The organism is Niameybacter sp., from assembly GCF_036655075.1.
GTDB lineage: Bacteria > Bacillota > Clostridia > Lachnospirales > Cellulosilyticaceae > Holtiella.
In genome coordinates this window covers 1-57671 of sequence record NZ_JAVVQU010000003.1, presented here as the reverse complement: position 1 = coordinate 57671, position 57671 = coordinate 1, and the positions used below count along the sequence as shown (strand labels likewise).

The following is a 57671-nucleotide window of genomic DNA, read 5'->3' as shown; positions in this document are numbered from 1 at the left end:
TGATAAATATGATGTTAACTTCATCGTCGGTGCTTCTTGCTCTAATCAAGAAATCCCAGCTTCTCTTTTGTCTTATCTAGTTGCTTAATTAGCTTATTATAAAATAGTAGGGTAGTCATTATAAAACTTTATAATGACTACCCTACTATTTTTCACATGCTTTAAAAACACATACAGTAAAAGGATTCATACTATACCTAGACGCTTGTAACTTGAGTTGGCATGCTACAAAACTTTCAGGTTGTGAAGTATCTACAATAAGCTGCCATCCTTTAGACGCTTTAGGTAATTCAAACATTAGAGGTTCAATATAATTGTTCATCATAATATACAGTTTCTCGCTTTCTACCTCAATTTGCACAGCTAAACTGCAGGAATAATAAGACCAATCGGGTTCATTATAATTCACTCCATGAAAAGTCACTTTTAATTGATTACTATAAGCCTTTTTAAAGCAGTTACTTTGTTTTCTAAATCCTATCATACGCGCTACAAATTCTAGGAGCTCTTTATTCTTTTCAACCAGGTCCCAGTCCATCCAAGAAATCTCATTATCTTGACAGTAAGCATTATTATTACCTTTTTGTGTTCGCCCCACTTCATCTCCCATTAGCAGCATGGGTACCCCTTGAGAAAGCAAAAGCAAAGCAAAGTAATTCTTCATTCTTTTTCTTCTTAAAGAAAGAACACTTTCTTTTTGAGTTTCCCCTTCTTCTCCGCAATTATGACTATAGTTGTTATTGTTCCCATCCCGATTATCTTCTCCGTTTAAGGCATTATGCTTATGTTGATAAGAAACCAGATCCCACATGGTAAAGCCATCGTGAGCCGTAATGAACTGAATACTATGACTTTTCCCTTTTCTAACATCTTGGAATTGGATTTCACTCCCAGTTAAACACCTTGCAACAGCATTGGTCATCCCTTGGTCGCCTCTTATAAATCGCCGCATAGTGTCTCTATAGCAGTCGCTCCACTCTGCATAAGGATAAGGCATACGTCCTACATCATAGGCACCTTTGGCATCCCAACACTCTGCAATAAGTTTCACATGAGATAGCATAGGGTCATTGGCAATATCCTCTACTAAAGAACCCTCATACCAATTTCCATCCTGATTTTGCATAAGTATTGAAGCTAGGTCAAAGCGAAAACCATCTACACCCATACAAACTACCCAGTATCTTAAGCTATCTAGAATAAGTTGCTTAGTTATAAGATGCTTATTATTAAGGGTGTTGCCTGTCCCTGCGTCATTACGATGGTAACCATTATGCCATTTATAATACACTTCTGGAGCCAAAGCTTTAAAGTTAAAGAGCTTTCCATCTTTTCCGCCTTCTCCCGTGTGGTTATAGACCACATCTAAAATGACTTCCATTCCATTTTGATGCATCGTTTCAATAAAGTTTCTAAACGCCTTTACCTCACCTAGTACGCCTTTGTCTGTAGCATAGGTTTCTTGAAGTGCAAAAAAAGCAATGGTATTATACCCCCATTCATCTTGCAGCGTCTCTTGAGTAATGGGGTGCTTGTTGAATAGTGTATGCTTATTCCATTTAAAAACCGGTAAAAGTTCTAGGCTTGTGACACCCAGTGCTTTCAAATAAGGTAATTTCTTCAAAATTCCTTCATAGGTCCCCTTTTCCCTTTCTTCTATTCCACTTGTAGGACTTTTTGTGAATGCTCCCACATGCATTTCATAAATAATGGTCTCTTCCCAAGGAATATGTGGTCTATGTTTTGTATAAATCTTATCCTTTAAGATAATATTCTTATAATGGTTACTCCCTTTGGGAAAGGCTGATAAACTTCTCGTATAAGGATCAATCAGTGGTGGACTTATTTCTCCCTTTTCACCCACCACTTGCCAACTATAAGCAAAGCCTTCCTCTATATCACTGACACCAATATGAAAGATGTCACCTGTACTATCATCTACTTTATTTAAAACGACCTCTACAAGTGGGGTCTCCTCATAGACATATTGATAGATTTTTAGAATCATTTGTTCAGCCTTAGTTGCATAAATACCAAAGTAACCCCATTTTTCCACTAGCTTACACCCCAATAAAGGAAAACCCTTCTCTATTTTAAACATAAGTTCCTCCCACTGTGGCTTATTTACAGAATCGTTAGCTTATATATATATTACCATATTTTGGTAACTTCATACAATTATAATTCAAGTCTTGCAAATTTTTTTTGCTATGTTATAATAGTAACCAATTATATCGTCTAAAAATGTTGATAAAGAGCTAGTAGCAGTAGGTCGGACCTTTTAGAGAGTATGCGGTTGGTGCAAGCATATAGGAAGCCTATTGTGAATTACACCTTTTGAGTTGCACACTTGTGCCGGTTACATGCCGTTATCATGTTCGAGGCAAAGTTTATTTGCAAACAAAGGTGGTACCACGGGTGATCTCGTCCTTTATATAAGGCGAGGCACCCTTTTTTTATTGATTTTTAAGGACATGATTAGATAAATTTTAGGAGGTTTTTAAAGATGAATGTATTTGATACTTTAATGGAACGTGGGTTTATCCAACAAACAACACATGAAAAAGAAATTAGAGAGCTTTTAGAAAAAGAAAGTGTAACGTTCTACATTGGTTTCGACCCTACTGCTGATAGTCTACATGTAGGTCACTTTGTAACCGTTATGGCTATGTCACACATGCAAAAAGCTGGTCATCGTCCTATTGCACTTTTAGGTGGCGGAACAGGTATGGTAGGGGATCCTACGGGAAAAACAGATATGCGTAAAATGCTTACACCAGAAATCATCAAACATAACGTAGCCTGTTTCAAACAACAACTTTCTCGCTTTATCTCTTTTGACGAGGACCAAGCTATGATCGTAGACAATGGGGACTGGCTCCTTAACTTAAACTACATTGAATTCCTCCGCGAAGTTGGCGTACATTTCTCTGTAAACCGTATGCTTACAGCCGAATGCTTCAAACAACGTCTTGAAAAGGGTCTTTCTTTCCTAGAGTTTAACTACATGCTTATGCAATCTTATGACTTCCTAGAACTTTACAGAAAATACAACTGCAAATTAGAACTTGGCGGAAATGATCAATGGTCTAACATCTTAGGTGGTGTTGAACTTGTAAGACGTCTCCATGGTGATACTGCTTTTGGTATGACTTTCTCTCTTCTTACAAATAGTGAAGGTAAGAAGATGGGTAAAACGGAAAATGGTGCTGTATGGTTAGATGCTGAAAAAACATCTCCTTATGAATTCTATCAATACTGGAGAAATGTAGCTGATGCAGATGTTAGAAAATGCTTATGTCTCCTTACATTCCTTCCTATGGATGAAATTGATGGCCTTTGCAACGTAGAAGGTGCTGCAATCAACACTGCAAAAGCACATCTTGCCTTTGAGATTACAAAAATTGTTCATGGTGAAGAAGAAGCAAAAAAAGCTGAAGAAGCAGCTCAAGCTGCCTTTGCTGGGAAAGGTGCAAGTGGTTCTCTTCCAACTACAGACCTTAGCACTGACCTCTTCAATGAAGGCCTAGACATTATCAGTCTGCTTGTAGACCATACGGGACTTGTAGCAACACGTTCCGAAGCACGTCGTTTACTTACACAAAAAGGTATCAAACTTGAAGGAAAAGCTGTTGAAGCAATTGACTTCAAAGTGACAACTGACCTTTTCATTGATGGTGCATTAATGATTCAAAAAGGGAAAAAAGTTTTCCATCAAGTCAATCTTATCTAATCCATTCGCATATGCTATAAGGGTTATAAAAGGGCTACCTTAGGTAGCCCTTTTATATGCTTTTGTATACTTTATTATATGCCTCTTCACTTGTCTATGAGGCTTCTCTAAGTCCTATAATTTTGTAGATTTAATACAACAGCCTGCTTGTTACATTATTACGTTTCTTCCCCATTAAATAAGTCTCCCATATAGCGTATAATAAGCAGACGAATAAAAGCTGCCACAGGTACGCCCAGCAAGATCCCAATTAATCCAAAAAGTTCACCACCTATAACAATGGCAAGCAACACGGCAATAGGGTGTAACTTTACGGTCTTTCCCATCACCTTAGGTACAATAAACCATCCATCTACTTGTTGCAATGCCATGACAGCGAGTACTGCATACAAGCCCTTCACAGGGTGTGGTCCAATCAATCCAATAAGACCTGCAAGAATAAATCCCACAATCGGTCCAAAGTAAGGAATAAGATTAAAAATCCCTGAGATTACACCAATAATAATAGCAAAGTCTATGCCTATCATCATCAGTGTTACACTGATTAAAGTTCCCATGATGACCGCATCTATAAGCTGTCCTCTAATATAGCCTGAAAAAACATAGTCAATATCTCGTCCAATATCCCTTGCTTCACTCTGAATACGTTCTGGCAGAATAAGGCTTAAAAAACGATTATAAATGCATAAAAGTTTAGTCTTATCTTTTAGGGCATAAAAGGCAATCGCAAAACCTAATCCTAAGTTAAGCAAATTGCTCCCTATACCCGTTAAAATGGCAATACTCTTGTCACTCAGCCAACTGACCAATCCATTGATCCCTTCATAGATTTTCATAATCAAGCTGCTGTCCCCTTGCATAAATGGAAAATGGGAAGTAGCTAAATCCATACTCTGAATCATATTGGCAAAGTATTCGGCATATTGAGTCAAGCTGTCTTGTAAGTTTTTAACCGCCCCTCCCCCTATCACCTTTTTCACGTTTAATACAATAAGCAAGCTAAAAAGGCCTACAATGACTAAAAAACTAACTAGCGTGAGCACCGTTGGGTAATTCCGATCTATATTCTTCTTTTTAAAAAGTTTTTTAATCCATCTTTCAAAAAAGGTAGTCAATGGATCTAACAAATAGGCAATGACAAGCCCAAAGATAAGCGGCTTTAATAAGCCATATAACCATCCTATGAACTGCGCTATATATCCCCCCATGAGTTTGAAATTAATGAGTAAAAATGCACTAAGGATTGTTACAAGAATACTGCCTACCACATAGACACTCACTGTAAAGTACTTATTATTTTTTTCAAATTTCATAGGGCATACTCCTTCTTAGTAGTTTTTCATTGCTTTAAGAAGGTCTAATAAATAAGCATACACACGTATCATTGAGCTGATGCTTGCACGTTCTTCTGGTGAGTGGATGTCATAAGCATTAGGACCAAAAGCAATTATATCTACACCTGGGATTTTTTCTAAAATAAAACCACATTCAAGACCTGCATGAATTGCCTTAATCTCTGGCTTTTTACCATATTTTTGCTCATAGATTTCTGAAGCTAATTCACGAATTCTAGAATGAGGTGAATAGACCCATGCTGGATAGTCCCCAGCTACTGAGTAAATAGCTCCAATGTTCTCAGCTACACGTTCAATTTTGCGAAGCATATTTTCTTTTTTAGTTGGTACAGAGCTTCTTACTGCAAGAACGATACGAAGGCTATCTGCTTCTAATTGCACAACCCCAATGTTTAATGAACTTTCTACAAGTCCTGGAATTTGCATACTGTAAGCCATAATACCATGTGGTAATGTTATCAATAAGTCAATGAGTTGATTGGTTTGTGCTACTGTTAGACATGTTTTAGTCTCTGCTAACTTTTCTACAAACATTTTAAGCTCTGGATCTTGTTTTTCATATTCTACTTTGAAAGCTTGTTCTAGCTCACTAAGCACTGTTTCAACTTGAGCCGCAGCTGCTTCTGGCACATAGAAGCAGCTTTCAGCTTCACGTGTAATCACGTTATCTTTGCTACCTCCTACAAAAGTCGCGACACGCACAAGTACATCTTGTCTCACACGGTCAAGCACTCGCCCTACAAGTACATTGGCATTCGCACGTTCTTGATGAATATCTGCCCCCGAATGTCCACCTGTCAATCCTTTAACAGTTACACGGTAAAGCACCTGTCCTACTTCTGCCACTTCATAAGTAACGGGTAAATCCACATGGGCCTTAGCACCTCCTGCACAGCTTACAAGGAATTCCCCTTCGATATCGGTATCTAGGTTTAAAAGTACTGTTCCTTCTAAATAGTCACCATGTAAGTTCGCTACACCATCCATGCCCGTTTCTTCTGCTGTTGTCATAAGTGCTTCAAGTGCAGGATGTTCAATTGTATTATCTGCTAAAACAGCCATTTGATAAGCAATAGAAATCCCATTATCTGCACCTAATGTGGTCCCATCCGCACGAATAAAATCGCCATCTACAACAAGTTTGATACCCTCTGTTAAGAAGTCATGTTGTGTCTCTTTGTTTTTTTCACAAACCATATCTAAATGGCCTTGTAAAATAACAGTCGGTGCACTTTCATAGCCTTTTGTTGCTGGTTTTTTAATATAAATATTATAGGCTTCGTCTTGTTTAACTTCTAAATGAAGTTCTTTTGCAAATGCAACCATATAGTCACTAATAGCTTTTTCATTACCTGATCCTCGTGGAATACGGCTAATTTCTTCAAAGTAATACATTACTTTTTCTGGTTGTAGGTTTCCTAAAATTCTAGTCATGTTAAAACCCTCCTGTTTCTGTTTTTATTGTTATTGTACTTATTTATTCCTAAAACTATCTATTTCCATTCATATGTAAACTTTATTTTTCTAGGCTTATTAAATAAGGCCTAGAAAATGCAACTTTCATCTTCATAGAAGGTAGTTTATAAGCCTTTTAATTTTTAAAACTGTGAATTGGCGCCGGTACTCTTCCACCTCTTGCAATAAAGCGCTCACAAGTGTACCCATTTACAGGCATAATTGGTGCCCTTCCTAAAAGACCACCAAATTCTACACTTTCTCCAACATTTTTTCCGCATACAGGAATTAAACGTACAGCAGTTGTCTTCGCATTGATCATCCCAATTGCCATTTCATCTGCAATAATGCCACCAATAGTACTTGCACTAGTGTCTCCTGGTATAGCTACCATATCTAGCCCTACAGAGCATACACAAGTCATAGCTTCTAACTTTTCTAAAGTCAGTGCCCCTACTTCTGCAGCCTTAATCATGGCATGATCCTCACTTACTGGAATAAAAGCCCCACTTAATCCACCAACATAAGAAGAGGCCATTACACCCCCCTTTTTTACACAATCATTTAAGATAGCTAATGCTGCTGTTGTACCTGGAGCACCTGCCATCTCAAGTCCCATCTCTTCAAAGATTTCTCCAATACTATCGCCAACAGCTGGTGTAGGTGCTAAAGATAAGTCAATAATTCCAAAAGGTACGCCCAACTTATCTGCTGCTTCTTCTGCCACCATTTGTCCTACCCTTGTAATCTTAAACGCTGTACGTTTAATTGTTTCACACATGGTTTCGAAATCAGCTTCTCTTACTTGCTCTAAAGCTTTTTTCACAACACCTGGTCCACTTACACCTACATTAATGACCCTATCATGCTCACCTACGCCATGAAAAGCACCTGCCATAAATGGATTATCTTCAGGAGCATTACAAAAGACTACAAGTTTAGCACAGCCTATGCTTTCTCGCTCTGCTGTGTGTTCTGCAGTTAACTTAATAATCTCACCCATACGCTTAACTGCATCCATATTGATCCCTGACTTAGTACACCCTACGTTGACAGAGGCACATACATGTTCTGTCACGCTTAACGCTTCTGGAATAGACTCAATAAGGACTCTATCTGAAGGTGACATCCCTTTTTGTACAAGTGCTGAAAATCCACCAATAAAGTTGACACCTACTTCCTTTGCTGCACGGTCTAAAGCCTTTGCAATAGGCACATAAGAATTCGCTTTTGTTGCACCACCAATCAACGCAATTGGGGTGACTGAAATACGTTTGTTGACAATCGGAATCCCATACTTCTTAGAAATTTGTTCACCTGTTGATACTAAATCTTTAGCACAAGTTGTAATTTTGTTATAGATGTTTTCACACAACGTGTCCATATCCGCTGAGATGCAGTCTAACAAACTAATTCCCATTGTAATCGTACGAATATCTAAATTTGCTTCTTGTATCATTTTATTCGTTTCTAACACTTCCCATTTTGAAATCATCGTCGTTCTCCTTCCTCATCTCGTTTAAATACGGTGCATAGAGTCAAAAATATGTTCATGTTGTAAACGAATGTCTACCTCTATAGCTTTGCCAAGCACCTCAAGGGCATCTACAACTTGGTCAAATGCCACAACGCTCTGGCTTAAATCTACAATCATCATCATATTGAAATAACCTTGCAAAATGGTTTGTGAAATATCTAATATATTAATTTGATTTTCACTAAGTAGTGTACATACTTTACCAATAATACCCACTTGATCTTTTCCTACTACTGTAATAATCCCTTTCATTATTCACCACTCCTTATTTTTTCCAGTAAATTTCTATTTTATCTCCAGATTGAACAGGGTCGGTTACCGCAGCCTTTTCTCCATTGAGCAGAAGTTGGATCGTTCCTTTAGGCTGACTGAGGTCAAAATCTATATAATCAAATATGTTAACAAATAAGTAGCCTTCTTCTTTATAAGGTATCTTGATCAATGCTTGGTTAACATATAGGTGTATAGCTGGTTGTAAGTTTTCATCCTTTTTATCTTGAATGACAATAGCATCAAAAGCTCTGATCTCACTCTTCAATAAAGGCTTCTTGGTCTTTCGCATCGCTTCGAATGGAATATAGCTTTTCAAGATAGCTTGTGCCTTCATACCTTGCTTTGTAAAAATCATTTGAATGTGGTCACCTTCATGCGCATACAAAGATGATGCTTCACATGCCATTTTTTATCTTCAAAAGTTCTTAACGTCCCAATAACGGTACGCGTTCCTATATCCAATCCAAATATTAGATCATTTATCTCACTTTACTCCCCCTCTAAGTCTAATATCATCTTGTGCATCATAGCTCTTTGCGTCTTTGCACTGACCATATTAATAGTACAGCCTGTAGCCAGTTCAAATCCTGCAAAGTTGCCTGTGCGTGGCAATAGCTTAACGAAAAAGTGATAATGGGTATCTGACTTAGGCCTTCCACCCATTATACATAGATTGTAGCTTATATCACCCAACCACTTGTGGTAGACGTTTAAAACAGTATGTATAAGCTTAGCTAGGGCTAATCGATCTTGTTTTGTCAGTTCACCTATGTGATTGATATGCTTTTGTGGCATAATCCATGTCTCATCAGGGAGTGCCATGCCTTCTGGTACAGCGATTTCCCAGCCTTCTTCTGTGAAAATACGCCAAATGCCGCTTGCTACCTCTTCACATAGCCTACATTTCTCTAGTTTGTGACCATAGTCTTCCACTTTTTTATAGTGTGTTTCTATTGTACAAGGTACTTCTTCTAATGCAATGATTTGAGAGTGGGCATGGCTTATACTCGCCCCTGCACGTTCACCTTCATTTTTAAAAATTTGAATAAAATGAATTCTAGGATGTGCTGCTAAATCCAACCATCTTTCTTGCATGACCCAAAGTAATGTTTCCCAGTGTCCTATGCCGTACTGCCAAGGCTTCTTTTGATGATCGTCTGTTTCAATAATGACATCATGTATGCCATATACCATTCCCTTCTCATCACATGCTGGATACTTGTTTTTTACAATGCGGATATGATCCCCTTCTTTTGTCATGGCTTCTTTTTGGACCGTTTCTATTTGATCAGCATGTTCAAGGCAAAAAGGACACAAAGAGGCTTTGAGAAAATGATTGGGCCTCGTTTGCCTATTTTCGGATAAAATGCTACTTATACTCAACACATCATCATTATAAATCATCTATGATTCACCTCAATTCTTCATAACTTTTATTCTACTATATCCTTTTTAAAAATTAAAGTCAAAACAAAGGCACAAATAAGAAAAGACTAGTTCATCTGAACTAGTCTACAATTTCCCATTCTTCAATGTTAGCATACATATTGAGAGGAGTAGGTTGAATATTGCCACCTACTTTTTTCTTAGTAATGAGTGCACCATTTTTGAAGTACAAACTAATATAAGGATTTTGGTCTGCTATATATTGCTGTAACTTACTATAGGCCTCTACAATTTTATCTGGATGGGCGCTAAAAGCTTCTTGAATATAACTATCCATCGTAGGATTATTATAACTTACAAAGTTATCTCCAGCCGTTATTTGACTAGAATGAAGTGCAAAGGTTACATCTGGTATATAGGAGAGTTTCCATCCCCCTAAAAAGGCTTCAAATTGTTTATTATAAATACGCTCTTTAAAAGTGAGTGCATCCATCTTTTCTACTGTAACTTCTATGCCTACTTCTTGATACATTTTCTTAATACTTTCTGCCACTTTTACACGTTCTTTATTTTCTTGATTAACAAGTAAGGTAAAGCCTAAAGGTATATTATTTTTGACAAAAAGCTTAGTTTCTTCATCATAAGTATAGCCTTCTCCTACTAAAAGTAGTTTAGCTTTTTCTAAGTCATAACTTTTAATTTGCATGGTAGGGTCAAAAAGATAGGAGTGTGGTGCAATTAATGTATCTGTCACAACAGAATGTCCTAAATAATACACATCAGACATCTTCTGCCTATCTAGTGCATACACCAACGCACTCCTAATATTAGCATTTTGGAAAATAGGCTTATTATGATTGAGTCCCATAAACTCATAGCAACTGGTTCCTAACTCATAAATGTTAGCGGACTTATCTTTGGCATATTTCCCCCAGTCCATAACATCTGTATAGATGACATCTATCAAGCCTTGTTCAAAAGCATATAACAAACTTTCCTCATCAGGAATAATCATGACTTTAATTGTTTCAATCTGAGGTTTACCCTTAAAATAGTTGTCATTGGCAACCAGTGTAATTTCTTTATGAGATACACTTTCTGCATACTTATAAGGTCCTGAACCTATAGGTAATAAGTCTTTTTGTTCTGCCTGTGTTCCTGTATAAATATGTTTAGGAATAACAGGGAAAAAGAGCGTTTGATACGCACCACTAAAAGCTTGTCTATAATAAATCTTGACTGTATAACGATCAACAACTTGAATATTAGCAATATTTTGGCCACTTAACTTATAAGGTGATTCGCTCGCTTTTTGAATGACTTCTAAGGTATAAGCCACATCCTCTGCTGTTAAATCGGTACCATCATGCCACTTCACATCTTGTCTTAAATCAATACGCATACATTTATCAGCTTCACTATAGACGAAGTTTTGAGCTACATTAGGACTAATACTTCCATCTTCATTGATTTTGACAAGTGTATCAAAGAGTAAGTACATATTTTGTTGAATGCTCTTATCCATATTGTAAATAGGATGAAGGGTTATAGGATTTTGCATACCAATGGTCAACAACTTTGAGGCTACTGGTGTAGGCTTCTCTTCTACCACTTCTTGAGTAGGAATTTCTTCCTCTACATCTGGATTTTTACCATTTCCAAAACTTGAGCATCCTACTAGTAGCACCATGCACATAAAAATAGCAAGTACTTTACCAAACTTATGAATCATTCTTTTCCTCCTTAGTGACTATATAGCAATCGGTATAGAGTATAGTAGAAACTCACTTTTTGAACATATTTGTCTGTTTCTTTAAAAGGAATCGTATGCAATACTCTCCCGTCTTTGCTATAAAGGGTATTTGCACGCCACTTGGCTACATTGCCCGAGCCCGCATTGTAGGCTGCTAAAGCTAAGTTTTGATCTCCCTCATATTGATTCATTAGTTTTGCCAAATACCAACATCCAATCTGAATATTGATTTCTGGGTCAAATAATTGATCACTTGAATAATTTGGGATTTCACACTCTGTGGCGCCCCAACTTCCTGTTTTATTCATAATCTGCATAAGCCCCTTTGCACCACTTCTTGACAGTGCCTTAGGATCATAATCACTTTCTGCTTTCATAACAGCATATACTAAAAGTGAATCGACGCCATAAGTCTCACTATAACTTTCAACCCATTCCCTATAGGGCCTACGCAAAAGTACAAAAGGGGTTGCAACCCCTATGCAAATCACCAATAAACCACATATTAATACCTTTAAATATCTTCTTACCTTCACGTCAATACCCCTTTATAATTGATCTAACATCTCTATCATTTGTTCTTTTGTATGTTGACGTGTATAACGGTTATCAATGACGAAGTCAGAGACTTTTTCTAATTCTTCCCATTTTTTCTGTTTATTAATCCGTTCTAACACTTGTTCTTTAGTAAATCCATCACGTTTCATCAATCTTTCTAGACGTGTTTTTTCATCTGTATAAATAGCAAGTACATAATCGGTCAATGGGATAAGCCCTATTTCAATTAAAAGTGCTGCATCAATAATGACCAAGTCCCATTCCCCTTGGGCCTTGCACTTATCTACTAATAATTTTATTTCCCGGAAAATAATAGGATGCGTAATTTGATTAAGCTGTTCTAACTTTGTACGATCACTAAAAACAATCGCGCCTAATTTACGACGTACAATATTGCCTTCTTCATCTAGGATGTCTTGCCCAAACACCTTAACCACTTGGTCATAAGCTAGATCATCTTTTAATAAAATTTTATGTCCTATTTCATCTGCTCCAATGACAAAGCACTTCCTAAGCTCGCAGAGTAAAGAGACAACTGTGCTTTTTCCCGCTCCTATTCCTCCAACAATTCCTATTGTTTGCATCTTACTCTCCTATTTAGCAGCTAGCCAGTTTTCCCCACTGTGTACATCAACAGATAAGGTCACTTTTAAATCAACGGCTTGCTCCATTTTCTCTTTCAGTAGTTTGGCTACTTGTGCTTGTTCTGGTTTATACACTTCAAGTAAAAGCTCATCGTGTACGGTCAGAACAACTTTTGAGCGTAATCCTTCTTCTTGTAAAGCTTGATGTACATCTACCATGGCAAGCTTAATGATATCAGCTGCTGCCCCTTGGATTGGTGTATTCATGGCTTTACGTTTTCCAAACTCACGTAAGTTAAAGTTCTTAGAATTAATTTCTGGAATTTCACGCTTACGATTAAAAATTGTTTTAACATAGCCATGATCTCTTGCATAGGATACGCAACTATCTAAGTAGTCTTTAATCTTTGGATACTTCTCAAAGTAACCTTCGATATAAGCCGCTGCTTCTTTTTGTGTAATCTTTAAGTCTTCAGATAATGAAAAGGCACCCATGCCATAAACAATACCAAAGTTAACGGCCTTCGCATTACTTCTTTCCAGTGGTGATACCTCTTCAAATGGAACATGGAATACTTCAGATGCCGTTAAAGTATGAATATCAATGCCTTCATTGAATGCATGAATCAACTTTTCATCTCCAGCTAAAGAAGCCAGTACACGTAACTCAATTTGTGAGTAGTCCGCATCTAGGAAGATATATTCATCCGAAGAAGGAATAAATAGCTCACGAATACGTTTACCCATTTCGAGTTTAATCGGGATGTTCTGCAAGTTTGGCTCTGTTGAACTAATACGTCCTGTTGCTGTAATCGTTTGATTAAAGCTTGAGTGAATTTTTTGCGCTTTGGTCATCACTGCGAGGAGTCCTTCTACATAAGTAGATTTGAGCTTAGTATATTGTCTATAGGCTAAAATATCTTCTACAATAGGGTATCCATCCTTAAGTTTTTCTAAAACTTCTGCAGCTGTAGAGTAGCCTGTCTTAGTTTTCTTCACAGCTGGAATATCCATCTTCTCAAAGAGAATGGCCCCCAGTTGTTTAGGCGAATTGATATTAAAGGTTTCTCCTGCGGCTTGGTAAACTTTTTCAGCTACCGTTTCAATCAATGCATCTAATTCTTTGCCATAAGCCTTCAACTTCTCTACATCAACTTTAACCCCTTCTACTTCCATATCAAACAACACTTTTACAAGGGGCATCTCAATACCATAGAACAGTTCTTGCATCTCGTTGTCATCAATTTCTTTTTTTAGGACTGGATAAGCCGCTTGTAGTACATGGGCACGTTCTGTTAGGAAGCGTGTACGTTCTTCAGTTTCTAAGCTGAGCCATGCCTTCATACTTTTGCCTTTGCCTAAAAGACTTTCGGTACTTACTACATTTTGCATTCCTAAGAAACGATCTGCTATTTCACTAATTTCATAAGTTTCATTGGTTGGTTCAATTAAATAAGCCGCAATAAAAGTATCAAATACCTGTCCTTTTATCTCTATGTGATAAGGACAAAGAATATGTCTAAGCTGCTTACTGTCATGAATAACCTTTAGGCCTTGTTCTTGCTCAAAGAATGCTTTCAAAGTTGTTACTTGATTGGGATCTTCTAAATCAAAGCTTAAGCAGCCCACTTTTCCATCAAAAGCTAACCCTAAATCTAATTGACCTTCTTCATAGGCATAAGTTATAGCACATTCACCCGCACCTGCAGCCACTTCTAATCCACTTAAAACGTGCACTTCTACTTGCTCTACTGGTTTACTAGCAGAAGCTCTTGGAAGCTTTGTAATAAGTTTCTTAAACTCTAAGTTTTTAAAGAGTTCTTCGGCTTCTTCTGAAAGGGTAAGGTCTAAGCTAAACTCGTCCCATGTGTACTCAAGTTCTACATCACAGACAATGGTTGCAAGCATTTTACTTTCTAGTGCTTGGTCTTTATAAGTGACTAAGTTTTCTTTTAATTTTTTTTGAGTAATCTCCTCAATATGTTCATATAAATTTTCAATAGACCCATAGGTTTTAACCAATTTGATGGCGGTTTTTTCACCTATTCCGGGTACACCTTTAATATTATCAGAAGCATCTCCCATTAATCCTTTGACATCAATAAATGCCTCTGGAGTTACCTCATATTTCGCTTCTACATCTTTAGCATAGTAGCTTTCAATTTCTGTTCCTTGTTGTTTAGTCTTAGGAATTTTAAGCTCAATGGTTTCACTTGTAATTTGAAGTAAGTCACGGTCTCCTGATACTACTACCATTCGATATCCGTCACGTTCACCTGCTTTAGCCAATGTCCCTAACAGGTCATCGGCCTCAAATCCAGCCTTCTCCATCATATGGATGTTCATAGCCTGTAGTACAGTCTTTAAAAGAGGGATTTGCTCACGTAACTCTTGTGGCATTCCCTTTCGTGTACCCTTATAATCTTCACATTGAATATGTCTAAAAGTAGGTGCACTCACATCAAATGCAATACCTACTAAATCAGGTTTTTCCTTTTCGATTATGCTGAGCATAATATTGATAAATCCATAAACCGCATTGGTATAGTGACCTTCTTTGTTAGTCAGTAGTGGTATACCATAAAAGGCTCTATTAGCAATACTTAAACCGTCGAATAACAGTATTTTTTTATTCATTCTACACCTCCTATTTTTAAGGATACCCCAAAATATTCCTATTTATTATAGCATAGATTAGTTTATAAGCGAAGAAAGAGCTTAGAAAATCTATGCTAAATTTTCTAAGCTCTTAATAAATTCAAGGGTTTTAAAAGGTTTCTCTATGTAATAGGTGACTAATGTATCACACACATTACCTATTTCCTTTAGGACATACGGTTTAATTTCAAAATGGAATAAGGTCTTAAAAGGTGCACCTAAAATGTAATGAAGTACATACCAAGTGGTATAACTCATAGTCAATACACGTGCTGCTCCTTTACAAGCTTCACAAATAATACCACCTTCTGCAGGATACAGCGCATAGCGTTTGTCAGGGTTTTGTGGTGTAGGTGTCCCACAACTAATACAGTGGTCAAGCTCTGGTCTAAAGCCTAATACCCCCAATGCACGCATTTCAAACGTACGACGAATACGCTCACATGCCTCACTTCCCATTTTTTCTAAACTATGTAAAGTATAAAGCATCAGCGATAATAGCTGCTCATTGCCACTACCTTCTATCGCTACCTCACTGATAAACTCAGCAATATAAGAAGCATAACTTAAAGTCATCAAATCTTCTCTTAAATGATGAAAAGTAAATTGGGGCTCTACACCGACGAGTTTGTATGTATGCTTAAACTGTGTCATCACAAATTCACCATAGACAAACAGCTCTGTTCCAGAAGCCATACCTTTATCAAACTTCTTAGCACGTGGTGCGCCCACTTGAATCTTACCTAATTCTTTTGTAAAGAGAGTGATAAATTTATCACTCTCTCCTACTACATACTCTTTTAGAATAATACCTGTCACTTTAATTACCATAGTTGTTTATGTCTCATCCACTCTCTTTTCTGCTAAGCTTTCTCTAGTTTTTTCATATTCTTTAAACTCTAGATAGGTTGCAATATCTCCTGTAGTCTCAAAACATTTCCATAAGTGATTTAACATACGAATGCCCCCTTTAAGCTTATCTACTGTTAGCTTGTGCAAGTTTATTCAGGCTATGCTATAAAAAAACTTCCACCTCTTAAGCCCTTGACTATTTAAAATTCGTCATTATTAAATCCAAAGTTCTTCAATAAGAATTGACTATCTCTCCAGTTTTTCTTCACTTTAACCCATAGCGTTAAATAAACTTTAGAGCCAAGAAGTCTTTCCATATCGTAACGTGCTTTGCTTCCAATATCTTTAATCATTGTACCGTTTTTACCAATGATAATACGCTTGTGAGAGTCTCTTTCACATACGATAGTTGCCTCAATATCTACTATATCACCTTTTGGTCTTGCTTTCATGGAATCTATTTCTATTGCAATACCATGAGGAATTTCTTTATCTAAAAGATGGAGTGCTTTTTCACGAATCATTTCTGCCACAATTTGTCTTTCAGGTTGGTCTGTCAACACGTCATCTGGGAAGAAATGTGGACCTTCTGGCAAGTATTTTCCAATACATTTTAAAAGGGCATCTACATTATTTCCTTCATAAGCAGAAATCGGAATAATTTCAGCAAACTCTAATTGCTCTTTATACTTATCAATAGTTTTTGCCACATCTTCCTTTGAAACGCTATCAATTTTGTTGATACAAAGGAAAATAGGCGTCTTCACTGTTTTAAGTTTTTCAATAATTCCTGCTTCATTTTTCCCAATGATTGGTTCTGGTTCAACAAGGTAAAAAATGATATCTACTTCGTTAAGTGTTGTATTGGCTGTCTTAATCATCATTTCACCAAGTTTATTTTGAGGGGTATGAATCCCTGGTGTATCGATAAAAATAGCTTGATACTCTTGTGTAGTCAGTACCGTTTGAATACGGTTACGTGTTGTTTGAGGTTTGTTAGACATAATCGCTATCTTTTCACCGATGAGGCGATTCATAAGTGTAGATTTCCCTACGTTGGTTCTCCCAATTATTGAAATGAACCCTGATTTAAATGTATCTTTCATAATAGTCTCCTTATTTGTTCAGTTCTTCTTTTCCAAAGTGGTAAGGTAATAAGTCATTGAAAGCATAGACTTTCATTTCACCCTCTGCATTTTCTAGGATAATCTCCCCTTGTTTCATAAATTCACCAATAACTTGGCGGCATATGCCACATGGGTAAGTAAAGTCTTTGCTACTACTTACAATTGCAATAGCTTTAAAGCATGTTGTACCTTCTGATACCGCTTTAAAGATAGCTGTACGCTCAGCACAGTTAGTGGCGCCATAAGAAGCATTCTCTACATTACATCCTGTATAAATTTTGCCATCTTCTGTAAGCAAAGCCGCACCTACTTTAAACTTTGAGTAAGGTACATAAGCATATTCTCTCGCTTCTTTTGCCTTTTCCACTAACGCTTTATAATTTTCCATAAGATCGCTCCTATCTTCCTATATTTAAAGTCTCAAGAACTTGATTTTGTTTAGCCATCATGAGTTCTTCATCACTTTCATTCATATGATCATAACCTAATAAGTGGAACATACTATGGGCCACTAAAAAGCAAACTTCTCGTTTGAGTGCATGTCCATATTCTTTGGCTTGTTCTTGTGCTACTTCATAACAAAGCACAATATCACCAAGTAGAATGTCTTTAGTATCATAATTCATGATAGACGCTTCGTCAAGATTATCCCAGCCAATCACACCGTTCGCTACTGAGTCAATCTGAGGAAAAGAAAGGACATCTGTAGGCTTATCCATCTCACGATGTTCCTTATTGATTGCTTGTATTTCAGCTTTATCTACAATTGTTAAGCTAATTTCTGCTGGATAAGGCACCTTTTCAATCTCCAAACATTTATTAATAACAGCCTTAACCGTGTCCAATAGACCTTCTTGTTGTTCAAAAAATTCGTAGTCATCTTCTAAGTATAAATTCATGTTATTTAACCTTTCTATCTGGGTATTCAATACGTTCATGATACATCCCTTTGAGCATCCGTGTAAAGGACTCAATAATTTTTTCTAAATCTGAGATGTATAGTGGACATTCATCTAACTGTCCTTCATCTAGTTTTTGTCTCACCATTTTTCTAACAATATCTTCTACTGCCATTTCCTTTCCAATCTTATGTTGCATAGAGCGTACAGTAGCTTCTACAACGTCTGCGAGCATAATAAGTGCAGCTTCTCTTGTCTGTGGCTTAGGACCGTTATAAGTGAAGTCACTAGGGTCTACAGCATCACCTTCCATGTTTTTAGCTTTAATATAAAAATATCCTGCCATACTTGTTCCATGATGTTCACAAATCATGTCCTTAACGCATTTAGGAAGTTTATAAGCATCTGCAAGCTCTATACCAGATGTCACATGAGATAAGATAATATTTGCACTAGATTTGGGATCCAAGTAGTCATGAGGATTTTCTAAAACTTGATTTTCTTTAAAGTAGTTGCTACAAGTCAGTTTTCCTATATCATGATAGTACCCACCTACTCTTGTCATCAAAGCATTAGCACCAATCTCATTTGCTGCTGTTTCTGCTAAATTAGCAACTAAAAGACTGTGATAGTAAGTGCCTGTAGCCTCTATCAAAAGACGTTTTAATACAGGCTGATCTGGATTGGTAAGTTCTAAGAGCTGAATGGGCGTAATAAAACCAAAGGCAGCTTCCCAAAGTGGGAGGCTTCCCACTACTAAAATAACGACCACAAGTCCTACCAAAAATGCCTCTGCTGCTTTAAAAAGGAGCTGGCTAGAAATATTCATTCCTACGAGTAAGTTCAAACTGATAAAAAGGAGTGCTTGTATGCTTCCAATAAAAAGAGCATTTCGCATCGTTTCTTTACGTTCTTGCATGGCTGTGATAATAGATATACTTAAAAGTCCACTCAATAGATGATAGGTCACAAACACCAAATCCGCCTTATGAGCAGTTGCTGCCACTACTAAGAGCACAAGATGAATTATAATTGCTACGTCTTTATCAATTAAAATAGCAATGAGCAACGGAGCAAATGCCAAAGGCATATAGATGTAGTCTCCTGCCATAAGCACACGAATAATTCCTAATGAAATAATATATAAAATAACAATAAGACCTGTCTGCCCTCTGGTGAAGTTTCTCATATTCTTATCTGCACGAATCGTACGGAACACGTAAAGAACAATCAAACAAATCAGTGCAAGTAATCCCATATATTGACTATAACTCTCAACGTCATCTGTGTTTAAGTAGCCAATTTTATTTAAAATCGCATAGGCCTCTTCGCTCACACGAGTCCCTTGTTCAATCACACGCTCACCTTGCAAAATATAGATAGGTTCCACACTGTTTCTCGCTTCCTCTTTTGCCAGTGCAGTCGATTCCTTATCCACTATAAAATTCGCCTTGATTTGAGTATAAATAATTTCATAGGCAATCTTTTGTTGACTATTACTTAGGTCTGTACGTTCTAATTTGGTGCGTACATCTAAAGATTTATTTTCATTTTCTTTTATACCTGCATCCATTACATTAGTAAGTAAATTAATGCAAATTTGCTCTATGCTATGTAATTCAGCTAAATCTGTATTCAATAGGCTTTTATATTCATCTTCATAAAGAGGAATGGGTGATTTACTTTGTAATATTTGTACAGGTGAGGTACCAAATTCTTCTGTAATGCCTGAGGTTTTCAATGTTTCAACGTAGTTAAAGAGCAAGTCAATATTAGCAAGTCCCTTATCTAGTACTTGTTCATCCATTTTATACACATCAGGTGTAGTGTTTTCAGCTAGAGTTTTTTTTCTTTGAGTTGCGAGCTCATTTTCCACCTGAAAGGGTGCTTCAATGGTCTCAGGTGCAATTTGCCCCACTTCTATTTTGATTTTTTTACCAAAGTAATCTCCCGAGCTTACAACAGTAAAGGTTAATACGATGGCAATTAAAATATATAAAACTTCCCATCTAAATCTCTTCATCCCCTACCTCCTTCTTTCAAAAAATGCCGCTAAAATTAGCGGTCATTTTTTGAATGCTTTTGTACTTTTTCATAATCTTCATAGGCGTCTACAATCTTTTGAACTAATGGATGACGTACAACGTCATTACGGTCTAAGTAGCTAAAACCGATTCCCTCTACTTTAGAAAGTATACGACTTGCTTCTTTTAATCCACTTTTTTGATCCGCTTGTAAGTCGATTTGTGTAAGGTCTCCTGTAATAATCGCTTTGCAATTGAATCCTAGTCGTGTTAAAAACATCTTCATCTGTGGAGGGGTTGTATTTTGTGCTTCATCAAGAACAACAAATGCATTGTTTAAAGTACGTCCTCTCATGTAAGCAAGAGGTGCAACTTCAATTAATCCTTTTTCCATATTCTTTTCGAATTGTTCAGGTCCCATAATTTCAAATAGGGCATCATAAAGTGGACGTAAGTAAGGGTCTACCTTGCTTTGAAGGTCTCCTGGCAAAAAGCCTAGTTTCTCCCCAGCTTCAATAGCAGGACGTGTTAAAATGATCTTACTCACTTCATTTTTTCTAAAAGCGTGTACAGCCATCGCCATGGCTAGATACGTCTTACCAGTACCCGCGGGTCCTATACCAAAAACAATCATGTTTCTTCTAATATTTTCAATGTATTGCTTTTGGCCCATTGTTTTTGCCTTAATGGGCTTACCTGCTGAAGTCACTGTAATCAAGTCTTGGCTTGAAAGGGAAAAGGCTTGATCCTGTTTTTTCTTAATCAGATCTACTGTATACTCTACCATTTGTGTATCAATAACCTCTCCTTTTTCAGCAATACTTAAAAGTTCTTGGAACGTTTTAATGGCTAAATCAATTTGAGGTGGTTCACCTGAAATTTTAATATCTTCATTTCTTAGAACCACTTTAATATTAAAGAGTTTTTCAAGGAGTTTAATATGCTCATCAAATTTCCCGAAAATCCCCGCTATATAACATGTTGGTATTTGAATTTTCTTTTCGTCTAATCCCATTATTCATTTTCTCCTTCTACTCCATTTAAGGGCATCATTTCTTCAGCTGTTAAGTGAACACGTTCACTTACATCTTCTTCCACAATAGCTTGTAAGGATGCAACTAATTTACCTTCTTCTTGCTTATAAGTGACTTCATGGTAAAGCACCTTAGAATCTTTATCTAACTTTTCTAAGAGTGTATCATATAGTTTAGCGTATAACTTTTCTTTTGCTACGTCTTCTTCTATCCTTTGTTTTTGAGGTATATATTCTACTTTTTGAGTACGCTCAAAATAAAATGGAAGTGGAAATTGCTTTGTGAGTTTAAATTGCTTCACCGTTACGACTTCATCATAATAATTATAAACGTCTTTTGCATGCTGTTTCCAAATTGGAATCTTAAAGTCAAATAATTTCAAGTTATAACGTGTACTGACGCGTTGGGTATACTCTTTTTTTATACTTTCAAGAGGCATACTCGCTGTAAGTGCATAGCCTGTTTTAGCGCGGACTTGTGCTTTAGCATGAGCCAAGTAACTTGCACCTGATTCATCGTTAAAAGGAATACTTCCAGAAACTAATAGGTCTCCTTTTTTAACAGTATCTCCTTTTTTAACTTGTGGCATTCCTCTGTCTGTCGCAATATATGTAATGAGTGCATCTCTTGTTGCAACTAAATTGCAAGGTTCCTTTTCATCAACTAGCACAGGCTTTGGAACTGATTCACTAATTTGAATAACCAACTTGGTTCCTTGATATTTAACACCTGTCCAAATAATCTCTGGATAAGCATCAATGAGCACTTGTTCTGCTTTTCTTAAGTCTAATTTCCCTTTGAATTTACCCACTTCATAGCCATGTGTTTCTAATGTCTCTATGACCTCCGTATCATTTAGACGCTGACACCCCTCTACTTCTACTAGCCAAACAAAAGAGCAAAGCAGGTAGAGTAATCCTACAAAGATAAGACTCCCTATAGCTAACATCCAGCGCTTACGATAGCGAAATTGAAGAAAGGGCAATCCTCTCTTTTCTGTAATGTGTAAATGACATTTAGACCTTTTAGCATAAGGCTTTAACCTTTTGAATCCTTTAGTAGTGGTATGCAGGTACATTTTATTATTTTTACGTGTAATATTCCAAAAATATTCACTGTCTTTTAAGGCTAAATTCATAAATTTTTCAAGGGCATAGCCACTTACTTCTACTATAACATAACCTCTTAAATAATTCCATAATGATACGAACAAATCATTCACCCTTTCTGGTCGTAGCCGACTGATTGGATTTGGCCCTTAATCTGTATTTGCTCGCTATCCATACTCTTGGCTTCTAAGTGCTTACCTACAATAGCAAGTTCCCCACACGTTGTCTTAAGACGAATAATATCTTCGTCATACTCTACAATGCTAATGAAGTTTTCTATTGCAATTTCACGATTGCCAATGAAAGAAATAATCGGAATATCTAAGATAGTTTCTTGCGGTACTTCTAAAGTATCCATTACACCAAGTACCCATTCTTTCTTTTTGTCTTTCATATCTTTTTTCATGGTATTCCCCCTCCTTATCTCTATATTTATGCAAGGAGTAGGACAGGTATAACTTGTATAAAAAAAGAAAGTGCTATAAACACAAAAATCCTAGAAATGCATAGCATTTCTAGGATTTATATGTTGCTCAAGACAAATGTCTTGAATATAGCACAGCTTAGCCGCCTAACCTTACTCTACCGAAGTAGACTGTGGGCAGACATCACCAATTATTAGTATTGTCTATTTTTTTTGCGTGCTGCTTCTGATTTCTTTTTACGTTTCACACTTGGTTTTTCGTAATGTTCTCTTTTACGAATTTCTTGCATGATACCTGCTTTAGCACAATTTCTTTTAAAACGACGAAGAGCGCTATCTAAAGATTCATTTTCGCGAACAGTAACCTCTGACATTTCTTTCCCTCCCTCCGGGCTGCAGTATCGTGCTTTATGCATTTGTACGGAGAAAAGATTAAAGCACTACCATAAATTATAATTGACATATAGGATTACGTCAATAGATTCTTAATAACTTTTACTTATTTAATTGTTGATTTATGATTTCTTTTGCTGTTTCAAGGGCTTCTTTTACTTTTGAAGCGTCTTTACCACCAGCTTGTGCCATATTAGGACGACCGCCGCCGCCTCCGTTTACGACTGCTACTGAAGTTTTGATGATATTGCCACAATGGATACCTGCAATAACTGCTCCATTTGTTGCCATAGCTACCAAACTTACTTTTTCGTCCATACAGCTAGCAAGAACCACAACACCTTCACCAAGTTTATCTTTGAAAGTGTCTCCCATGTTACGAAGACCATTCATATCCATACTTGGAAGTTCTGCTACTAATACTTTAAATCCTGCTACTTCTTGAATTTCATCTAAAATGTTTTCAGCTTCAGATTTTGCTATCTCAGCTTTGATTTTATCATTTTCTCTTTGAAGCTCTTTGCTTTCTGCTAAGATGTGTTCTACTTTTTTAGCTACGCTATCTTTTTTAGCTTTTGTAAGCTTAGCTACTTCATTAAGTTCTTTTTCAATAGTTTGGTAGTAGCTAATTGCACCACGGCCAGTGACTGCTTCAATACGTCTAACCCCTGATGCAACTCCTGTTTCAGAAACAATTTTGAAAGTACCAATTTGAGCTGTATTGACAAGGTGTGTTCCACCACAAAGTTCGATAGAGTATCTCCCCATATCTACAACACGTACAACATCTCCGTACTTTTCACCAAAGAGTGCCATTGCACCTAATTTTCTTGCCTCATCAATAGACGTTTCCATTGTTGTAATATCAAGTGCTTCTAAAACTTTTTCGTTTACAATAGCTTCTACACGCTCAAGTTGCTCACTTGTTAAAGCTTCAAAGTGTGTGTAGTCAAATCTTAAACGTTCATTTGTTACGTTAGAACCCGCTTGCTCTACATGCCCACCTACTACTTCACGAAGTGCTTTTTGAAGAAGATGGGTTGCACTATGGTTACGTGCTGAGTCAAGACGCATTGCAGGGTTTACTTTGAAAGTTGCTACTTCACCTTGTTTGATTGTACCTGCTACCACTTTACCATGGTGAGCAAATTTGCCACCTACAACCTTTGTTGTGTTTGTAACCTCTACCGTACCATTTGCTGTTGTGATTGTACCACTATCCCCCATTTGCCCGCCACTTTCAGCGTAGAATGGTGTGCTCTTAGAAACGATATTGACTTCCATACCTTCTGTTGCTTCGCTAACAAGCGCTTCATGAGTAGCAAGTGCATCAATTGTACTTTCTACTTCAAGTTGTTGATAACCTACAAACGCTGTTGTAAGTGTATTTGGAAGTTCATCATATACGTTTTTATCACGGCCTGAGTAGTTTGTTTCACCACGGGCTTCACGTGCACGTTTTCTTTGTGCTTCCATTTCAAGTTTGAAACCTTCTTCATCGATGCTTAAGCCTTTTTCTTCTAAGATTTCACTTGTTAAGTCAATAGGGAATCCATAAGTGTCATAGAGTTTAAAGCAAGCTTCACCGTTTAATACTGTTTCACCTTTTGCTTCAAGTCCTTCAATGTAACCATTTAAGATAGTAAGACCTTGTTCGATTGTTTTATTGAAGTTTTCTTCTTCTACAGTAAGAAGCTTAACAATGTAATCAAACTTGTCTTCAAGTTCAGTATATTCATGTTTTGAATTATCGACTACTGTTTTTACAAGTTCTTTTAAGAAGAGGCCTTGAATACCTAAAAGTTTACCATGTCTTACCGCACGACGGATAAGTCTTCTCATAACGTAGCCACGACCTTCATTTGATGGAAGTACCCCATCAGATGCCATAAATGTTGCTGAACGGATATGGTCAGTAATGACACGAATAGACATATCTGTTTTGTCACTTTTTCCATAAGTCACATTTGCAAGTGCACAAACATGGTCACGAATGGCTTTAAAAGTATCTACATCAAATACAGAACTTACACCTTGCATCATTGTTGCAAGTCTTTCAAGTCCCATACCTGTATCAATATTTGGATTTGGAAGTGGTAAGTAAGTACCATCTTCTTGTCTATCAAATTGTGTAAATACTAAGTTCCAAAATTCCATGAAACGGTCACAATCACAGCCTACTGCACAGGTTGGTGAGTCACAACCATATTCTGGTCCTCTATCGAAGTAAATTTCTGAACATGGACCACATGGACCTGTTACCCCTACTTCCCAGAAGTTATCTTCTTTACCTAAAAAAACGATATGATCTTCTGCCACACCCATTTTGTCATGCCAGATTTTTGCTGTTGGTTGGTCTTCCTCATATACAGATACAAAAAGACGCTCTTCTGGAAGTTCAAGTACTTTTGTTACAAACTCCCATGCCCAACTGATCGCTTCTTCTTTGAAGTAATCCCCAAACGAGAAGTTCCCAAGCATTTCAAAACAAGTTAAGTGACGTGCTGTTTTACCAATATTTTCGATATCACCTGTACGAATACATTTTTGACAAGTTGTCATACGTTTACTTGGTGGTACTTCTTGACCTGTAAAGTAAGGTTTAAGTGGTGCCATCCCTGCATTGATTAAAAGTAAGCTATTATCATTTTGTGGTACAACTGGAAAACTTTTTTTACGTAAGTGATTTTTTGACTCAAAGAAACTTAAATACATTTCTCTTAGTTCATTTAAACTAAATTGTTTCATGTGTATTCCTCCTTATATTTAAAAAACTTTAGTGTGCATAAAATGTTTGGTAGTATTCCTCCAGACAAAGACTAAGTTTATCCATTTTTTTAGCATGCCCAACACCTACATATCGGTAATGCCAAGGCCTATAGCTAACACCTGTTACACTTTCCTTATCTTTTGGGTACCTGAGTATAAAACCATATTCTTTTGCATATTGGCTCATCCACCTAAACTGGCTAGTGCTTTCAAAACTTTGAGCATCCGTAGGCTTATCTTGTTTGGATAATCCTACATCAATAGCAACCCCAAGTTGATGTTCACTACAACCAGGTGGCAGTGTGTGCTGTTTTGCTTTTTCATAAGCATTTATTCCTTTTTCTCCAAGCCTTATCAGCCTTTGTGCCTCGTTTAAGTAAAGCTTTTTCTGATAAGCAAAGCACTGATAGCCTCTTATCCCTAAAACAGGGCTTAGGCCATTGTCTTGCATATCTCGGCTCAGCTTATAAAAGGCTTCATAGGCCTCTTTTACCAGCCAAACACGCATAATTGGCTCGCAAACTAAAGGACTTGGAATGTAAAGCGCATCCAATGGGTTTTGTTCACTGACTATACTAAGTTTGTGCATAAAATCACCCCATATCCATTTTTGGGCAAATAAAAAAACCTCATCCCCAAAATAGGGACGAGGTTGCTCGCGGTACCACCCTAGTTATACCCATAAAGTAGGTATCCCTCTGAAACTTCTAACGCAGTTACCCGTACATCCCTACTTTGGTTCAAGATGTATGCTCAAAGGCTGCTTCAATAAATAGGTATTAGGAAACTCCCACCCTTGTTTCCCTCTCTGAAAACCCTTTTTTATTTACTACTCCTCATCGTCGCATGTCACTTATTCTATTTATATACTTAGTATAGCTTTTCATATGCTTATTATGATAATGATTATATGAAATTCAGTTAAATTTGTCAATGGATAAGCCTATTTGTCAAAAAGAATGTATAAATAATCCACTTCTAAGCTTAGGTTCAAACCAAGTAGACTTAGGTGGCATGAGTGCCCCCGCATCTGCAACAGCTATCAATTCCTCTATAGAGGTAGGATATAAACTAAAAGCCACATCCCATCTGTCCTCGGTTAAATCGTTTAAGACCTCTCCCCCCTTAACACCTCCAACAAAATCAATACGCTTATCTGTTCTAGGTTCTTGTATATGAAAAATAGGACCTAAAATAAGTTTTTGTAAAAGATCAGTATCTAATACACCTACAACGTCATCTTTATAATGCACTAGAACCTCCTCTCTTATGCTTAAAGCATACCACTCTTTCTTATAACGCATCCCCAATACATGCCTAGTCTTTGGTTTAAAATACTCTTTTGAAATTTGAGTGACGTGGAAGTTCACTTCTAATTGCTGTAAAAACGCTTGCTTAGATAAGCCACTTTCATCTTTTAGAACACGGTTATAATCCAAAATACATAGCTCAGACTTTGGAAAAACCACCCCCAAAAAGTAATCATACTCCCCTTTGATGCCTTCTCCATTTCGATCCTTTGACTGCTTCTCGTTACTCCGTGATGCCGCATATGTAGAAGCTGCTTGTAAACGATGATGTCCGTCTGCTACATAAAGAGCCTCTATATTTGCAAATAGACTTCTTAATTCTTCTAGTTCTTTTTGACCCGAAACTTTATAGATAGCTTGCCAAGCCCCATACTCATCTTGAAATGCATAGAGTGCTTCATACGTCCTACAATATCCCCTAATCCATCTTTGAAGTGCTTTTTCTTCCTGACATGTTAAAAATATAGGTCCTGTATGCGCCTTACAAGCCTCCACATGCCTTGCACGATCTGCTTCCTTATCCGCCCTTGTCTTCTCATGTCTTTTAATTTTTCCCTCATTATACTCTTGACAAGCAAAACAGCCTACTATGCCATATTGACTCCCCCATTTAGACTCTATCCCATAAATATACAAGCACTCCTGTTGATCTTGGACCAGTATCCCTCCATCTATAAGGTCCTGCAACGCATTGTGTGCTGCTTTAGCCACATCTGCTTGATTAGTAGCCCCGCACCATGCCTCCGGCTTATCCACTCTTAAAAAAGAATAGGGATGCGCCTTTAATCGTTCCCTAACCTCATCATCTGTTACCACATCATAAGGTAAATCCGCCACTTCACCCACGAACTTCCCATTCGGTCTCCACGCCCTAAAAGGCCTAATCGTAATCATAAAAATTTATCCCCTTTCTCATCAAGCTATATTTATAACTATTCCTTTCGATTAAAATGTATATCATGCTTTCTTTCTATATGTTTCAAACTACTCTTTATACCATTAAAATACTCATTATTTTCCTACAAGCCTCACCCTAGTACATCTAATAGACAGGACCTGCAATATCCAATTTAGGAAACAGTTACCGCTCACCCCCTATGAGAATGAACCCCATATCAGATACCTCTAGGCGCTCGGTGCCACACGCCCTTCATACATCTCCTTATAGGTGGTTGTTTGATTGTTCATATTCAATAAATAGTGTTTTAATCTCTTCAACGAGACACCTCCAAATTAATTAGGTATTCTCACACATCGGCTACACTATATACGCCAATTACAACAAAAAGGGAGCTATAATATAGCCCCCACTCTTGCTAAATCTATTAAATTCTATCTTTCTTACTATAACTTGTATGCAACAACTCATGAGCCTTGTGACTCATTGGATGACCAAAGTATTCTTCATACATTTGAAGCACTGCTTGGTTTTCATGAGATTTACGTGCTGGCTTACCTTCGTCTTCTCTATAAAGTGCCTCGCGGCGTTTTTGAACAACTTCGATATCTCCATGGTGATAAGGTTGCCCACCACCACCTGCACAGCCTCCTGGGCACGCCATCACTTCAATAGCGTGGAAGTTGTGTGGATTACCTGCTTTAATCTCTTCCATCAACGTTCTTGCATTTCCAAGACCATGTGCAATACCGATGTTAAGATTAAGTTCTCCCACTTTCACCGTTGCCATTCTTACACCTTCAAATCCTCTAAGCGCTTCAAATTCAACTTTTTCAAGTGTTTCTCCTGTAATCTTTTCATAGGCTGTACGCACTGCTGCTTCAATAACCCCACCTGTTGTACCAAAGATAACTGCTGCACCTGTAGATTCGCCTAAAGGATTGTCAAAGTCTTCTTCTGGTAGACTTTCAAAGTCAATATTCGCTTGTTTAATAAGCGCTGCAAGCTCACGTGTTGAAAGGGCAATATCTACATCCTTTTCAAACTCTGGGCGATCTGCTTCATATTTCTTAGCAAGACATGGCATAATTGAGACTACTGTCATTTTCTCACGTGGTACTTCTATTTTTTCTGCAAAGTAACTCTTAGCAATAGCCCCAAAGATTTGTTGTGGAGATTTTGCTGTTGAAGGATAGTCAAGCATATTGCCAAATTGGGTTTCATAGAAGTTCACCCACGCTGGGCAACAACTTGTAAGCAGGGGCAATTTCACAGATTCATCCCCATTCATCACTTTTGTGATTCGGTCAATAAGCTCTGAACCTTCTTCCATAATGGTTACGTCTGCTGCAAAGTCTGTATCAAATACATAATCAAATCCAAGTCTTCTAAGGGCTGCTACCATCTTACCTGTTACAAGTGTACCAGGTTCCATGCCAAAGGCTTCCCCTAGTGCAGCACGTACTGCAGGTGCTGTTTGTACGAGTACTGTCTTATTTGGATTTGCAAGTTGTGCTAATACTTCGTTTATTTGCTCATTTTCTACTAATGCACCCGTTGGGCAAACAGCTACACATTGACCACATTGTGTACACACTGTGTCTTCAAGTGGTGCACCAAAAGCTGTTCCAACATAGGATGGGAATCCTCTATGTACACCGGAAAGTGCACCTACCGTTTGTACTTTGTTACACATAGTCTCACATCTACGACACATAATACATTTGTCCATATCACGTATAATAGATACCCCTGCTTGTTTTGGATAAGTAGATTGTGCATAGTTATGGTCAAAGCGTACTTGGCGAATACCAAACTTCACAGCCATATCTTGAAGCTCACAGTTTCCTGCTTTTTCACAGCTTAAGCAATCTTTTGGATGGTCTGAAAGTAAAAGTTCTAGTACCATACGACGGGATTGCATCACACGTGGTGTGTTTGTTTTAACAACCATTCCCTGAGTGACAGGTGTTGCACAAGCTGGTGCTAAGTTTCTTCTTCCTTCAACTTCTACCACACATACACGGCAAGAAGCTATCTGATTTTCCATAGCTGTCCCATGCAAATTAAGATGACAAAGTGTAGGAATTTCTACGTCTACTTGTCTTGCTGCAGTAAGAATCGTTGCACCTGGGTTTACAAAAGTTTCTTTTCCATCTATCGTAATTTTAAGTTCTGACATATTCATTCTTCCCCCTACTCTTTGACAATAGCGCCAAAACGACATTTCGTCATACATGCACCACATTTAATACATTTTGCATGATCAATCGTATGTTTTTGTTTTGGACTACCTGAAATAGCATTGACTGGACAAATTCTAGAACATGCAGTACATCCAATACATTTGTCTGTAATGTTGTATTCAAGTAAGGCACTGCATTTACCTGCTGGACATCTATGATCACGAACATGGGCAATGTACTCATCTTCAAACGCTTCTAAAGTTGATAAAACGGGGTTAGGTGCTGTTTGACCTAAACCACAAAGTGCTGTGTCTTTAATGACTGCACTGAGTTCTTTTAATATATCAAGGTCTTCCATAGTCCCTTTACCTTCTACAATCTTGGTAAGGATTTCGCAAAGACGTTTTGTTCCTACACGACAAGGTGTACATTTGCCACAAGATTCTTCTTCTGTAAACTCAAGGTAGAATTTAGCTACGGCAGGCATACAGTCTGTCTCATCCATAACAATCATACCACCTGAACCCATCATAGAACCTTTGGCAATCAAGTTATCAAAGTCGATAGGTGTATCTAAATCTTTTTCTGTGAGGCAACCACCAGATGGCCCGCCTGTTTGAACAGATTTAAATTTCTTACCATCTTTGATACCGCCACCAATATCATAAATAACTTCTCTTAATGTGATCCCCATTGGCACTTCAATAAGACCTACGTTGTTAATTTTACCTGCAAGTGCAAATACTTTAGTCCCTTTTGATTTTTCTGTTCCTATTTGACTAAACCAGTCTGCACCTTTTAAGAAGATAACAGGTATATTGGCAAGGGTCTCAACGTTATTCACATTGGTTGGCTTATTCCAGTAACCACTTTCAGCAGGGAATGGGGGTTTGGTAGTAGGTTCCCCACGTAACCCTTCCATAGAGTGAATAAGCGCTGTTTCTTCACCACATACAAAAGCTCCTGCACCAAATTTAATTTCAATATCAAAGTTAAAGTCTGTGCCTAAAATGTTTTCACCTAATAGTCCATATGTACGTGCTTGGTTAATGGCAATTTCTAGACGCTTCACTGCTAAAGGATACTCTGCACGAATATAGACAAGCCCTTTATTTGCACCAATGGCATAACCACAAATAGCCATGGCCTCTACAATAGAGTTAGGATCACCTTCAAGGATAGAACGATCCATGAATGCACCTGGATCTCCTTCATCTGCATTACATACTACATACTTTTGGTCGCTCTTATTCTTATAAGCAAATTCCCATTTTAAACCTGTAGGGAATCCACCGCCCCCACGTCCACGAAGGCCTGCCTTCTTCACTTCATCAATGACTTCTTGCTGGGTCATAGCCAAAGTTTGCCCAAGTGCTGCATAACCATCTCTTGCAATGTATTCATCAATATTTTCTGGATCAATAAATCCACAGTTACGAAGCGCTACACGCATTTGCTTTTTATAGAAATCCATATGTTTGGAGTCAGAAACGCTATCATCTGTAGCTGGATCAATATAAAGGAGTCTTTCTACTTTTCTTCCTTTGACCACATGCTCTAATACAATTTCTTTTGCATCTTCTGGTTTCACTTGCACATAAAACGTATTATCTGGAAGAATCTTTACGATAGGACCTTTTTCACAGAAACCGAAGCACCCTGTTGTCAATACTTGAACGGTGTCACTCATACCCGCTTCCTCAATATGTAACTTAAGATTTTCAACAATCTCATGGGATCTTGATGAGATACATCCTGTACCTCCACAAACTAAAATATGCATTGTATATTGAGACATTTTAGCACCTTCTTTCCATTACTCATCAAGGGATTTATGGATAGTTGGAATGATGCCATCTACCATTTCACCACCAAGGATGTGTTTTTCTAAGATTTCCTTTGCTTTTTCTTTGTCAACATTGCCATACACAACAGGTTCTTTGCCCGGAAGTGTGACTTCAATGGTAGGCTCCGCATAGCAGTATCCCATACATCCACTTTGTGTAATCACTACATTTTCCACTTTTTCATCTCTTACTAGTTCTGCCAAATAATTCATTACTTCTCTTGCCCCAGAAGCTATTCCACAGGTTGCCATTGCTACACGAACTACTACCATATTATCTACATTTTCGCCTTTTACACGAAGATCCACTTTATTTTTTACATTATCCCTTAATGTCTTAAGCTGATCGAGCGACATGATTTTCGTCATAGCTTACCCTCCTTATTTATTCGCAGTCCTAATCTTGGTATTCTGCAATAATTTCTTTTACTTGTTCAGCTGTGTTAATACGTCCATAGACTTTATCCCCTATCATGACAACAGGTGCTAACCCACATGCACCTACACATCGTAAGGCGTCTAAAGAAAACTTACCATCTTCTGTTGTTTGTCCAACCTCGATACCTAGTTCACTTTTAAAAGCATCTAATACACGATCTGCACCTCTTACATAACAAGCTGTTCCTAAACAAACTGAAATAGGGTATTTCCCTTTCGGCTCCATTGTAAAGAAAGAATAAAAACTTACTACACCATAAACTTGTGCTGCTGAAACCCCTAGCTTTTGACCTACAAATTCTTGAACTTCCTTAGGTAGATATCCAAAAATAGCTTGTGCCTTATGAAGTACAGAAATCAATGCACCTCGTTTTTCTGGTAGGGCATCAATAAAAACTTCTAATTCTGCATACATTTCCCTTGCAAGCGGATTGTTACATCTTTCACATGACATCTCTTTTCCTCCTCACACTTTTGTTACTTTTAACTTCATGTGGTTATTCCTTTTCAAGCATACGTTAAAAAGTTAACAAGTAGTCTAAAAAATTTTACATCATATTTATGAAAATACCACAACATTGTAGCATTGTCAACATTTTGTAATTTAAGTTAACTATTTTGTAGATTTAAAATTTTTATTCAACATTTCTTTAACGCTCTCCACAATGTTGTTAAGCTTATATCTGGCAGCTCTAGAAAAAATTCTTTTTCACAAAGTTGTTCTAAATAGTGGGCATCCGAGCTTGATACAATCCGTACGCCTGGATACCCTGGTGCATAATCATCTATGTTTGCTGATTTTGAAACTTCAATGATTTGAAAGCCTAAATCTTCAGGAACCAATCCTAGATTGGAAATAATGCTATAAGATGTTCTATCAATATGCGCTGGATAAATGACCCCACCATACGCACGTACTAAGGGGCATAGGTCATAAATAGAAAGTCCAGTCGCTGTCAAAAGTATCCGTTCAACTTCCCCAACAATCTCATCTCTGGCATTCATCACCCACTGATTTCCAAAAATGCTCACACGATTTTTCAAATCTGGCATATGAGCATGCACCTCTTTTTCTACCTCACAAGCACTTTCTAGTGTAGGAAATAGGGCAATGACATGAAATTCCTCCATACACTCTATTTCCATGCCTGGTAATACCCAAATCCCTTTATCCGCGCCAAGTGACATCACCGCTTGGCAGTTACAGCAGGTATTATGGTCTGTAATAGCAATCATTTGCTTACCTAGCAACTGACATAGATTAATAATATTATTCGGTGTCATTTGTTCATCTCCACAAGGCGATGCCGCGGTATGAATATGAAAGTCATAGCTTACTTTCATCCTTCCCCTCCCAACATGCCATCTCGACCTAACAAATAGGCCAAGTTAAAGCTTGTAAGAGGTGTTGTCAAAATGGGAATAGCATTTTCTTTCGCCTTTTCCAACATATCCGGTGTAGGCATACTTTTTTCCGTGAGAATAATAGCAGATACGCCGACTAAGCTGGCTACTGCCACACTATTAATATGGCCTTGTATAGTAAGCCAAACCATATGTTCTTTGGCATGGGCCATAACAAAACTTAACAAATCGCCAGCATACCCCCCCTCTACCACGTTATCTAATCCTTCCTCACTCAGCACAGTGAGTGGGTACTGTTTTGCCAGTTCTTTAACTGTCATGTGATTTCCTCCTAGTCTTTTGTTGTCGGTAATATTTTTTGTGTAAGTTCAAACATAGCTTCTGATAATTCCTTAATCCTTTTTCTCAGCATAAAGACGCAATCCTCTACATGGGCATAACCCTTCACCACATCCTCCGCAAAACATCTACATGTAGGTGCTCCACAAGAACCACAATCTATTTGAGGTAGTTTACTATACAATGTTTCAATTTTTTCCATCATTTCAATAGCCGTTCCAATATCTTCGTCTAGTGAAAAGACAGGTTTAGGCACAATAGACACATTGTAGTTATAGGGAATACGCTCCATCAATGTATTCGGGGGTTCTGGATTAGATGTATGTGCCACTTTTTCTTCCACTTCAATAAGTTTTTTAAGTGTATGCCGACTCACAAAAGGGTTTTCTATAGTCAAAGCCCCTCCCAAACATCCACCTGTACATGCTAAGGCTTCAACATAGTGAATTTTAGACAGTGTACCATCTTCTACTTTCTCTAACACATCAATGACCCGTTCTATCCCATCTACCGCAATATGATTATCAATTCCTATATCCCCAATCCCACCATTTCTTGTAGCCCAACTCATTCCTCCTGGTGTAGGTTTGCGCTTAATTTGTTTAGTCGGATGCTGCATATCATGCACCACCTTTAAATAAATTTCTTGCATAGAAAAAGCCCCATCTACATAGGACCTTTCAAGTCCTTTAGGTTTATGAATATCTGTTGCTTTAGCTGGACAAGGCGAAATAAAAAACACACCGACTTGATCTTCCTCTATCCCTTTGGTCCCATAAGAAGTTTTCACATATCTAGCCGCCAGTTCCATAGGTGACATGATGGGCAAAATGTGGTCAATAAGAGCTGGGAATCTTCTTTGAATCAGTCGTACAATCACTGGACAGGCAGAAGAAATAACAGGATAGATACGATCCTGTTGCATATACTTTCTCGTATAGGCTGCAATATATTCTGCAGCTTGACTTACTTCAAATACATCTGTAAAGCCAATGGCATACATACTGGCCAAAATATCCTCTACACTTTCTCCTTTAGAAAACTGTGCATATAAACTTGGAGCAGGCAATGCCACACGATAAGGATATTTATAAATCATAGAAAAGTTATCCATGACTGCCTTTTTAGCACCATTTCTACATACTGCAATACAATTCCCACAATCAATACATCTATCTTTTATGATTTTCGCCTTAGAATCTCGTACTCGAATAGCCTCTGTTGGACATCGCTTAATACAATCTGTACATCCTATACACTTTTCGCTCTCGAGTGCTACAGAATGGCTGTACATGATAGGCTTCACCTACTTCCTATTTTAAAAATACGGTTAGCTGTACTTTTGTTCCTTGACCTACTATAGATGTAATCTTGAATGCATCGCTATATTTTTTCATATTTGGAAGTCCCATTCCTGCACCAAATCCTAATTCACGTATTTCATGCGATGCGGTAGAATAACCTTCTTTCATGGCTAAATCAATATCAGGAATACCCGGTCCTTGGTCTTCTAAAACAACATCTATCTTATCTGGCAAAATATCTACATAAATACAGCCACCATGAGCATGGATGACCATATTCATCTCTGCCTCATACATAGCAATGGCAATTTTACGAACAATACTACTTTCTATTCCTAATTTTTTAAGAATATTTTTGACCTTTCCAGAAGCCTCCCCTGCTAGCAAAAAATCATCACCATCTACCTTAAAGAATAAATTCATGCTATGCTTCGCCTCCACCGCCTAATCCCTTTTCATAAAGCTTGCCACAGGCTAAATAAAGCGGATAGTGAGTAGACAAAAGTACAATATGCTTTTGCTTAGCGAGTGTAATCATATCTTCTGTAGGTGACTTCCCTCTTACAAATACAATTGCTTTAATATCTAACATCTCTGCAGTACGGATAACCTGTGGATTAACAAGTCCAGTTAAAAGGAGTACTTTTTCCTTAGCAAAGGCAAGGACATCACTCATCAAGTCACATCCACATGCTGCATGCACATTAGCTTCTAACTGTTCTTCTCCTATACATACTTTTGCATCTAAAATGGCTTGAACTTCTTTAATTTCCATTTAGGCATCCTCCTCTATATTCTTTCTATTGATAGGGATAACTTGTTCCTGGTAGTTGCACTTGGAACAAACCCTTTTCTAGATTCATTTTAAAATTATTTTGGTTATTCTCTCCAAATAGTGCCTCTACTTTACCAAGTCCAATCCCCACATGAAGTGCTTCCTCTTGTTGCATAAGAAGAAGTCTTGAATACAACCAGGGGTTGGTGTGCACACGTAAATTTTCATTAAAAGCATATTGATACTGTCTCGGATTAATAACGATAATAGACTCCGGCTTTATTTCTATACGTGTGTATAAACAAGTATTCCAATAATCCCTGTGTATAATGGCATTGGCTACTACCTCCTGCAAGGCTTCAAAAGGATACTGGGGTGGTAGCAGTGGCTTCACTTGTTCTTCAAAGCTCTTAATCATCTCTGAAATATTACCTGTAACCCTCATTATACGCCCTAGGTAATCCACCTGTAGTAAAGCCTGAGGAATAAATATTTGGGGTAACTTTCCAAATAACAACAGACCACCACAAGTGGGGCATAACTTCTTTTCATCATCTAAATCGCTTAAAATACCAAGTGCTTTCAGCATATGTACCTGTTGCAGCGATCTTGCTTCAAAGTTTTTTAGTGCATAGCCAATATGATTAAAATCTAAATCCTCTAGTGTAGCTGCATAGCAAGGTACTTGCTCAAAGCTTAATATGCCTTGGGCTTGTAACATCTGAGCCAGTTCATGTCTTGTAGCCACATCTGTTGTAGAACCTCTTCTTAAGTAAAAAGCACCATTTTGTCTCATTTGATGGGGAACTTGACGACTTTTATAAATGGTTAAAATGCCTACTTGCTTTTGCTTATACTCCAGTACTTCAAAACTTACCGGAACAGGCGGTACACTTCTGTAAGTAATAATCTGCTGAATACGTTCTTCAATATCTACAGGGACATCTGTCAGTCCTATAATGCGTTTGGTCTTATCTTCTACACCAAATACAATGTATCCTCTACCACCTTCTGTGTTGGCCATAGCAATGACATCTTTTACAAATTCCTTTTTGTCTGAATCCACTTCGAGAGAAAGTTTGAGTTTAAAATCTAGTTTAAAGCTTTCTTCTTCCTTCAATAAGTTTGAGAGTTTAGTCTTATTCATTCTATTCACCAAAATTCAGTCTTATTTGTCTTCATTTTAACATATTCCTTTTTCAAAAGACAGATTATTCAGCCACCTATTAAGTAATTTCATCATTTATATTTTATATATGTCAGAAAACTTTCAATATACATGCTTTACTCTATAATGATTCATTTTAGATCCAGTTATGCTTTGCCCTCTGCTCTCATATACATACTAATAAGAACTTTTTTACGAGGGGTACTGTATGCCTAATTCTAAAAACAATGCACTTTGCTATTTTCGCCTCTTCAATGCAAGGCCTACCAAAGATGCCTTCGATGTCTATCTAGATGATGAACAAATTTACAACTACTTACTCTACGAAGATTTCACCAAGTATTATCCCATCTCTTCAGGTAAACATGTGATTAAAATTACTTATCATCATCAGCACGAATCACTTTATGAAAAGAAAATTAATCTACAACGTTACCAACTTTATACCGGTGTGCTTGGGCATAAATATATGGAACCTGAAACCTTTCATATTTTTTGTTTAGAAGAAAGTAAGAAAAAGCTTGAAGGTACGCATTTAGCACTCCGCCTTCTGCACTTTTCTAGGTTTGAAGGTAACTTAAACTTGTCTATCGATGACACACCTCTTCCCATCAAAAATATTCGCTACGGCCAAGCCTCTTCTTATCTCGTGCAAGAACCCAATACCTATACACTACACATAGGTTCTACACCAGAAACTTTTACAGATGAAGTAGAACTTCCACCTCCTCTTGCCAGCTGCGCTGGGCAAAAGCTCAAGCCTGGTAGGCTATACTCTATCTTTTTTGTAGGCGAAGGGACTGTATCCTTTCCTTATAAACCCATTTTAAGTATTGATGGGTATTCTTATCTCAAGTTAGACTTCGAACAAAAAAGCACCATCTAGGAATTATTTTTTCCTAGATGGTGCTTTTTTGCTGACAGCTTTTGGGGCTGCTGATTTCTGATTATGATTAGTTTTCTTCTTATTTTTAAAAGTCTTTGCTTTTGGAGATTTCTCCTGAGGCTTACACTTTTGTTCCCCTTGATGTTTTGCTAAGGATTGTCCTTCTTTTTCTTGTGGCTGAGGTAACTGAGCAACCTGCTTATCCCCTTTTTTAGGCTTCATCACTGAATAGCCAAAGGTACCTAGAGTATCTCCTAAAGTTAAGTAGGTTCCATGAGAATAGGCTACTAAATCGGTATCATTTAAGTGGAACTTTCCTTTTTCATCCATAAAAGCATCATCCACATAAACTTCTAAGACATCTGCGATAAATAAATCGTGAGAACCTAACTGCTTAATTTCACGCACTTTACACACAATGTTTACAGGGCTCTCCTCAATCATTGGCACCTGACCTTCATTGTCGTAGTTCGGGGTTAATGCCATCTCCTTAAACTTATCTACATCACGACCTGATCTTACCCCACAGAAGTCTGTTGCATAAGTTAAATCTCGTGTCGTCAAGTTGATAACAAAATAGCCACTTTCTGCAATTAGGTTATAAGAATAACGAGAAGGTCTAAGTGAAATATAAGTCATCGGTGGATTGGTACAAATTGTCCCTGTCCATGCTACTGTTACAATATTAGGCTTTTCTTCTGTCCCACAGCTAATCATAACCACAGGGAGCGGATAAACCATGTTGCCAGCTTTCCATTTTTGTTTCGCCATTTGTGCACCTCCTTGATGTTAGTATTGGCTTGACAAAGCTCATTTAATCATAAAGGTTGAAGCTATAGTTTGCAAGTCTTTACATAAGATTTTATTGAAAATGCAATTTTTATTAGTTGTTTAGTATAGGTGTAATAATAGTTTATTAGCCCATTCCCAGTGATGGATATAAATAAAAATAATTTCTTACGTGTAAAGGGATAAATGGCTGCTTCATTGTGAAGTTCGAGGTCTGAGCACTGCTACCTTATACAACTATACCTCTACTGCAAAAATGTTTCTAGAGGTTACTGACAATAAAACTATTGACCTGTTGTGTGGGAGTGATATTGATAACTTTGTTCTATATCTCAGGAAGAGAGGCAATAATAATACCAGTATTAAAACACGATTAAAATCTTTGACTGCCTTCACTAAATATGCTGAGATTGAAATAGAGTTTCCTGTCATCAAATTAGAGAAGAATATTAAAATCCCTTACACTCAAGATGAAATTCAACGATTATTAAAGGAACCCATAGTTCAAAGCTATACTCATCCATGCTCTAGACATTCTGCTGAACAATACTTCTGACTATTGGATGAAGCCGAGAAAACACCACCACATTTTTGGTATGTTTTGACCATCTAAAGCCCTCCTTTCCTTTGATATAGCAAAGGCCTACAACCTCTATTTTAGAAAAAAAGTGTAATCTAAAATAAAAATTATAGGCGTTTTGTGTGCACCTCGGGGGATGCATGGTATAGAGTATAAGTTTGAATTATATATCAAGTATGGGGGGGTATAATCCCCCATCTCACTAGGTTTCTCACTTTACTAAAACTGACTCGCTGTATATTTAACAGTAACAATAACCACATACTTCTTAGACTCATCTATTCTATAGACAATAGTAAAATTCTTAATAAATAGTTGCCTATATCCCTTATTAGCATATGCACCAATCTTTCTCTCTGAACCTCGACAAGGAAATTCTTCAAGGCTAAAAATAGCATTTTCCATCTCACACATTATATTTCCAGCTGTTTCAGGTGCCATTAAACTTTTAGCAATATATCCATAAATATTATCTACATCCCTATGTGCTTTAGGAAGTAATTTGATTTCATACTTATCCAAAATGTTTTCTCCTTAAACTTGAAAGACACTCTCTTGCATCTAATAATTCTCCACCATTCTCATATTCCGTCTCTGCAACAGCAATCGCATGGTCTATTTGAGTTCCTTCTAACATTTGTTCATAAGTTTCTATGCTCATAACAACCAAATCTCCATAGCCATTCTTTGTTATAAAAATAGGCTCTTGTTTAGCATGGCACATTTCAGATATTTCATTTGTATTTCTTAAATCTGTAATAGGTCTAATTTGTGGCATATCAGCACCTCCTTTTGTACATTATTATATCAGTATTATATACAAAGTACAATTGAGATATTCCCTACATCATAAATTAATTTAATTTCCAGTCCACCACACTACTATCCCCCACCTGTAAATTACAAGTCCGACAAAGTACTACTACATTATCTTCATCTAACCTCAGTTCAGGATAATCCTTAAATGATTTAATATGATGCCCTTGCAAGTTATCAGCTACAATTAACTTCCACTTACTCCAGCACCTTTCACAATAGGGATGCTCTTTCACTTTCCTGTTCCTGAGCTTCTGCCATGTGTAAGAGGAATAGAAGTGTCTTTTTTCATCTGATACTTCCCTGTTATATTTAGGTGTGCACCCACACCTTTGGTTATGTAAAATGATGTTTCCACATCTACTGCAAACTTTCTTCATGGTGTTTTCTCCAATAAAAAAGTAGTCACTATAGACTACCTAAATATGTATATTTTCTCTACTTTTCTCTTTATCTTTAAGTTTTGAGCATATTGCACCACTTAGCCTTACTTACTCTCTTTCAACCTTTAAGACTGCATCTATCATTCCCATCAAAGCATCGTCTTATGAGCGTTGCGCTCTATAGACTAAATGTGGCATCTCCGTATCATAATAATGCTTGGTAAAGGCACCACAAACTGTCATCTCATTGCGTTTAGCTACATTTTTAGAGGCACTGTTGGTATCACGAATAATTGAATACACTTCTTCTGCTTCCAATTTATCAAAGGCATATGCCTTACAAGCCCTAGCCGCTTCTGTTGCATAGCCAGTATGCCAGTATGCCTTTTGCAACAAGTAACCTATCTCCATCACTGGCTTGCCCTCCCAATCTTGCCAAGTCAATCCACACTGTCCAATCATTTCATCTGTTTCTTTTAAAACCATTGCCCATAGTCCAAATTCATGTACTTTATATCTAGCAACTTGTCTATCCAACCATTCCTGTACCTCGACATCACTAAAAGCATGTTCATAGGCATACATAACCTCTATATCTTGTAGCATCTTACATAAGGCTACCAAATCTCCTTGTTGCATTTCTCTTAAATATAAACGCTCTGTTTCTAAAATCATTTGGTTGTTCTCCTTTTAATATTCTTATTCTAAGGTCATCATCAATGACCACCGCTATGTATTTACCCTCTTATCAACCAAGTCCCCACTACCAAAAGGAATAGAGCACTCCAAGATGCCATCAAAGCACTTATAACAATCAAAGCGAGAAAATATACACTATGCATCAGTTTTCTTCCCCCCTGTTTCATCTTCTATATCTCTATTGGAATTTGTGCTAAGCAAGGACTTCTTCTCTCTTATCACAAGTTTAATCTATCAAATTATAAGCTATAATTTATATTATACACAAAAGTTTAGTAGTTATCAAAATATTCAAAACCACAATAGAAGCTTAACCTTAAAATCCCCCACTTATAGTCATGTTTACAATAGTCCCCTTACCTATCTCAGGCATTTGAAATTCAGCTTGCCATGTATGGTTGTCGTGCTGTTCCTGTCCATTCTCCCAAAGGTGCAATACTGCCTCTAAATCCCCACTTCCTCTTATGCAACCTGTAGGAACAACTTTCCCCAAAGTATCAGGTTCGTGAAATTCATGTTTATAACTTATTCCCATGCTTGTTTGTAGAATGTTACCTAGCTTTTCAAGTTGTAGATTGTACCAATGATTACACACTGCAGTAATAAAATCTGTAAAGTAGTTACCTCTTTTCTCCTCCATCCACTCAATAGGGCTATGAATAGAGTCTCGTCTTACATAAGTCAAATAACTTGTGGTGCCAAGTGCGTTCTCAGGTGCTCTTTCACCTTTAAACATAGCAAAAGAAATAGCTACACTTTCCCTATCCTTTCTAAAAGGAAAGGGAAAGTCATTCAGAAATTCACTGCCTGTGTATTGGAATACATATTCTTCCCCGTTCAGTTCAACCACCGTCTGTTCTAAAGTCAGTGCCATCAACTGTTCCAACTGCCCTTCTATCGTTCTCCTATATTTTATCTCAGCCACATATAGGATTAAAAAGTACGTCAGTGCAATGATTCCAATCCCCAGTATGAATAGTTTCAGATATCTTAAATGCTTTTCCTCCATTTTTACACCCCCATCCCATTTTATGTTACACCTCTAACATTTTCCTTCTGATCTATTTCTTACCTTGCTATCCCCATGTCACCTTTTATTACTTACTTTCAAATCCAAATGTGTTATGTTTTTGAACAGATTGCTTAAACCTATAAATTGTGTTACTTAAGTGTTTTCACCAGTACATATCTTCTCAGTCCGCCGTATTTAAGTTTATCCTTCTTAACCTCATAGCCTAGCTTTAAGAAGTTATTCACGCTAAATGTATTGTATGGCGAAACTGTGGCACAAAGAATAGGTGTACCTTGTTCTTCTGCTACCTCTTCTAAAATCTGACACATAATAAATTGTAGATTGTTTCCTCGATAATCCGATTTAACAAGTACCGTATCTACCTGCCCCACTTGTAAAAGTGCCTCACCTTCAAGGTCTATATCGTAGCCATAATTAGATGTGTCATAGCCTTTTTTTAGGTAAATGGCAAGTGCCACTAAGACATCTGCTTCTGTAACATACCCTAGAAGTATACCTCCTGTCTCAAAATGTTCGCATATCTCCTCTTGTTCAGAAGGCACATACAGCTGCTTATCTTCAAGCAATGCCAATACCTCATCTTGTAATGCCATAATTTGTGGAATATCTGTAGTCTGCAGGACTTTTAATCTCAATTCTTCTTTTAAGCCATCTTTTCTTATTACTTGCAATGTTTGTTTCATGGTTATTGTGCTCCTATATTCTACTTTTATTTTTCATATTTAAGACCCCATATCCTTTGGCTAGAACCTTTAAATGTCTTGCCAACAAGGTCTATCTGTTACGCTATTTGTATTATACGCTTCTTATCCTTTCATGAAAAGTTAAAGTCTCCTTGTCCTCTACAGTTTCTTTTCATTTCATGATATAATACATTTGCACTTTATACATACTATAATCCAAATGGAGGGTCATATGTTTAGAACTATTTATTGGTATGGCTATTTTGCCATTAGCCTTATCTGTACATTACCAGCTTTACGCAAAGCAAAGAAATTAGTTGCCAGTGGAAACTTGAAAGAAGCTGAAGCTTATATTAATCAAACCACTATGAAATGGGCGATGGCACAAGTGAAAAACGGCGGGGCGGATGTAAAAGTTCATGGGCTTGAAAACATTCCACATGACAAACCTGTTGTCTTTATGAGTAATCATCAAGGCAATTTTGACATTGCGCTTTTTATGAGCTTTATTGAAAAGCCAAAAGGGTATGTGGCTAAACTTGAAACAAATAAAATCTATATCTTACGAGACTGGATGCGTCTTATCCACTGTGTCTTTATGGATCGTTCCACTTTGAAAGGCGCAGCTTCTGCTATTATTGAAGGGGTTAAACTCATTAAAGAAGGTCATTCCCTTGTCATCTTCCCAGAAGGCACACGTAGTAAAGGGGGCCCACTTGGTGAATTTAAAGGTGGGAGCTTCAAACTAGCTACAAAACCTAAGGTACCTATTGTCCCTGTTACAATAGATGGCACCTACAAACTTATGGAAGCTCAAGGTGGTAAAGTCAAACCGGCTACTGTACATATGTACATTCACCCACCTATTCCAACTGCCGATTTAACAAAAGAAGAACAAGTTGAATTGCCAGAACGTGTCAAAGCGATTATCGCTTCCAAGCTTTCAACCAATGACTAACACTTGTAGAGGCGGTCACCTCGTTACACTTGATCCACCTTACTAAACAAAAGTAATAGAGACTAAAACCAAAAGAAGCCACCGAAAATTAAATTCGTGGCTTCTTTTATTTATTCTACAGATATATCTCTATCAAGATAACAGTAAAGTAGCTTTCACACATTTACGGTAACAAACTTATTCCAAATTCAGATGCTTCTTTAAAATATAGTGTGTCCCTTCAAAGAGTCCTACGATTACCACGGCAGTCATAATATTAATTACTGCAAAGAACTGATTCATATTTATACCAAGGATTGCCTCACCTAATAAATCAGAACCTATCATACCAATCCCCCAGCCTACAATCATATTGATGACAAAGAAAGCGATAAAGGAAGCTGCTGTACGATATTTTTGGAAAGCTGGAAATTGTCCAATAGCTAATGCAAGGTATACTGTTACCACAAATTGAATATAGCCTAACAATCCTGAGAGAACCACTTGTACCAACACCACTATCATTTGCAGACCACTCATAATCATCACACCATCTACTGTATAATCTGCCGCCTTCAGCACCTCTGGCAACTGCATAAGCGCTTGCCAAATTTCTTTCACAACAACGCCATCTAAAAATAAAATAGCAAAAGTAACAAAGCCTACAATACTACTTAAAATCACCCAAATAAGAGCTACAAAAAGTTTAGAAAAAATCAAGCTCCTTATTTTTACAGGCAACGTAAACATTAAGTAACCTTCATCGGTTAGAAGATTTTTCTGGAAGCGTTGAATGGTCATAACTAAGGTGATGACTCCCAGTGCAATAAATAAGGCAACAAGTGCAAGGGTCATAAAGTCTCCAATCTTATTCAACTCTACAAAAATGCCTTGTGTATTTCTTCCTAATAGACGATGAATACAAGCAACCAATAAGATAATCCCGTATAAAGGTAAAAAAGTCCTTCCTGTTGCTTTAAATTCATATTTGATTAATTTCCCTAACATTTAAATACCTCCCTAAATAAGCTATCAATAGATTGACCTTTTTCTTGTCTAATATCATCTACATTTCCTTGAAGTTGAATTTGGCCATAACCTAGAAAAATAATATCATCACAAATATTTTCTACTTCTTGTATGAGATGTGTGGCAATAAGGACTGTGCTTTCTGGTGAGTAATTTTTAATAATCGTATTCAAGATATAATCTCTCGCAGCAGGGTCCACGCCGCCTATTGGCTCATCTAAAATATACAGCTTTGCTTTTCTAGACATCACAAGAATTAATTGTACCTTCTCTTTATTTCCTTTTGAAAGGGTCTTCAACTTACTGTCTGTATCAATGTTGAGTGTTTGCAACATCTCTTGTGCCTTTTCCTTATCAAAATCCTCATAAAAGTCTGCAAAGAAAGCCACTAAATCTTTAACTTTCATCCAATCATTCAAATAGGTTCTTTCTGGCAAATAAGAAATAAGTTGTTTGGTTTCTAGACCAACTCGCTTGCCCGCTACTAAAATTTCTCCTTGTGTAGGCTGTAGTAAACCATTGATAAGTTTTATCATGGTACTTTTACCACTTCCATTAGGCCCTAAAAGACCTATTACTTTGCCAGGTGCTATCTTTAGATCAATCCCTTTAAGGGCTTCTTTATTGCCATAGTGCTTACTAACCCCATTTAACTCTAATAAATTTTCCATTATTTCATCTCCTCCAAATAATCATGTATAAGTCGCTTAAGTTCCTCTTGGCTATATCCAAGTTTGAGCAAGGACTCAATGACACCTTGCACCTTATGTTGGGCAAATTCTGCTCTCATTTTCTCTATCAAAGTACAGTCTTCTGTTACAAATCTACCACTCGTTCTTTGGCTGTAAACCAAGGCTTCACGCTCAAGTTCTGCTAGCGCACGTTGCATCGTATTCGGATTCACACCCGCTTCTTGAGCTAAGTCCCGCACAGAATTAAGTTTACTTCCTTGTGGGAGCTCTCCTGATACGATCATCACTTTGATACGTTCTACAAGTTGTACATATATAGGTTGGTTAGGATCAAATTCCCAAGGCATATTCTTTTCACCTCATTATTGTATTAGCTGCTTAATACAATAATATATTGAGCTTTCATTTTTGTCAACCCATATAAAAAGAAAAAACACACTGTAATCTCTTTTTAGATTACAGTGTGTTTCTCTGAAATGTTCTACTTTAACTGATAAGACCTTCAAACTGTGCTTCATAAAGCATTTTATATAAGCCTTCTTTTTCAAGCAGTGCCTCATGACTACCTACTTCTTCAATACCTTCCTTCCCTAACACAACAATCTCATCTGCATTGCGAATGGTAGAAAGTCTATGTGCTACTACAATAGTTGTACGATTTTTACATACCTCATCTATTGCTTGCTTAATCATAAACTCTGTCGCATTGTCAAGTGCAGATGTGGCTTCATCTAAGATGAGGATAGATGGATTTTTAAGGAATACACGTGCAATGGATAGACGTTGTTTTTGTCCTCCTGAAAGTTTAACCCCTCGCTCGCCAATGTATGTATCGTAGCCTTCTGGAAGCGCGCTTACAAATTCATGGATATACGCTTTCTTAGCCGCTTCAATCACTTCTTCATCTGTAGCTTCTGGATTGCCGTAAAGAATGTTTTCTTTAATGGTACCTGTAAAGAGGAAAACTTCTTGTGAGACAATACCTATGTGACTTCTTAAACTCTCTAGTTGCACATCATAAATACTTTTTCCATCAATTAAAATGTCTCCACCATCAATCTCATAAAATCTTGGAATGAGATTACAAAATGTGGTTTTACCACCTCCTGATGGACCAACGAGTGCGACCATCTTGCCTTTTGGAATGGTTAAGTTCATTTGATTTAAAATATATTCTTCTTCGTATTTAAAGCTTACATTTTTAAAACAAATTTCTCCTTCTACATTTTTCAAAGCCCTTGCAGCATCTTGATCATACTCTTCGCTTTCTTCCATCAATTCGGTAAAACGTTTATAACCTGTCATTCCACTTTGATATTGTTCCATAAAGTTGACTAATTTTTTAATCGGTTGGGTAAACATTTTGATGTATAAAAGATAGGCCATAAAATCTCCAAAAGTAATAATCCCTTTGATTGTGAAAAGCCCTCCTGCAATCATACATACATAATCTAATAGGTCAATACAAAAAGTTGAACCTGAGAAGTACTCAGCCATTACCCTGTATGCCCCTTCTCTAGCATTTTTAAAAGCATTGTTCCCTTCTTGAAACTTTGCTACTTCTTGATCTTTGCTACAGAAACTTTTAGACACACGCATACCAGCAATACTATTTTCTAAAATCGCATTAACCTTGCCTGTTTCTACACGACTTGCTGTAAAGGCCTTACTCATTTTGTCACGCTTTTTCCATGTAAACCAGAAAATAAGTGGAATAAAAGCAAAAATAATAAGCGTAAGAGGTACATTAATATTAATCAGCACCAAAAATGACCCAATAATCATAACACCTGAAATAAATAAATCTTCTGGGCCATGGTGTGCAAGCTCTGAAATATCCATTAAATCGTTAATGATACGAGACATGACATCCCCTGTCTTTGTACGATCAAAAAAGCTACAAGGTAACTTTTGAAGATGTAGGAAAATGTCACGTCGCATATCCGCTTGCATACGCACACCGACTACATGTCCCCAATATTGCATAAAGTAACTACATACGTATTTAATTCCAAAAATGATAAGCAGACCTATTGCAAATACGCCTATCATTCGAACCTCCTGGTTGGGTATACTTTCATTAATCAATTCTCTTGTCATCATCGGATAAACAAGATCACACAATGCAAAAATAAATGCTACTAATAAATCTAAAAAGAATAACTTCTTGTAAGGTTTATAGTAACTCATAAATGTCTTAAACATATTCTTATCCTTTCTAGTTAATAATTATTCTCATCTATTATAACATAAATGTAAAAACTTATAAATCTTTTTTGAAAGCGGAACCTATCTTTATTTATATACGTCTAAGTTTACAGTATAATAGATATTCATATACAAATTAGGAGGAATTACTTATGAGTAAAAAATTATTAATGTTATTAACTGCGATGGGTACTTTAACTGTAACACTTATCGCATCACCTATTGTAAAAAATGTTACAGCACAACTTGACCCAAGTATTTCATTTAACTTAAATGGCGAAAAAGTTATGGCTGATAGCAATGCCCTTATGTACAATGACACCCTATACTTACCAGTTCGTGCACTTGGAACAGAGCTTGGTGCAGACATTGCTTACAAAGACAAAGTGGTATATATTTCAATAGAGGACGAAAAAATGGCCCAACTTACTGAAGCACAAAAAACAGAAATGGATACAAAGTCTGTAGAAGTACCAGCAGAAGAAGTAGCTACTATTGAGTCTGCTACATTAAAAGATATCAGTACAGATAGTAAACAACTTACTATCCTCCCAGCGGGTGCTCAAGATGTGCCAACTAACATGATTATCCTTAACTTAGATGAAACTACAGTAATCACTGTAGATGGAAAAGCTGCTACACTTGCAGACCTTTCTCTGGGTATGGAACTTACTGTGACACACTCTCTGATGATGACACGTTCTCTCCCACCTCAAACAGCTGCTTTCACAATTGAAGCTAAAACTACAGCATCTGAAGCTTTACCTGAATTTATGATTTTAGAAGATGTACAAATTGTAGAAATCACTGAAACACCATTTGGTAATCAAGTGCTTGTAGGAAAAAATCAAAATCCTGAAAGCCCTGAATTCCAAACTATTTTAAATGTAAGCGAAGAAACTTCTATTCACCATGAAAAAAACAAAATGCTCTACACAGTAAAAGACCTTGAAAAAGGGATGAAAATTACTGTAAAACATGCACCTGTCATGGCTTTATCTTTCCCAGGTCAAACAGCTGCTTATGAAATCGTTATTTTAACACAACAATAAAGCTTACCGAAGGAGCCCTTTTATATGGCTCCTTCTTTTTCATACTTATGTTATACCTCCTGCTCATCCTTCGCCTTTTTAATCTCCCCCTACCAATTAGGCTTACACCCTTTGTTTAACTGTCCTTAGCTTGCCATTCTTTGATAAAATAGCCCCTATACACTCACTCAAACTTTTAAGTATGCTTCATTGGTAAAAAAATAGAGCGTATCCCCTTTCAGAGATACACTCTATTTTATAACTAAAGGACTATCTACCTTTTCTTGAAGATCCACCTTTTCTTTGTGCCACTTCAATATTGATTTTACGACCTTTATATTTTTGTTTTGTAAGAACGCCTAAGATTTCATCTTCGCAACCGTTTGGTACTTCGAAGAATGAGAATTTCTCCATGATATCGACTCTTCTTACACCGTTACGTGGTGTAGAAGTTTCTTTTGTAATCATTTTGATAAGATCAACGTCTTTTAATTTATCTTTTTTACCTAAGTTGATGAAGAGTCTTACGTGATCTCCAACTTGACCTTGGTTACGTGTTACTTTCATATCTTCTAACTTGATACGGTCATCTGCACTCATTGTTTGGTTTTTCATAACCATTTTGAATAATGCTTCAATCATTTGTTCTTGATTACAGCCTTCTTCTGTTAAACGGTCTAAACACTCTTTGTAGCGTTTAGGCATTTTTGTTTCCATCTCTTCTTTGATTTGGTCTACAAGTTTAGTAGCTTGTTGATCTTTAATCACTTCGATTGTTGGAATTTGTGCTTCTTCAATTTTTGATTTAGTGTAGTTTTGGATAAAACGTAATTTTGAACGATCTTTAGATGTACAAAGTGTGTAAGAAAGACCTTGTCTCATTGCACGACCTGTACGACCGATACGGTGTACGTAGTATTCTTCATCTGTTGGTACGTCGTAGTTGAATACCACATCGATATCATCTACGTCAATCCCTCTTGCTGCTACGTCTGTTGCAACAAGGATGTTTACTAAACCTTTTCTAAATTTAGCCATAACGCTATCTCTTTGCATTTGTTTCATATCACCATGAAGTGCTTCTGTAGAGAAACCTCTATGTTGAAGGGCTTCACATACTTCATCTACACCACGTTTTGTGTTACAGAATACAACACCAAGTTTGAACGGTGTCACTTCCATCATACGGCTAAGAACTTCAATTTTATAACGCTCATTTACGTCGATATAATATTGCTTAATGGTATCTACCGTTACTGTTTTCTTAACAACGCTAATGCGTTCTACATCTTTTTGGTACTCAGCTGCAATATCTTGAATTGCTTTTGGTAAAGTTGCTGAGAAAAGAATGAATTGCTTTTCATCTGGTGCGCTTTGAAGAATAGTATCAATATCTTCTCTAAAGCCCATGTTAAGCATTTCATCTGCTTCATCAAGTACAAGCATACGTAAATCTTCTAATTTAAGCGTACGTCTTCTTAAGTGGTCCATCACACGACCAGGTGTACCAATGATGATTTGTGGCTTTTTCTTAAGTGCCATAATTTGTCTGTCCATAGGTTGACCACCATAAACAGAAAGTGTACGTACGTTTCCTTTGTACTTGCAAAGTGAGCGGAACTCATTTGCAATTTGGTTAGCAAGCTCTCTTGTTGGACATAAGATTAAAGCTTGTACTTTGTCGCAATCTGCGTCAATATTTTCAATGACTGGAATCCCAAAAGCACATGTTTTTCCCGTTCCTGTTGGTGCTTGAGCAATTACGTCACGCCCTGCCATAATTGGGTTGATTGACTTCCCTTGAATAGGAGTCATCTCCGTAAATTTCATATCGCTAATCGCGCTTTTCATCTCATCTGATATTTCTAGGTCTGCAAAAAATTTTGTTTCTATAATCTATACCTCTACAATCTATTAATTTTGTTATTTTACATTCGTTGTCTATTTCTTAGCAAACTTCATGTTATCACAATTCATTTTAAATAACAAGTACGACACCCATTAAAAAAGTAGCTTAAAAATAAGCTACTTTTCACACTATTTCACCCAGTATATATTAATAAGTAAGCCTTCGTACACATACGCATTTCGCCGTCAACGACAACATTTCAAATAATTGGTACATAAAATGTCTAACGTTCTCTTCATTTAACACTCTATGCATTCTATCTTAGCATACATTCCCCTACTTTAGCAACCATTATCTTGTTATGTTTATCATTTCTCATGCTTTTAACACCTTATTTACCTCTTGCGTGCACATGGCACAGGCTTCACGAAATTATTTTATACTAATGTTTAAATAAAATACCACCCTATATACTTCACAGTCTACAGAGTGGCTTTCTATTTAATTTATTATTTTACGCAATACTCTGCAAGGTACGCTTCCATACGTGCACGCATTGTATCATCAATGACAACTTTGCCATCAATTTCCACGTTATGAAGTGTATCAATAATCTCTCTTACCGTTACGATTGGGTAAGTTTTGATTCCAAATTCTTCTTCAATCTCTTGAATAGCTGTACGGTTAGATTGACCTCTTTCCATACGGTCTACAGAGATAATTAAGCCAGCAAGTTCTACATTTGCTGTGCCTTTTAAAATCGGGAAACATTCACGAATTGCAGTACCTGCAGTAATAACGTCTTCAATAATGAGGACTTTGTCACCATCTTGAAGTTTGTACCCTACCATTGTGCCACCTTCGCCGTGGTCTTTTGCTTCTTTACGGTTGAAGCAGTAATTTACATCTTTATTTTGGTCATTTGCAAGGGCAATCGCTGTTGCTACTGATAATGGAATCCCTTTATAAGCTGGTCCAAAAAGTGCATCTACATCTTCTTTGATGTTTTCTGCAATACATTTTGCATAGAATTCACCTAGTTTTCCTGCTTGGTAACCTGTTTTATAGTTGCCTGTATTCACAAAGTAAGGTGTTTTGCGTCCACTTTTTGTTACGAAATCTCCGAAAGTGAGTACGCCTGAACGCACCATAAATTCAATAAACTCTTTTTTGTAACTCATTTTAGTATCCTCCGCTCTCAGATAGGTTTGTCTTTCTTATAATAGCATGAAATAATATGAATGACTACAAAAAAATACCTCCTTTATAAAGGAGGTTAAACTTGCATATGGTATTGCCAAACTTTTTTACAGGTATAGGCATCATAAAGTTCTTGTAAGTCTGTCATTACGATGGTTTCCCCTACTTTTAAAACCGTTTCAAGCTTCCGGAACATCATATATATTTTCCACTCACTATAGGGCATTGCCTTAAACAGTGTTCGCCGTAAAACACTACGCATAATGGCATCTTCAATGTCATTATAAAAGATAAAGCTAAGGTAGGCCTTTTCATAGTCAGTTACTTTCATACCAATACTTTTTTGTACATAGTACAAAAGTTCTTTCAAGTGAAATGCCTTTTTATCATCTTCTCTGGCAAAAGGCATCTTGGTATGATAGGTAAAAACCAGTAATTGTTGGTCATGAATCACTTTTTCAATTTCTTCTTCCATATAAGTCATCAAATAGTCCCGAGCTACTTCTAATACTTCTTCATGGTCAAAGACAAAAGGATTGTCTTGTGGTTCAGGCTCGCTAAAAAACACTTTTTTCCAAGATTTAAATCCAACTTCCAATCGCCTGTGCAACATCCAAACCGCTTCACTCAACATTGTGGAATTCCCCCTTAAGGAATATTACATATATATTACATTTTAAACACATATGTAATATTCCACAAGGGCTTTTCCAATTTTTTCCTTATATGATTTTGCATTGCTCAAAAAGTCTTTGGGCATTGCCTCCAAGTACAGCTTGTTTTTCTCCATCTGTCAAATCTACTAAACTTGATTCATATCTTGTAATCGGTAAAAGGGGATAATCTGTACCAAAAAGCACTTTATCCAAGACACCCATTTCTCTCAAAGCTCTGTAAATGGCCGCATCATACAAGAAAATGCTTGCTGCTGTATCATAGTAAACATTTTTAAAGCACGCTCTCACTTCTTTCATCAACTCATAGAAGATTAGACCGCCCCCCATATGGGCTAAAATGATAGGCAAGTCTTGATGATGTCTTATAAATGCCTCCACACTTTGAAGACTTACACTTGTCTTACCTGCATAATAATGTCCAACTAATTCATTGGTATGCAATAAAATAGGGAGGTTATAAGACTTGGCATAATCCTTAAGCTCCGTCTTATGTAAGTTTTCAAGATCTAGGTGCTGTCCCTCTGGGAAAAGCTCGCCAATCCCTCTAATGCCACCTTTGTAGCAGCGCTCAATCTCCTGCCCTAACCCTTTTTGATCTACTGGATAGGTCATAAACCCAATGAGTTGTTCTGGGTACTGCTTAATAGCTTCTAGGGTATAGTCATTGACATAGCGGCAAAGCCCTGCATCTTGAAAAGAAAACCCAAATACAACCCCTTTGTCAAATGCATTGGCACTTAAATGCTCCACCACTTGCTCTGTGGTGGCAAACTTGTTGTGTGGGGTTTCTGAAAGGAGCTTGAAATAAGGCTCTTTTTCCCCTATCTTTTTGTAATCTTTGATAATGTCTGGTGGGGTAATGTGTATATGGGTATCAATTTTCATGTTGTCCTCCTCGTTTGTAGGTCATGTATTTTCAGCTATACTTTGATCATTAAATTAACTAGTCGTTAGGGTGTGGCAGGATCTCCTATAGATGACTCTCCACTTGATGTGGTCGTTTCTTCTGTATCTGTTGTTCCACTTGGCGTAGTTGTTTCCCCCATGGATGGCTCTTCACTTGGCGTGGTCGTTTCACTTGGTGGTGTCTCTTCACTTGGTGGTGTCTCTTCACTTGGTGGTGTCTCTTCACTTGGTGGTGTCACCTCAGGCCTTGGTGGTAAAATGCTGTATGGATTTTCAATAACATCCATAACTTCCTCTGGTGTTAACAAGAAGCTAGCATCTATGCCTTCTACATAAATTTTATTGGTTTTTTCTTTTAATGTAAAGCCTTGATTAAATACTTCTTTTAACCCCGGAAGAAGGGTTTCATTCATTTGTTTTAATAAAATAGGTAGCACCATTGCTTTATTGGTAGTCTGTTCTAAAAGAGTGTATGTACTTTCTCCTTGTTGGAGGGTATTGATATATGTGTTGAAGAAAGCATTTCCACTTTCATAAATAGCATCAAACTCCTCTCCTTGTTTACCTACCTCCTTAAAGGTTTCTTTGAACGTCTCAGCCAATACCACTGCTTGCTCACGCATGCCTTTAATTTTCTCAAGGTTTAGCCCCTTTAAGTCATTTACCAAGCCAAAGCCTTCTTGTAAGCTGGCAATAATCTGGTCTTCCATATCACTTGCCAACTTTTTACGCGCATAGCGTGTAGGGTCTGTCTCTTCTTGATAATATTTATAACCAAAGAGGAAGTAATTGTCTACCAAATACTCACCGATTAACGTCATTTCTTCTGGCGTTAATGCATAGAGGGTAGCCATATCCATTTGGCTGTTAGTGGCAGCATCTTCTTTTATCTCATCCCCTTCAGCCATCTGCTCTCCTTCTAGTGCTACAGGTGCTTCCTCTGCCTCTTTTGCCACTTCTTCTACTTTTTCTGACTTCTTAGGCTTTTCTGGTTTAGGTGGAAGAGGTGGTTTAATTTGTACCTCCTCCACTTTTATCTCTACTTGCTCTTCTTCTTGCACTTTTGCAATCTCTTTATCAGCTTCTTTGAACATTTCTTGAACTTGCTGGGCAATAAGTGCATCTGCTATTGTCTTTTCTCGCTTATTCACTTCAATAACCATCTCATTAATCATACCACTGGCTGTATTTAAGGCACAGGTGGCAACAACTATTAAGACACCTAATTTAATTAAATTTCTCATCCTGTCGTCCCCTCCTTAAACTTTTTGTTCCAAATTGAAATCTTTTTTGTACGTATAATGTAGGCCCAGTGCACCGACTAAACAAGTCCCTACAAAGAGTATCCCATTACGCCACATAAACGCATCAAAACTTAATTGGCTTGTCATTTTTAGTCCATAGACAAAAGCTACACTAATTAAGATTCCTAGTATAAGTGAAACAAAGAAGGCATAGGCCTCTTTATTGGTAAGGAGTGAGAAGAACATACTCATCATTCCTGCAACCAAATACAAGAAGAATACTGACCCTAAGGATAACCCTATCGTTTCAATTGGTCCATACAAGAAGTTTCTTGCACTTTGTCCCATCATGACTTGTACACGTAAAAAGTCCGAGCTCCAACTTGTACTGTAAGGAAAGACTTGATTACAAATTAAGAAGTTCATACCAAACAAACATATAAAGAACACAAGGGTATAGAACAACAAAGTCACCCATTTGCCCAAATACCATTTGCCACGACTTTTACATTTAATGACTTCTAATGCACCAAAGTTGTCGTCAAACATCAACCCACACATTAAGAAAAGATACAGTGGTAAGTAAATGTACACCACACTCATTGTATCGTTTAAAATCAAGTAGGTTGTCTCAAGAGACGAAAAAGTAATAGCTGTCATATCTGAAAGTTGAATATACTTTGCCACACTTACAACAGCTACAAAACTAAAAGCCAATAAGGTTAGGCACCATCTTACTACATTAAAACTTTCCGAAATATTATAACGAATCATTTTCATTGTAACCATTTTGCCACACCCTTTCTATAGAAACACCCTCCTGCTATCACAAGGCAAGACGCCCAAAAAACGATAGTCAGTTGGAGGAGAATAGCTTGTACTTCTACAAGACTTGGTAAAATCCAAGGTGAGAAGGCAAGAGGTGGAAAATACTTTTCTAAATTTAAATAAGGAAAAGCATAAATAAATAATAAATACAACACTTGTGGGGTGATCAGCGGTATGTAACGCTTTTGATTGACAAAAGTTAAGCTATAGGCCAGTGAGCCATACACTACACCAAAAACAAAGTTAAGTCCTACAACACCTAGGATAACTTGTACGCTTTCAAAACTCGAAAAACTTCGACAAGCCAACATCAAAAGTAGGCTTGGAACAAGTAAAGTAATCCCTGAAATGACGTTATTCACCCACCATCTTTTTATAGTGTACTCTCGACTTTTATTTCTGAGCATTAGTAGCTTTTTGTAGCCACAATCCTCTTCTAACATAGTCATATTAGAGTATGGAAGAGCTGCCAACAGTGGCGCAATGAAAGGGATTATAAGTGAGTGACTCGCCTCAAAGGCTTCTGTTGCTGTATAGGTCTCATGAGTCATCAAATAGATGATAAACCCTCCAAGCATCCCAAGACACCCTAAAACCAACGCACCTAGAAAACTTCGCTCAGTGAGTCCTCTTTTAAAATCTGTCAGCAACCATCTCATATAGCCACCTCATTAGCACCTTGCCCACTACGTTTTACCGTCCCTTTTGAAAGTTCAAAGAGGTCATCACATAACACCTGAATATCTTCTTTATTATGACTTGCAAGCAAGATTGTAACTTGATGCTCCTCTTTCAGCTGTGTAAAGAAGGTACGCATCTTTTTCACACTTTCCTCATCTAATCCATTCATAGGCTCGTCCAATATAAGCAATTCGGGACTGTTCATAATCGCTTGAGCAATACCCAATTTCTGTCTCATTCCTAAAGAATAGGTACGCACAGGTTTTTTGTTATGTGGGTCTAGTCCCACCAACTCCATACTCTTTTCAAGAGTCTCAGCGGATGCTAATTTTTCGGAAAGTCCATTTAGAATTTTCAAGTTCTTCATCCCTGAATAATGAGGAATAAATCCTGGTGTTTCAATCAACACACCAATAGACTTTGGAAATTGCTTGGCATGTGTCATATTTTGTGACTCTAAGAAAATCTCTCCAGCAGAAGGGCGCATCAACCCTGAAATCAGTTTAAAAATAACAGTTTTTCCTGAACCATTTCGTCCAACAAATCCATAAATTTTGCCTTTTTCTAATTCAAAACTCACATCTTTTAAAACCTCTTCAGATTTGAAAGACTTACTCACTTGATTAAATTGAATATAGTACGACATAAAATGCCTCCTTTTTTGTATACTATGTGCTTATTTTATTTTAAGTTATATATATGAACTTTCGATGATATTATGTTTCTCTATACATTTTCATTTTACAAGTTTTATATTTAAAGTCTATTTTAAAAAGTTATATGAAGAATTTTATGATGAAAAGAAATCTCTCTGTACCAAGAAAACTTTAGAAGGATATAAATATCATCTACTTCCTTTCATAGAATGGTTAGATGAAGATACTTCACTTTCTCAACAAACGATCAATGAATATGGGCCCTGTAATTAATTTTGTGTATTCTCTCTCTTGAGAACAAATAATTATTGA

At 37.2% G+C, this 57671-nt stretch carries 59 protein-coding genes and 2 other annotated features (1 of these 61 running past the window's edge); of the genes, 6 read left to right on the top strand and 53 right to left on the bottom strand.

Features of this window, described 5'->3' with window-relative positions; translation table 11 throughout:
• Positions 1-88 carry the 3' end of a hypothetical protein gene (locus tag RRY75_RS01860; protein WP_332491662.1) on the top strand. The gene continues 323 nt to the left of window position 1, outside the view, so 88 of the gene's 411 nt are visible here — the last part of the coding sequence; its start codon lies beyond the left edge, outside the window; the stop codon is at positions 86-88.
• Between the two features lie 57 nt (positions 89-145).
• Here the strand turns inward: RRY75_RS01860 and RRY75_RS01855 are convergent, their stop codons facing one another.
• The gene (locus RRY75_RS01855; RefSeq protein WP_332491660.1) at positions 146-2101 is read right to left on the bottom strand and encodes a glycogen debranching protein; all 1956 of its coding nucleotides are present in this window, start codon (positions 2099-2101) and stop codon (positions 146-148) included.
• 137 nt (positions 2102-2238) lie between these two features.
• Positions 2239-2435 (top strand) — a binding site (T-box leader).
• Between the two features lie 71 nt (positions 2436-2506).
• Here RRY75_RS01855 and tyrS point away from each other — a divergent pair.
• The gene (gene tyrS / locus RRY75_RS01850; RefSeq protein WP_332491658.1) at positions 2507-3733 is read left to right on the top strand and encodes a tyrosine--tRNA ligase; all 1227 of its coding nucleotides are present in this window, start codon (positions 2507-2509) and stop codon (positions 3731-3733) included.
• Between the two features lie 158 nt (positions 3734-3891).
• Here the strand turns inward: tyrS and RRY75_RS01845 are convergent, their stop codons facing one another.
• The 33 genes from RRY75_RS01845 to RRY75_RS01685 all read right to left on the bottom strand — a co-directional run bounded on the left by RRY75_RS01845 (position 3892) and on the right by RRY75_RS01685 (position 37531).
• On the bottom strand, positions 3892-5046 hold the full coding sequence (locus tag RRY75_RS01845; protein WP_332527181.1) for an AI-2E family transporter: 1155 nt from the start codon (positions 5044-5046) through the stop codon (positions 3892-3894).
• Between the two features lie 15 nt (positions 5047-5061).
• Positions 5062-6522, bottom strand: a complete 1461-nt coding sequence (locus RRY75_RS01840; RefSeq protein WP_332527180.1) for an aminoacyl-histidine dipeptidase — start codon at positions 6520-6522, stop codon at positions 5062-5064.
• Positions 6523-6679: 157 nt separating this feature from the next.
• Positions 6680-8038 (bottom strand): PFL family protein, encoded by a 1359-nt coding sequence (locus RRY75_RS01835; protein WP_332493009.1) that lies wholly within the window; start codon positions 8036-8038, stop codon positions 6680-6682.
• A gap of 24 nt (positions 8039-8062) precedes the next feature.
• On the bottom strand, positions 8063-8332 hold the full coding sequence (locus RRY75_RS01830; protein ID WP_332493008.1) for an ACT domain-containing protein: 270 nt from the start codon (positions 8330-8332) through the stop codon (positions 8063-8065).
• Between the two features lie 13 nt (positions 8333-8345).
• Positions 8346-8759, bottom strand: a complete 414-nt coding sequence (locus tag RRY75_RS01825; RefSeq protein WP_332493007.1) for a hypothetical protein — start codon at positions 8757-8759, stop codon at positions 8346-8348.
• Positions 8760-8842: 83 nt separating this feature from the next.
• Positions 8843-9757 (bottom strand): galactose-1-phosphate uridylyltransferase, encoded by a 915-nt coding sequence (locus RRY75_RS01820; protein ID WP_332493006.1) that lies wholly within the window; start codon positions 9755-9757, stop codon positions 8843-8845.
• Between the two features lie 103 nt (positions 9758-9860).
• Entirely contained in the window at positions 9861-11471 is a 1611-nt protein-coding gene (locus RRY75_RS01815) for a peptide ABC transporter substrate-binding protein (protein WP_332493004.1), read from the bottom strand.
• Between the two features lie 11 nt (positions 11472-11482).
• Positions 11483-12028: a lytic transglycosylase domain-containing protein gene (locus tag RRY75_RS01810; RefSeq protein ID WP_332493002.1), complete on the bottom strand. Its 546-nt coding sequence runs from the start codon at positions 12026-12028 to the stop codon at positions 11483-11485.
• A gap of 12 nt (positions 12029-12040) precedes the next feature.
• Positions 12041-12634, bottom strand: coding sequence for a dephospho-CoA kinase (coaE, locus tag RRY75_RS01805; RefSeq protein ID WP_332493000.1), 594 nt, complete (start codon positions 12632-12634; stop codon positions 12041-12043).
• Positions 12635-12643: 9 nt separating this feature from the next.
• On the bottom strand, positions 12644-15271 hold the full coding sequence (gene polA, locus RRY75_RS01800; protein ID WP_332527178.1) for a DNA polymerase I: 2628 nt from the start codon (positions 15269-15271) through the stop codon (positions 12644-12646).
• Positions 15272-15361: 90 nt separating this feature from the next.
• The gene (recO, locus tag RRY75_RS01795) at positions 15362-16123 is read right to left on the bottom strand and encodes a DNA repair protein RecO (RefSeq protein WP_332492995.1); all 762 of its coding nucleotides are present in this window, start codon (positions 16121-16123) and stop codon (positions 15362-15364) included.
• Between the two features lie 6 nt (positions 16124-16129).
• Complete coding sequence (locus tag RRY75_RS01790) at positions 16130-16249, bottom strand: YqzL family protein (RefSeq protein WP_332492993.1); 120 nt, start codon at positions 16247-16249, stop codon at positions 16130-16132.
• Positions 16250-16344: 95 nt separating this feature from the next.
• Positions 16345-17250 (bottom strand): GTPase Era, encoded by a 906-nt coding sequence (era, locus tag RRY75_RS01785; RefSeq protein WP_332492991.1) that lies wholly within the window; start codon positions 17248-17250, stop codon positions 16345-16347.
• 10 nt (positions 17251-17260) lie between these two features.
• On the bottom strand, positions 17261-17659 hold the full coding sequence (locus tag RRY75_RS01780) for a cytidine deaminase (protein ID WP_332492989.1): 399 nt from the start codon (positions 17657-17659) through the stop codon (positions 17261-17263).
• A gap of 10 nt (positions 17660-17669) precedes the next feature.
• Positions 17670-18209, bottom strand: coding sequence for an rRNA maturation RNase YbeY (gene ybeY / locus RRY75_RS01775; RefSeq protein WP_332492987.1), 540 nt, complete (start codon positions 18207-18209; stop codon positions 17670-17672).
• Positions 18172-20193, bottom strand: a complete 2022-nt coding sequence (locus RRY75_RS01770; RefSeq protein ID WP_332492985.1) for an HD family phosphohydrolase — start codon at positions 20191-20193, stop codon at positions 18172-18174. The genes ybeY and RRY75_RS01770 overlap by 38 nt, the downstream gene beginning before the upstream one ends.
• 35 nt (positions 20194-20228) lie before the next feature.
• Positions 20229-21209 carry a PhoH family protein gene (locus RRY75_RS01765; RefSeq protein WP_332492983.1) on the bottom strand — a complete coding sequence of 327 codons (981 nt, stop codon included), beginning with the start codon at positions 21207-21209 and terminating at the stop codon, positions 20229-20231.
• Entirely contained in the window at positions 21209-22441 is a 1233-nt protein-coding gene (yqfD, locus tag RRY75_RS01760; protein ID WP_332492981.1) for a sporulation protein YqfD, read from the bottom strand. Before yqfD ends, RRY75_RS01765 begins: the two co-directional genes overlap by 1 nt.
• Positions 22442-22446: 5 nt before the next feature.
• Positions 22447-22743: a YabP/YqfC family sporulation protein gene (locus RRY75_RS01755; RefSeq protein WP_332492979.1), complete on the bottom strand. Its 297-nt coding sequence runs from the start codon at positions 22741-22743 to the stop codon at positions 22447-22449.
• A gap of 212 nt (positions 22744-22955) precedes the next feature.
• Positions 22956-23135: a 30S ribosomal protein S21 gene (gene rpsU, locus RRY75_RS01750; RefSeq protein ID WP_053985353.1), complete on the bottom strand. Its 180-nt coding sequence runs from the start codon at positions 23133-23135 to the stop codon at positions 22956-22958.
• Between the two features lie 121 nt (positions 23136-23256).
• Positions 23257-25902: an alanine--tRNA ligase gene (alaS, locus tag RRY75_RS01745; RefSeq protein WP_332492964.1), complete on the bottom strand. Its 2646-nt coding sequence runs from the start codon at positions 25900-25902 to the stop codon at positions 23257-23259.
• A gap of 28 nt (positions 25903-25930) precedes the next feature.
• Positions 25931-26512: a M15 family metallopeptidase gene (locus RRY75_RS01740; RefSeq protein WP_332492962.1), complete on the bottom strand. Its 582-nt coding sequence runs from the start codon at positions 26510-26512 to the stop codon at positions 25931-25933.
• Between the two features lie 50 nt (positions 26513-26562).
• Positions 26563-26775: a binding site (T-box leader), on the bottom strand.
• A gap of 98 nt (positions 26776-26873) precedes the next feature.
• Positions 26874-28127 (bottom strand): DUF1015 domain-containing protein, encoded by a 1254-nt coding sequence (locus tag RRY75_RS01735; RefSeq protein WP_332492960.1) that lies wholly within the window; start codon positions 28125-28127, stop codon positions 26874-26876.
• A gap of 431 nt (positions 28128-28558) precedes the next feature.
• The gene (locus tag RRY75_RS01730) at positions 28559-30313 is read right to left on the bottom strand and encodes an NADH-dependent [FeFe] hydrogenase, group A6 (RefSeq protein WP_332492958.1); all 1755 of its coding nucleotides are present in this window, start codon (positions 30311-30313) and stop codon (positions 28559-28561) included.
• Between the two features lie 14 nt (positions 30314-30327).
• On the bottom strand, positions 30328-32115 hold the full coding sequence (locus RRY75_RS01725; RefSeq protein ID WP_332492956.1) for an NADH-quinone oxidoreductase subunit NuoF: 1788 nt from the start codon (positions 32113-32115) through the stop codon (positions 30328-30330).
• Positions 32116-32133: 18 nt separating this feature from the next.
• On the bottom strand, positions 32134-32532 hold the full coding sequence (locus tag RRY75_RS01720; RefSeq protein ID WP_332492954.1) for a (2Fe-2S) ferredoxin domain-containing protein: 399 nt from the start codon (positions 32530-32532) through the stop codon (positions 32134-32136).
• Between the two features lie 28 nt (positions 32533-32560).
• Entirely contained in the window at positions 32561-33055 is a 495-nt protein-coding gene (locus RRY75_RS01715; RefSeq protein ID WP_332715489.1) for an NADH-quinone oxidoreductase subunit NuoE family protein, read from the bottom strand.
• Between the two features lie 185 nt (positions 33056-33240).
• Positions 33241-33945: a PHP domain-containing protein gene (locus RRY75_RS01710; RefSeq protein ID WP_332492950.1), complete on the bottom strand. Its 705-nt coding sequence runs from the start codon at positions 33943-33945 to the stop codon at positions 33241-33243.
• Positions 33942-34286 (bottom strand): DRTGG domain-containing protein, encoded by a 345-nt coding sequence (locus tag RRY75_RS01705; protein ID WP_332492949.1) that lies wholly within the window; start codon positions 34284-34286, stop codon positions 33942-33944. The genes RRY75_RS01710 and RRY75_RS01705 overlap by 4 nt, the downstream gene beginning before the upstream one ends.
• A gap of 11 nt (positions 34287-34297) precedes the next feature.
• Positions 34298-35599 carry a [Fe-Fe] hydrogenase large subunit C-terminal domain-containing protein gene (locus tag RRY75_RS01700; protein ID WP_332492947.1) on the bottom strand — a complete coding sequence of 434 codons (1302 nt, stop codon included), beginning with the start codon at positions 35597-35599 and terminating at the stop codon, positions 34298-34300.
• A gap of 19 nt (positions 35600-35618) precedes the next feature.
• Positions 35619-36032, bottom strand: a complete 414-nt coding sequence (locus tag RRY75_RS01695) for an ATP-binding protein (protein WP_332528356.1) — start codon at positions 36030-36032, stop codon at positions 35619-35621.
• A gap of 1 nt (position 36033) precedes the next feature.
• The gene (locus RRY75_RS01690; RefSeq protein ID WP_332494572.1) at positions 36034-36384 is read right to left on the bottom strand and encodes a hypothetical protein; all 351 of its coding nucleotides are present in this window, start codon (positions 36382-36384) and stop codon (positions 36034-36036) included.
• A gap of 25 nt (positions 36385-36409) precedes the next feature.
• On the bottom strand, positions 36410-37531 hold the full coding sequence (locus RRY75_RS01685; protein ID WP_332494574.1) for an AlbA family DNA-binding domain-containing protein: 1122 nt from the start codon (positions 37529-37531) through the stop codon (positions 36410-36412).
• A gap of 229 nt (positions 37532-37760) precedes the next feature.
• Here RRY75_RS01685 and RRY75_RS01680 point away from each other — a divergent pair, with 229 nt between their 5' ends.
• Positions 37761-38438: a DUF4397 domain-containing protein gene (locus RRY75_RS01680; RefSeq protein WP_332494575.1), complete on the top strand. Its 678-nt coding sequence runs from the start codon at positions 37761-37763 to the stop codon at positions 38436-38438.
• Positions 38439-38441: 3 nt separating this feature from the next.
• On the opposite strand, the gene RRY75_RS01675 is transcribed toward RRY75_RS01680, so the two are convergent.
• Positions 38442-39209, bottom strand: coding sequence for a flavin reductase family protein (locus RRY75_RS01675; RefSeq protein ID WP_332528355.1), 768 nt, complete (start codon positions 39207-39209; stop codon positions 38442-38444).
• A 208-nt stretch (positions 39210-39417) separates the two neighbouring features.
• Between RRY75_RS01675 and RRY75_RS14250 the strand changes: the two genes are divergently transcribed.
• Positions 39418-39783 carry a phage integrase N-terminal SAM-like domain-containing protein gene (locus RRY75_RS14250; protein WP_442935436.1) on the top strand — a complete coding sequence of 122 codons (366 nt, stop codon included), beginning with the start codon at positions 39418-39420 and terminating at the stop codon, positions 39781-39783.
• Positions 39784-40026: 243 nt separating this feature from the next.
• Here the strand turns inward: RRY75_RS14250 and RRY75_RS01670 are convergent, their stop codons facing one another.
• From RRY75_RS01670 to RRY75_RS01650, 6 genes are all read right to left on the bottom strand, one after another.
• Positions 40027-40329: a type II toxin-antitoxin system RelE/ParE family toxin gene (locus RRY75_RS01670; RefSeq protein WP_332494578.1), complete on the bottom strand. Its 303-nt coding sequence runs from the start codon at positions 40327-40329 to the stop codon at positions 40027-40029.
• Positions 40322-40585, bottom strand: a complete 264-nt coding sequence (locus RRY75_RS01665; protein ID WP_332527773.1) for a type II toxin-antitoxin system Phd/YefM family antitoxin — start codon at positions 40583-40585, stop codon at positions 40322-40324. Before RRY75_RS01665 ends, RRY75_RS01670 begins: the two co-directional genes overlap by 8 nt.
• A gap of 76 nt (positions 40586-40661) precedes the next feature.
• Complete coding sequence (locus RRY75_RS14245) at positions 40662-41003, bottom strand: HNH endonuclease (RefSeq protein WP_442935428.1); 342 nt, start codon at positions 41001-41003, stop codon at positions 40662-40664.
• Between the two features lie 165 nt (positions 41004-41168).
• Positions 41169-41681, bottom strand: coding sequence for a GNAT family N-acetyltransferase (locus RRY75_RS01660; RefSeq protein ID WP_332527774.1), 513 nt, complete (start codon positions 41679-41681; stop codon positions 41169-41171).
• A gap of 340 nt (positions 41682-42021) precedes the next feature.
• Positions 42022-42714 (bottom strand): hypothetical protein, encoded by a 693-nt coding sequence (locus tag RRY75_RS01655; RefSeq protein WP_332528702.1) that lies wholly within the window; start codon positions 42712-42714, stop codon positions 42022-42024.
• Positions 42715-42866: 152 nt separating this feature from the next.
• Positions 42867-43421 carry a hypothetical protein gene (locus RRY75_RS01650; protein ID WP_332527776.1) on the bottom strand — a complete coding sequence of 185 codons (555 nt, stop codon included), beginning with the start codon at positions 43419-43421 and terminating at the stop codon, positions 42867-42869.
• A 232-nt stretch (positions 43422-43653) separates the two neighbouring features.
• Here RRY75_RS01650 and RRY75_RS01645 point away from each other — a divergent pair, with 232 nt between their 5' ends.
• On the top strand, positions 43654-44379 hold the full coding sequence (locus RRY75_RS01645; RefSeq protein ID WP_332493777.1) for a lysophospholipid acyltransferase family protein: 726 nt from the start codon (positions 43654-43656) through the stop codon (positions 44377-44379).
• Positions 44380-44556: 177 nt separating this feature from the next.
• Here the strand turns inward: RRY75_RS01645 and RRY75_RS01640 are convergent, their stop codons facing one another.
• From RRY75_RS01640 to RRY75_RS01625, 4 genes are all read right to left on the bottom strand, one after another.
• Positions 44557-45366: a hypothetical protein gene (locus tag RRY75_RS01640; RefSeq protein ID WP_332527777.1), complete on the bottom strand. Its 810-nt coding sequence runs from the start codon at positions 45364-45366 to the stop codon at positions 44557-44559.
• Positions 45360-46058 carry an ABC transporter ATP-binding protein gene (locus RRY75_RS01635; protein WP_332493775.1) on the bottom strand — a complete coding sequence of 233 codons (699 nt, stop codon included), beginning with the start codon at positions 46056-46058 and terminating at the stop codon, positions 45360-45362. Before RRY75_RS01635 ends, RRY75_RS01640 begins: the two co-directional genes overlap by 7 nt.
• On the bottom strand, positions 46058-46426 hold the full coding sequence (locus tag RRY75_RS01630) for a GntR family transcriptional regulator (RefSeq protein ID WP_332493773.1): 369 nt from the start codon (positions 46424-46426) through the stop codon (positions 46058-46060). Before RRY75_RS01630 ends, RRY75_RS01635 begins: the two co-directional genes overlap by 1 nt.
• A gap of 139 nt (positions 46427-46565) precedes the next feature.
• The gene (locus RRY75_RS01625; RefSeq protein ID WP_332493772.1) at positions 46566-48284 is read right to left on the bottom strand and encodes an ABC transporter ATP-binding protein; all 1719 of its coding nucleotides are present in this window, start codon (positions 48282-48284) and stop codon (positions 46566-46568) included.
• A gap of 155 nt (positions 48285-48439) precedes the next feature.
• Between RRY75_RS01625 and RRY75_RS01620 the strand changes: the two genes are divergently transcribed.
• Complete coding sequence (locus RRY75_RS01620; protein WP_332493771.1) at positions 48440-49339, top strand: stalk domain-containing protein; 900 nt, start codon at positions 48440-48442, stop codon at positions 49337-49339.
• 249 nt (positions 49340-49588) lie between these two features.
• Here the strand turns inward: RRY75_RS01620 and RRY75_RS01615 are convergent, their stop codons facing one another.
• The 8 genes from RRY75_RS01615 to RRY75_RS01580 all read right to left on the bottom strand — a co-directional run bounded on the left by RRY75_RS01615 (position 49589) and on the right by RRY75_RS01580 (position 57349).
• Positions 49589-51148, bottom strand: a complete 1560-nt coding sequence (locus RRY75_RS01615; protein ID WP_332493769.1) for a DEAD/DEAH box helicase — start codon at positions 51146-51148, stop codon at positions 49589-49591.
• A 528-nt stretch (positions 51149-51676) separates the two neighbouring features.
• Complete coding sequence (gene pyrE / locus RRY75_RS01610) at positions 51677-52348, bottom strand: orotate phosphoribosyltransferase (protein ID WP_332527780.1); 672 nt, start codon at positions 52346-52348, stop codon at positions 51677-51679.
• 95 nt (positions 52349-52443) lie between these two features.
• Positions 52444-53001: a hypothetical protein gene (locus RRY75_RS01605; RefSeq protein WP_332493766.1), complete on the bottom strand. Its 558-nt coding sequence runs from the start codon at positions 52999-53001 to the stop codon at positions 52444-52446.
• Between the two features lie 88 nt (positions 53002-53089).
• Positions 53090-53929, bottom strand: coding sequence for an amidohydrolase family protein (locus tag RRY75_RS01600; protein ID WP_332527781.1), 840 nt, complete (start codon positions 53927-53929; stop codon positions 53090-53092).
• Between the two features lie 65 nt (positions 53930-53994).
• Positions 53995-55194, bottom strand: coding sequence for a hypothetical protein (locus RRY75_RS01595; RefSeq protein WP_332493763.1), 1200 nt, complete (start codon positions 55192-55194; stop codon positions 53995-53997).
• A 15-nt stretch (positions 55195-55209) separates the two neighbouring features.
• A complete protein-coding gene (locus RRY75_RS01590; RefSeq protein WP_332715475.1) occupies positions 55210-55983 on the bottom strand; it encodes a hypothetical protein in 774 nt (257 codons plus the stop codon).
• Positions 55971-56681: a hypothetical protein gene (locus tag RRY75_RS01585; RefSeq protein WP_332527782.1), complete on the bottom strand. Its 711-nt coding sequence runs from the start codon at positions 56679-56681 to the stop codon at positions 55971-55973. Before RRY75_RS01585 ends, RRY75_RS01590 begins: the two co-directional genes overlap by 13 nt.
• Positions 56678-57349 (bottom strand): ABC transporter ATP-binding protein, encoded by a 672-nt coding sequence (locus RRY75_RS01580; RefSeq protein WP_332527783.1) that lies wholly within the window; start codon positions 57347-57349, stop codon positions 56678-56680. The genes RRY75_RS01585 and RRY75_RS01580 overlap by 4 nt, the downstream gene beginning before the upstream one ends.
• Positions 57350-57671 lie beyond the last annotated feature (322 nt).

Excerpts from the sequence above, each read along its gene's own strand:
- RRY75_RS01855 (WP_332491660.1), bottom strand. The coding sequence starts at position 2,101 with ATGTTTAAAATAGAGAAGGGTTTTCCTTTATTGGGGTGTAAGCTAGTG.
- tyrS (WP_332491658.1), top strand. The coding sequence starts at position 2,507 with ATGAATGTATTTGATACTTTAATGGAACGTGGGTTTATCCAACAAACA.
- RRY75_RS01845 (WP_332527181.1), bottom strand. The coding sequence starts at position 5,046 with ATGAAATTTGAAAAAAATAATAAGTACTTTACAGTGAGTGTCTATGTG.
- RRY75_RS01840 (WP_332527180.1), bottom strand. The coding sequence starts at position 6,522 with ATGACTAGAATTTTAGGAAACCTACAACCAGAAAAAGTAATGTATTAC.
- RRY75_RS01835 (WP_332493009.1), bottom strand. The coding sequence starts at position 8,038 with ATGATTTCAAAATGGGAAGTGTTAGAAACGAATAAAATGATACAAGAA.
- RRY75_RS01830 (WP_332493008.1), bottom strand. The coding sequence starts at position 8,332 with ATGAAAGGGATTATTACAGTAGTAGGAAAAGATCAAGTGGGTATTATT.
- RRY75_RS01825 (WP_332493007.1), bottom strand. The coding sequence starts at position 8,759 with ATGGCATGTGAAGCATCATCTTTGTATGCGCATGAAGGTGACCACATT.
- RRY75_RS01820 (WP_332493006.1), bottom strand. The coding sequence starts at position 9,757 with ATGATTTATAATGATGATGTGTTGAGTATAAGTAGCATTTTATCCGAA.
- RRY75_RS01815 (WP_332493004.1), bottom strand. The coding sequence starts at position 11,471 with ATGATTCATAAGTTTGGTAAAGTACTTGCTATTTTTATGTGCATGGTG.
- coaE (WP_332493000.1), bottom strand. The coding sequence starts at position 12,634 with ATGCAAACAATAGGAATTGTTGGAGGAATAGGAGCGGGAAAAAGCACA.
- polA (WP_332527178.1), bottom strand. The coding sequence starts at position 15,271 with ATGAATAAAAAAATACTGTTATTCGACGGTTTAAGTATTGCTAATAGA.
- recO (WP_332492995.1), bottom strand. The coding sequence starts at position 16,123 with ATGGTAATTAAAGTGACAGGTATTATTCTAAAAGAGTATGTAGTAGGA.
- RRY75_RS01790 (WP_332492993.1), bottom strand. The coding sequence starts at position 16,249 with ATGTTAAATCACTTATGGAAATGTTTTGAGACTACAGGAGATATTGCA.
- era (WP_332492991.1), bottom strand. The coding sequence starts at position 17,250 with ATGAAAGATACATTTAAATCAGGGTTCATTTCAATAATTGGGAGAACC.
- RRY75_RS01780 (WP_332492989.1), bottom strand. The coding sequence starts at position 17,659 with ATGGAAAATTATAAAGCGTTAGTGGAAAAGGCAAAAGAAGCGAGAGAA.
- ybeY (WP_332492987.1), bottom strand. The coding sequence starts at position 18,209 with ATGAACGTATTGAATACCCAGATAGAAAGGTTAAATAACATGAATTTA.
- RRY75_RS01770 (WP_332492985.1), bottom strand. The coding sequence starts at position 20,193 with ATGAAGAGATTTAGATGGGAAGTTTTATATATTTTAATTGCCATCGTA.
- RRY75_RS01765 (WP_332492983.1), bottom strand. The coding sequence starts at position 21,209 with ATGGGATTAGACGAAAAGAAAATTCAAATACCAACATGTTATATAGCG.
- RRY75_RS01755 (WP_332492979.1), bottom strand. The coding sequence starts at position 22,743 with ATGAAAAAAGATATGAAAGACAAAAAGAAAGAATGGGTACTTGGTGTA.
- rpsU (WP_053985353.1), bottom strand. The coding sequence starts at position 23,135 with ATGTCAGAGGTTACTGTTCGCGAAAATGAATCTTTAGATAGCGCTCTT.
- alaS (WP_332492964.1), bottom strand. The coding sequence starts at position 25,902 with ATGAAACAATTTAGTTTAAATGAACTAAGAGAAATGTATTTAAGTTTC.
- RRY75_RS01740 (WP_332492962.1), bottom strand. The coding sequence starts at position 26,512 with ATGCACAAACTTAGTATAGTCAGTGAACAAAACCCATTGGATGCGCTT.
- RRY75_RS01735 (WP_332492960.1), bottom strand. The coding sequence starts at position 28,127 with ATGATTACGATTAGGCCTTTTAGGGCGTGGAGACCGAATGGGAAGTTC.
- RRY75_RS01730 (WP_332492958.1), bottom strand. The coding sequence starts at position 30,313 with ATGTCAGAACTTAAAATTACGATAGATGGAAAAGAAACTTTTGTAAAC.
- RRY75_RS01725 (WP_332492956.1), bottom strand. The coding sequence starts at position 32,115 with ATGTCTCAATATACAATGCATATTTTAGTTTGTGGAGGTACAGGATGT.
- RRY75_RS01720 (WP_332492954.1), bottom strand. The coding sequence starts at position 32,532 with ATGACGAAAATCATGTCGCTCGATCAGCTTAAGACATTAAGGGATAAT.
- RRY75_RS01715 (WP_332715489.1), bottom strand. The coding sequence starts at position 33,055 with ATGTCATGTGAAAGATGTAACAATCCGCTTGCAAGGGAAATGTATGCA.
- RRY75_RS01710 (WP_332492950.1), bottom strand. The coding sequence starts at position 33,945 with ATGAAAGTAAGCTATGACTTTCATATTCATACCGCGGCATCGCCTTGT.
- RRY75_RS01705 (WP_332492949.1), bottom strand. The coding sequence starts at position 34,286 with ATGACAGTTAAAGAACTGGCAAAACAGTACCCACTCACTGTGCTGAGT.
- RRY75_RS01700 (WP_332492947.1), bottom strand. The coding sequence starts at position 35,599 with ATGTACAGCCATTCTGTAGCACTCGAGAGCGAAAAGTGTATAGGATGT.
- RRY75_RS01695 (WP_332528356.1), bottom strand. The coding sequence starts at position 36,032 with ATGAATTTATTCTTTAAGGTAGATGGTGATGATTTTTTGCTAGCAGGG.
- RRY75_RS01690 (WP_332494572.1), bottom strand. The coding sequence starts at position 36,384 with ATGGAAATTAAAGAAGTTCAAGCCATTTTAGATGCAAAAGTATGTATA.
- RRY75_RS01685 (WP_332494574.1), bottom strand. The coding sequence starts at position 37,531 with ATGAATAAGACTAAACTCTCAAACTTATTGAAGGAAGAAGAAAGCTTT.
- RRY75_RS01680 (WP_332494575.1), top strand. The coding sequence starts at position 37,761 with ATGCCTAATTCTAAAAACAATGCACTTTGCTATTTTCGCCTCTTCAAT.
- RRY75_RS01675 (WP_332528355.1), bottom strand. The coding sequence starts at position 39,209 with ATGGCGAAACAAAAATGGAAAGCTGGCAACATGGTTTATCCGCTCCCT.
- RRY75_RS01665 (WP_332527773.1), bottom strand. The coding sequence starts at position 40,585 with ATGCCACAAATTAGACCTATTACAGATTTAAGAAATACAAATGAAATA.
- RRY75_RS14245 (WP_442935428.1), bottom strand. The coding sequence starts at position 41,003 with ATGAAGAAAGTTTGCAGTAGATGTGGAAACATCATTTTACATAACCAA.
- RRY75_RS01660 (WP_332527774.1), bottom strand. The coding sequence starts at position 41,681 with ATGATTTTAGAAACAGAGCGTTTATATTTAAGAGAAATGCAACAAGGA.
- RRY75_RS01655 (WP_332528702.1), bottom strand. The coding sequence starts at position 42,714 with ATGGAGGAAAAGCATTTAAGATATCTGAAACTATTCATACTGGGGATT.
- RRY75_RS01650 (WP_332527776.1), bottom strand. The coding sequence starts at position 43,421 with ATGAAACAAACATTGCAAGTAATAAGAAAAGATGGCTTAAAAGAAGAA.
- RRY75_RS01645 (WP_332493777.1), top strand. The coding sequence starts at position 43,654 with ATGTTTAGAACTATTTATTGGTATGGCTATTTTGCCATTAGCCTTATC.
- RRY75_RS01640 (WP_332527777.1), bottom strand. The coding sequence starts at position 45,366 with ATGTTAGGGAAATTAATCAAATATGAATTTAAAGCAACAGGAAGGACT.
- RRY75_RS01635 (WP_332493775.1), bottom strand. The coding sequence starts at position 46,058 with ATGGAAAATTTATTAGAGTTAAATGGGGTTAGTAAGCACTATGGCAAT.
- RRY75_RS01630 (WP_332493773.1), bottom strand. The coding sequence starts at position 46,426 with ATGCCTTGGGAATTTGATCCTAACCAACCTATATATGTACAACTTGTA.
- RRY75_RS01625 (WP_332493772.1), bottom strand. The coding sequence starts at position 48,284 with ATGTTTAAGACATTTATGAGTTACTATAAACCTTACAAGAAGTTATTC.
- RRY75_RS01620 (WP_332493771.1), top strand. The coding sequence starts at position 48,440 with ATGAGTAAAAAATTATTAATGTTATTAACTGCGATGGGTACTTTAACT.
- RRY75_RS01615 (WP_332493769.1), bottom strand. The coding sequence starts at position 51,148 with ATGAAATTTACGGAGATGACTCCTATTCAAGGGAAGTCAATCAACCCA.
- pyrE (WP_332527780.1), bottom strand. The coding sequence starts at position 52,348 with ATGAGTTACAAAAAAGAGTTTATTGAATTTATGGTGCGTTCAGGCGTA.
- RRY75_RS01605 (WP_332493766.1), bottom strand. The coding sequence starts at position 53,001 with ATGTTGAGTGAAGCGGTTTGGATGTTGCACAGGCGATTGGAAGTTGGA.
- RRY75_RS01600 (WP_332527781.1), bottom strand. The coding sequence starts at position 53,929 with ATGAAAATTGATACCCATATACACATTACCCCACCAGACATTATCAAA.
- RRY75_RS01595 (WP_332493763.1), bottom strand. The coding sequence starts at position 55,194 with ATGAGAAATTTAATTAAATTAGGTGTCTTAATAGTTGTTGCCACCTGT.
- RRY75_RS01590 (WP_332715475.1), bottom strand. The coding sequence starts at position 55,983 with ATGGTTACAATGAAAATGATTCGTTATAATATTTCGGAAAGTTTTAAT.
- RRY75_RS01585 (WP_332527782.1), bottom strand. The coding sequence starts at position 56,681 with ATGAGATGGTTGCTGACAGATTTTAAAAGAGGACTCACTGAGCGAAGT.
- RRY75_RS01580 (WP_332527783.1), bottom strand. The coding sequence starts at position 57,349 with ATGTCGTACTATATTCAATTTAATCAAGTGAGTAAGTCTTTCAAATCT.